Origin of the sequence: Streptomyces sp. NPDC102279 (assembly GCF_044766365.1) — a bacterium.
Taxonomy (GTDB): domain Bacteria; phylum Actinomycetota; class Actinomycetes; order Streptomycetales; family Streptomycetaceae; genus Streptomyces.
In genome coordinates this window covers 56,295-112,175 of record NZ_JBIWLU010000019.1, presented here as the reverse complement: position 1 = coordinate 112,175, position 55,881 = coordinate 56,295, and the positions used below count along the sequence as shown (strand labels likewise).

Below are 55,881 nucleotides of genomic sequence, written 5' to 3'. Positions count from 1 at the left end.
CGGGGTCCGCGTCCGGCCCGTGCGCTGACGGGCCCGCCGGGTCAACGTCTGCGAGCGGGCGCAACGGGCGGGGCGCAGTAGGCGGGCCGTCAGTGCGACGAATGGACCGCGGAGCGCGTCTGCACAATTCCTTCGACGCCGTGCAAGAACGTCTCGACAATCAGCTCGGGGTCGAAGAGGCAGCCGGCCGCCATGGCTCCGTCTCTCAGCATGGCGAAGTGCCGGCCCGCCGCCTCGGCGGGCGTGTCACCGACCTGCGCCAGCAAGTCTGTGACGGTGTCGAGGAACCATTGCCGGTGCGCGAGGACGGCCTGGTGGATCGGGTGCGCGGGGTCGGGATACTCGGCCACCGCGTTGAGGAAGGCGCAGCCGCGGAAGCCCGTCGACTGAATGCCTTCGGCGATGGAGCGGCCGACGGCGCGCACCTTGTCGTCCGCGGACGGGCTGCTTTCCGCGGCAGCCGAAATCTGGGCCCTGATGCCTTGGTCGGCCTGGTCGAGGTAGGCGAGGACGAGGTCTTCCTTGCCCGCGAAGTGCCGGTACAGCGTGGCCCGGGTGACCTGAGCTTCCTCGATGATGCGGTCGATGCCGACGGAGTGGATCCCCTCCGAGTAGAAGATCTTGATCGCCGTCCCGAGCAGCCTCGACCGGGCCTCGGACGGGCCTCCACCTTTTGTGCTCCGACTCATGCCGCCCACCCTATCAATCGCGAGGGAGAACGTTCGGTCTTGACAAGGGCGGCGTTTCTCACAACCATGGAAAGAGACCGAACGTTCTCCCTCGATGAGGTGCGCGGGCGCCGTCACGCCCCCAAGTCCAACTGGTCCGCGCCCCGTCCGAGGACCAGTACTCACAGAAGCCGGATCCGTCATGGACACGCTTGTCGTCAACGCTCCCACCAGCGTCACCGCAGCCCTGCGCAGGCTGTACCTCCTGCGCTTCGCGTTCGCCGCCGTCTGGGCCGGCCTGCTCTTCACAACGGCCGACACCCTGGGCCCGATCAGCGTCACGCTCCTGGTGCTCTATCCCCTGTTCGACGCGGCCTGCGCAGTCGTCGACCTACGCTCCGCCCGGGCCGACGGCGGCCCGGTAAGGGGGTTGTACGTGAACCTTGCGCTCAGCGCGCTGACCGGCGTCGCCCTTGCCGTCGCCGCTGCATCCGGTATCCAGGCCGTCCTGCAGGTCTGGGGTATCTGGGCCATCACCGCAGGCATCACCCAGGTCGCCGTGGGCGTGGTCCGGCGTCGACTGGGCGGGCAAGGGGCGATGATCGCGAGCGGCAGCATCTCCACCCTCGCCGGTGCGTCCTTCGTCGCCCAGGCGAGCAAGGACGGCGCCACACTCACCAATATCGCGGGCTACGCCCTCCTCGGCGGCATCTTCTTCCTCGTCTCCGCCCTTCGCCTCAAGCCTGCTGGCGAACAGGCCTGAGCCAGGCGGACAGACCTGCCGAACTCCGAGCGGTCGCCGGCGCGTCTGCGGCGAGGCGTGAAATTCTGGCCCTACCTGGCCCTGCCTGACCTTTGCGGGTGGGGCCAACAGCCTTTCTGCGTAGCGCACTTCAGGTTCTGGAAACCCGTCAGGCGCCTTGCCTGTGAGCCGGCACGGCCGCTGCGGACGGGCGGCTCGTGGATACGGCACCGTCCGGGTCGACAGTGAACCACCTGCCATCGAGTCCGGCAGCGACGGCAGGTCCGCCGCTCATTGCGCCTCGCGGTTCTGCGTAGCGCGGAGGGTGCGGCTGCGGCCTCTGAACTCGGCGATGACTTCATCGCCGCGGCGGATGGTCACGTCGTAGATGCCGCTGCGGCCGAACCGGGTGCGTTCCGCCGCGGTGGCCACCAGGACATCGCCCTCATACGCGGGGGCGATGAAGTCGATGTCGGCCGCCGCGGCGACCGTCACGGGTCCGTGCGTGTTGCAGGCGCAGGCGAAGGCCGTATCGGCGAAGAGGAACAGGTAGCCGCCGTGGGCGATCTTGTGCCCGTTGACCATGGCCGGGGTCACGGCCATCCGGACCGCGGCCGTCCCCTCGCCGTACTGCATCAGCTCGATGCCGAGCCGTCGTGATGCCTCGTCCGCGGCGAACATGGCCTCGACCGGACTCGGTGCCGAGCCTGGCACTTGGGTCGTCATCTCCACCACCTTGCGTACCGACCGAACATTCGGTTTCCATGGGACATGGTCAACCTAGGCTCGCCAGGCCACTGCCTGTCAAGGGGTGGATCGCGTGCCGACGAACCCTGACGGCCCCGAGCTTCACGGCACCCGTCTCAGCGTGTGGCCGCGCTACCCGTCCCCCGACGGGGTAGCGGCGGGGCGGTGGAGTCGGCGCCTGCCGCCTGCGAGCCGTGGTCGACTTCGGAGTCCGGGGGAGAGGGGCGCATACGCAGTGCCGTGGGCCTCGTAGTACGAGATGGCGTCGACGGTCGCCCTGGCCATGCTGCCCTCGGCCAAGGCCGCCGGCTGTCCGCTATCAGGGCGAACTTCACGTGGAGTGTCCTGGGCGGACAGGTGAGACCGCGCTACCCGCTCCTACCGTCCTGCTATGAGCGATGTTTCGCAGTTTCAGGTGACCGAGGTGTCGGCCTCCTACTGGCAGGTGACGTTCGCCAATGGGGACCTCAATCTCTACGACGCCGACAGTGTCGAGCAGCTTGCCGATCTGGTGACCCGAATCGAGCAGGCCCCCGAACTCACGGTCGTGGTGTTCCGGAGTGCCAACCCCGACTTCTTCATGGCCCACTGGGACATGCTGTCCGACCAGGCCCGAGTTGCGGGCATGCAACCCGGCCCCACCGGACTGCACCCCTACGCGGACGACTTGGTCCGCCTCAGCCGAGTGCCCGTGGTGACCGTCACCGCGATCAACGGGCGGGCCCGGGGGGCGGGTAGTGAGTTCGTGCTGGCCACCGATATCCGCTTCGCTGGTCCGAACGCCGTCCTGGGCCAGTTCGAGGTGGGGACGGGATCGGTACCCGGCGGCAACCCGATGGGCCGGCTGGCCCGCCTGGTGGGCCGCGGCCGCGCCATGGAGATCCTGCTGGGCGGCGACGACTTCCCGGCCGACCTGGCAGCGGCGTACGGCTACGTCAACCGGGTCCTGCCCGCCGGCGAACTGGAAGACTTCGTCGACACCTTCGCCCGCCGTATCGCCGGCTTCGACAAGGTGGCGGTGGCGGGGATCAAGGAGCTCATCGACGCCAGCGTGCCGATCCCTGACGAGGAGTCCGCCGCCAGCCTCGCGACCTTCTTCCGCACCTCGGGCCGACCGGAGAACACCCACCGGGTGCGCCGGTTGTTCGATCTCGGGCTTCAGCGTCCGGACGGCGTCGAACTCGACCTGGGTCGACAGGTCGCCGAGTCGACCTGAGGGTTTCGGAGGAGGGATGAGTGTCACGGCCGTGTGGCCACCGTCAGTTGATGACGTCAAGCACCGCGGGCCCTGCCGGGAGTTCGGCGGGGCCCGCGGTGCAGAGAGCTGCGGAGGGCAGGGACGACCTGTCCGCGATGCGCGGTAGGCCGGTCTACGTCAGCTGCCGGCGATCCGACGGCCTGGCCTCACCTCAGGTGCCGGGTGAAGAACTGAGCCGCCGCGTCCCCCGCGGACTGGGGGACACCGGTGTGCCCGCCGAGATGGGCGTGCAGGGACTTCTCCTTGGAACCGAAGGCGTCGAACAGGTCCAGGGCCGCCTGCCGGTCGTTCCCCTCGTCGTCCCACTGCAGCAGGACATGCAGAGGAACGGTTACCTGCTGGGCCTCCTCGAACAACGCCCGGGGCACGAAGCTCCCGGCGAACAGAACCGCGGCCGAGATGCGAGGCTCGACCACGGCCAGCCGGATGCCGATGGAGATCACTCCGCCCGAGTACCCGACCGGGCCGCCGATCTCGGGCAGCGAAAGGAGGGCGTCCAGGGCGGCCTGCCATTCGGGGACCGCCTTGTCGACCAGGGGGAGGACGAGAGCGTCCACGATCCCGTCGCTCACCGGCTCGCCGGCCTCCATGGCTCGGCGCAGGTCGGTGCGGGCCTGGTCGATGGCGGGCCAGCGGGGCCTGTCGCCGCTTCCCGGGAGTTCGATGGTTGCCGTGGCGAAGCCGTCCGCCGCGGAGTGCCGGGCCCGGGCCACCAGTCGGGGGTACATCCTGCGCAGCCCGAGGGGAGGGTGGCCGAGCAGAATCAGTGGGGCCGGTTCGGAAGCTGACGCCGATGCGGGCGTCCACAGGATGCCGGGGATCTCGTCGAGGGTGAATTCGCGTTCGAGGACGCCGTCGAGGCGCTGCTCGGAAGTGAAATGCATGGTCATGCCTTTCGGGAGTGCACGTCGGCGCTCCCGGGCGACCTGTCTATCGCCCGACCGTGACCCCGGAGGGGAGCACCCATGTCGATACTGCGTTCACGGGTACCACCTCCTCGATCTGTCGCACGGCCTCCGGGAACGTAGCAGCCGGCGTTGTCGTCGGCCAAGTGAGATTTGCGGAGTCTCCATGGAGGGACCCCACGGAGGCTCATCGCAGGACTACTTGGGGTTCCGGTCGCCGCGCGGGCTGGGCGCGGGCTGGGCGCCGACCCCGGGCTGACCCCGCTCGGGCTGGAGAGTCCCGCCCTCCGGCCTTCTTGCTGTCTCCACCCTTGCCGGTACAAGCCGGACCGGTCGAGTACCAAGTCGGAGGACGGGGAAGGAGGGCGACGTCATAGGGGCGACGAAGACCGTCCCGGTGGTGGCGGCATCTCCGGTACGCCGCATAATCAGGGCTCGGCTGCTCGTGCCATCCGTCGACTGGCGCGGGTGGTGCACTGAGGGCCGAACGGAAAGGCTGATGGGGGACATGAAGGTCGCGAACGAACCGGTCATACCGGCAGAGATGGAAAGTCCCGCTCTGCGGGCCCAGCCGACCGGAAGTCTCGCGCGGTGGCTGCTGCGCCACCGGGTGCAGCCGGCCGGCCCGGCCGCAGGTGAGGGCCACACAGAGCAGCACGCCTGGTGGAAGGTCATGTGCCTGACCGGCGTGGACTACTTCTCCAGCCTGGCCTACGTCCCGGCGATCGCCGCACTCGCAGCCGGAGCGGTGTCGCCCCTCGCGACCATGGTGATCGTGGCACTGACCCTGGTGGGCATGCTGCCGATGTACCGGCGGGTCACACGCGAGAGCCCCAACGGAGCCGGATCAGTGGCCATGTTGGAGGACTTGCTGCCGTTCTGGTGGGGCAAGCTGTTCGTCCTGGTCCTGCTCGGCTTCGTCGCGACCTCCTGGATCATCACGATCACCCTGTCCACGGCGGACGCGTCCGTGCACGTGGTGGAGAACCCCTACTTCCCGCATGCGCTGCACGGCCACGAGGTCGCCCTCACCGTGGCATTGCTCGTCGTGCTCGGAGGGGTGTTCCTGCTCGGGTTCAGCGAGGCCGTAAAGGTGGCCATCCCTCTGGTCGTCGCGTTCCTCGCGCTCAACGCGGCAGTCATCGCCATCGGTCTCGTCGACGTCTTCACCACGTCCGGTGCGCTCTCGGCCTGGACGGACGCTCTTGGTGACGGCGGAGGGGGTTTCGGCAGTCTGGCAGAGCCCGCACTGCTGGCATTTCCCTTGCTGGTGCTGGGCCTTTCCGGTTTCGAGACCGGCGTGAGCATGATGCCTCTCATCGCCGCCAAGGGCAGCGACCCCGAGGAGCAGAAGCAGTCACGGATCCGGAACACCCGACGGCTCCTCACCACCGCCGCGCTCGTCATGAGCGTCTACCTGCTCGCCGCGAGTTTTGTGACGACCGTGCTCATCCCGCACAAGGAGTTCGAGCCCGGAGGCCAGGCGAACGGCCGGGCACTGGCATGGCTGGCGCATGAGAAGGTCGGCGAAGTCTTCGGCACCGCCTACGACATCAGCACCATCCTGATCCTCTGGTTCGCGGGCGCTTCCGCGATGGCCGGGCTGATCAACATCGTGCCCCGATACCTGCCCGACTACGGCATGGCCCCGGAATGGGGACGCGCGGTACGCCCCGTCGTCATCGTGTACACAGGGCTCTGCATCATCATCACGATCGCGTTCGGCGCCGACGTCAACGCCCAGGCCGGCGCCTACGCCACCGGCATCCTGGCCATGATGGTCTCCGGCGCGTTCGCCGTCACGGTATCCGTCGTCCGTAACCACCGCCGCTTGGCCGGAGCAGGATTCGCTCTGCTCACCGCCGTACTCCTCTACGCGCTGGTCGCCAACATCGTCGACAAGCCCGACGGCATCGCCATCTCCGGCATGTTCATCGCGGGCATCATCGCCGTGTCGCTGATCTCACGGGTCTCACGCACCACCGAACTGCGCGCCGACCGGATCGTGTTCGACGCCGCGGCACGTCAGTTCATCACCGACACCCTCGCCCACGACAACGCCATCAACATCATCGCCAACCGACGCGAGGCCGGTGACAGCGCCGAATACGCACACAAGGAGCGCGAACAGCGCGGCAACAACCCCGTGCCCGGACCCGCCGACGTGCTCTTCCTGGAGATCGACGTCGTCGACCCCTCCGACTTCAGCGAAACCCTCTCGGTGCACGGCGCCGAGGTCGACGGCTACCGCATCCTGCGGGCCGAGGCCCCGGCAGCTCCGAACGCCATCGCCGCGATCCTGCTCGCCCTGCGCAACGCCACCGGCGTCCAGCCGCACTGCTACTTCGCGTGGGCGGAAGGAAGCCCCCTGCGGCACATGTTCCGCTACTTCCTCCTGGGCCGGGGCGACACCGCTCCTGTCACCCGCGAGATCATTCGCAGCAATGAACCCGATCCCGAGCGCCGCCCTGGCATCCACGTCGGCGGCTGACCCCGGACCCCAAGGCCCAGGGCCGGAGGGAGGCGTTCGTCGGGAGCGGTCGACGGAGGCCAACGGCCGAGGGAACCTGACGTGGCGCGGTACCCGATCTCGTTCGATGACGGCGCGATGACCTTCCCCGAGGAGGAGTTGCCCGAGGCGGACGAGTCGGCCCACGCGGTGGTGCGGGAGTCTCAGGAGGCCAGTGTGCGGGTCTTCGGGGGCGGACTGGAAAGGCAGCGGGCGAGCGTCGTGGCCATCGACGGGACCGTCACCGACGGCCCTTACCCGGAGACCAAGGCGGTCCTCGGCGGGTTCTCGGTCATCGATGTGGCCTCATGTGAGGGCGCGCTGCGGTGGGCGGCCGAACTCGCCGCCGCGTGCCGCTGCGCGCAAGAGGTCCGGGAGGTCCTGCCCGACCCGACGCCCTGATCGAAGACGGTCTGCCGAGGCCTGGTCCGCACGGCATGCGTCCTGCCGGTTCGGTGTGCTGCGTGCTTCGGGGCGACGGAGTCGGGCGGCATGATCCGACGGGTGAGGCGTCGGCGGTGCCGAGGGTCGAGCCCGACCTCACGCCAGGGAAGCAAGGGCGACTCACTGCCACTCCCGCACGACGGGCCTGTCGGCGGGCGCGGGCAGGCATCCTCCGACCAACTGACCAACCGCGCCCTGACCCCGAACGACAGACTCCATCCACGCAGGTCACCCGTTCTCCTGCGGAGGGCCTGGGCCGGAAGCGGCCCGGGAGGCGGCCGGGCGAGTGAACGGGCGGGCGAACCGAGGGTGGCGCGGAAAGCCGGCGCGGTATATGTGCGCCCGTGCTCCTCAAACAGCAGCAGAATCAGCAGGCCCGCTCGGTCCGGCCGGGCCGCAGCTTTCGGCGCGGGTGGTTCGGCGCCGTCTCGACCGTGGTCGTCGGCGCCCTGACCATGGGCGTCGCGGGACCGATCGGCCCGCACGGCGCCGAACTCAGCCCCGACATCACCGCCATCATGAACAAGCCGGCCTACAAGCACGCCCAATGGGGGCTGCTGGAGGTGGACAACACAACCGGCCGCGTCATCCACTCGCAGTACCCGGACCAGTTCTTCATCCCCGGATCGACGGCCAAACTGGTCAGCGTCTCCGGTGCCTGGGACGCCCTGGGGGGCGACCACCGGTTCACCACCCCCCTGCAGGCGACCGGCCATCGCGACGGCTCCGTGCAGAACGGCAATCTCGTACTGGTCGGGAAGGGCGACCTGACCATGGGTGGCCGGACCGCGCCCGACGGTTCGGTGTCGTACACCACGATCGACCACACCTACGCCAACGACGTTCCCGGCGCGACCCTCACCCCGGAGAACCCGCTCGCCGGGCTCAATCAGATCGCCCGTCAGGTGCGCCGCTCCGGCATCACCGAAGTGCGTGGCGACCTGGCCGTCGACACTCGGCTTTTCACCTCCTACGCCGCACTCGATCCGACGCCGACCCCGTTGATCATCAACGACAACGTGATCGACCTGCTGACCACCCCGACGGCTCCGGGCCGGCCCGCACAGCTCAGCTGGCGTCCCCAGGTCGCGCCCTACCAGGTGACCTCCACCGTCCGGACCGTCCCTCCAGGCGGGACCACGGACATCCAGGTGACCGCGTCACCGGACGGCACCCGGATCAAACTGTCGGGCACGATCGCCGCGGACGCGCAGCCGACGCTGCGCATCTCGAACGTCCAGGACCCGGCTGCCTTCGGACGTACCGCACTGATCGAGGCGCTCGCCCGGGCAGGCGTCACGGTGACCGCTCGACCGACCGGTCCCAACCCGGCCGGCCTCGTACCGGGGTCCTACGCGGGAACGCAGCGCGTCGCCGCGTACGTCTCGCCGGTCTACGCCGAGTACGCGAAGCTCATCTTCAAGGTCAGCCACAACCTCGGCGCGAACCTCGCGATCTGCCTGATGGCCGTCACAGCGGGCAGCCACCAGTGCATCGACGGGTTCCCCGTCCTGAACCACTTCCTGCGCAAGGCGGGGGTCGACCCGACACAGGTGCAGCTCCTCGACGGGCGCGGCGGCAATCCTGTCGACCGGGTGACCCCGCGGTCGGAGAACGAGCTGCTTCACTACTGGCAGGGAACCCCGGACGCGGACCGCTTCCGTGAGGCCCAGCCGATCCTCGGTGTCGACGGCCTGCTCGCCTTCGTCTGCGACGGCCGCCCCACCTGTCCCGGCAAGGGCAAGGTGTGGGCGAAGACCGGCACGGTCACCGACCTCGACGCACTCAACGAGCGGCTGGCCGTCGGCGCGGAAAGCATCGGCGGATACCTCGACGCCGGCCACGGACGCCTGCACACCTTCTACCTCGCGGTGAACGGGGCATCCACCCCTGACATCCAGGGCGTCATCAACATCGGCGACGACCTGGCCCGCATCGCGGGCCTGCTGCAGGAGCAGGCCGCCGGCCACTCTCGCTGATCCCTGCGGATCCCCAGGGCCCCGACCGCACCCGCGGCCGGGGCTCTCGTGTGACCGACCCACTCTTCTCAGACCCACTCTTCTCCCGACGTGGCCGGGCTGTGTCGGCATCGCGTAGCCCTCGGGGCAAAAGAAAGGGGGCCAGGTGTTTTCGTTTTGCCGAGATCGGGAACTCAGCCCGCAAGCCGGTCAGGTGGCCTTCACCTTCAGGGGACTGGTCGGCTGTAGGTTCCCCCGGTTCGGCCACGTGTGCTGGGGGAGCCGCCCCCGCTTGCCGACCGAGGTCGCTTCGCCGGTGACCGACTGTGCGGGAGCGCTCAATAGATCTCTGCCATCTCGTGTCGCCCTTCGAGCACCCCTCTGGACACCGCGACACCCTGGCCCGTGGTCGACACCTGTGAAGTAGGCCATCCGGACGCATCCCCCGTAGGATTGTCGACCTTGAAAGGCCTTCAGCCCGAAGGCCTTGGCCTGGAATGACGAGGTTGAAGGGCACGTGACAGACATTCACCACCCAGTCGGACAGCCCGCCCGCTTGTCGATCACCCAGACCACCACCGGCGGCATCCGCGTCCTCGCCCTGGCCGGCGAACTCGACGCCGACAACGCCGGCGCCCTGCGCCAGGCCCTGCGCATAGAGGAGGAGAGCGCCCGGCTGACAGTCCTTGACCTTGGCGGGATCACCTTCATGGACTCGAGCGCCATCAGCGTCCTGGCCGCCGCCCGCCGCGACGCCGACGCCGCCGGCGGTTGGTTGCGGATGGCGGCTCTGACCGCGCCGGTTGAGCGAGTGGTCGAACTGGTCGGCCTCGACACGATCATCGCCTGCTATGCCACTCTCGCCGAAGCCCTCAAGCCCTGACCTGGACGGGCATCTCGCGGGGGAGGGTTTCAGCGCGCGAACGGGCCGCCCGGTCGGGCGTACGACAGCTTCAGAGATGTCACGGAGTACGACTTCGAGCCTGTCGTCGTGATGCCCGAGCCGGAGCCCCTCAGCAGGTGGACGAGGCCCCAGCGATCCTCGTAGCCGATCTGTTCGGCGGTGCCGATCATGAGGTCGCCGCGGTCGCCGCGGGCGTAGTCGGTGAGCTTGAGGTCGGCGCCGAACTGATCCTGGATCCCGGGCGTGCCGGTGATATCGGAGGTGTCCTGGGTGCAGGACTTGGCGCCGCTGCCGGATCGGGCAATCTGCAGGTCAGGTGCTGTACTCCGGCGCCGCAGCACCGCGTGTTGCACGAATAAGAGAGATTGCCGGTTATTGCGCGGAATGTCGGGTTACTCGGTTCGTGAAGCCGCACGCGACCCCACCCAGGAGCAGGAGGGTAACGATGATCACCCGAGAGCGGACATTCGCGGGGCTGGACCACCCCGTCTGCGACGTGGACTGCAGCAAAGTCGGCGACGCCTCGCGAGCGAGTCGACTTGGGAACCGGGGTTGAACCGGTCGAGCGCGTGCGACTGGAGACCGGCGAGGTCACCGAGGAGGCAGCCGTCACCGGCACGGTGCGCAAGGGGTCGGTGCCCTGGTCGGTGTCCTCGCGGCGGCCGGCGCACCGGAGCGGATTGCCCGGCTGGTGATGGTGGCGCCTTCACCCCGCCGCATCGGCCGGAGCTCGGTGAGGAGCTGGCTATGTCGTTCTGCGCGACCGACCCGGCGATGGCCCGGGTCTCTGCCCGCACGACGTCCGACAGCGGCGACGATCTGCAGAAGGTCGCCGTACCGACGCTGGTGCTGGAGCGCAGGCTGGACGTGATCGCCCCTCGCGAGGTCGGCACATGCGTTCACCAGGCGGTTCCCGGAAGCCTGCTGAGCACGTCGGAGGCGACGGGACACTGCCCGCAGCTGAGCGCCCCGCAGACCACCGCCGTGGCGATCACCGAGTTCATCGGTGCCGGCCGATGGACGTGCCGGCCCGACCAGGACCCGGATACGGGGCATCAGGCGGGCGTCACGGACGCGGCGTTCATCTCGTTGCTGGAGGACAGCGTCGAGGAGCTGTACGAGCAGGCGCCGTGTGGTTACGTGTCGACGCTGATGGACGGCACCGTCGCGAAGATCAACACCACCTTGCTGGACTGGCTGGGCCTGTCCCGGCCTCAGGTCGTGGGCCGGATGCGGTTCGCCGACTTCCTCACGGTGGGCGGCAGGCTCTACCACGAGACCCACTTCGCGCCGACGCTGCACATGAAGGGTGAGGTCAGCGGCATCGCCCTGGACATCAAGGCCGCCGCACATCAGCGGATGCCGGTCCTTGTCACGTCCAAGGTCAAGACCAGCGACGACGGCGAGCCGCTACTGATCCGCACCACCGTCTTCGACGCCCGCGAACGCCGCGCCTACGAGACGGAGCTGCTGCGAGGGCGCCGGGCGGCGGAAGAAGCGCACCGTCAGGCGGAGGCCGACCGCAGACGCCTCCAAGAAGCCCTCGCCGTGCTCCAGCAGAGCCTGCTGCCCGCCGCGCTGCCCGAGGTTCCCGGCCTGGAGGCAGCCTCGCACTACCACACCGCCTCCCCGGACCTGCTGGGCGGCGACTTCTACGATCTCTTCGCCCTGGGCGATGGCCGGTGGGCCTTCTTCCTCGGTGACGTGTGCGGCAAAGGCCCCCAGGCGGCAGCCATCACCTCACTCGCCCGCTACACACTGCGGGCCGCGGCCCTTCACGACCCCGACCCTGTCGCCGTGCTCAGCACCCTGAACACCGTCCTGCACGAGCGATACGCCAGCGGCGAGCCCCGCTACTGCACCGCCATATTCGGCGTCCTCCACCCCGCCGACGAGACGACCGACGCTCACTGGGCATCAGGAGGCCATCCCTCCGCACTGATCCAGCACGCGGACGGTACGGCCGACTATCTGCCGACCCCCGGCGGCATGCTCATCGGCGTCCTGCCCCAGGCGCCGTTCGTCACCGCGAGCGCCCAGCTCCTCCCCGGCGACACCCTGCTGCTCTACACCGACGGCCTGATCGAAGCCCGTACAGGACCCCGGCGCGAGGTGTACGGCGAGGACGCTCTGCGCGACTTCATGACCGGCCGGCCGGCAACGGGCCCCCGCGCCCTCATCAGGGCCCTGACCGGACTCCTCACCGACTTCGGCGAAGGACTCGACGACGACACCGCACTGCTCGCCCTCGGCGTACCCGCCCCGCAGCCGCCCTCAGGCGAAACCTGACATGAGCCGGTGGTGATCCAGCCTCGGACGCCGCCTGCTCCATGCGAGCTCTGACGCGGGCGTTGCCGACTCGTGAACCTCGGGTCCCGTGCCCCGGGGTCCTCGGTTCTGACGTTGCGGTCCTACCGGTCGAGGAGAGCGCTGACTGTCTTGCCGCATGCCAGACGTAGATGCGTCACCGAGCGCCCGTGCCGACGGTGACCGCACGCTCCACGGCGGATGAACACCTCATGCGCTGGTGGTCAGCGGGAGATCAGCCAGCGCCAGCGTCGCTGCTCCGCCACGACGCTGGCGGCAGCCAGCACGGTTACGACGCTCGCAGCCCATGCGGGCCAGGCCAGCCATGAAAAGGCAACGGCGGCCGAGAGCTGGAGAAGGACCAGAAGGATCGTGATCCAGCCAGGCACGGCGACGATCACACTCGCCTTGTCGCCCGGAGTGGAGAAGCACGTGGGAAGGCCGATCAACAGCACCACGGACAGGGCAGCGAGCAACCATGAATGGCTCACCAGCACCCATGGGGTCACCACCCAGGCGATGAGCTCCACCGCAAAGCGCAGAACCGACGCCGTACGGTCATCGGGTCGCGCCGAAATCGATCCGCCAGCAGCTTCGGCCATCTGCGGACGATCTCACGGTCCGCCGTCAACAGCCAAGGGCAGCAGGCACAGCTGTCCCTCTGCGCGATCGTTCCGGAAGTCCGCGCAGCGAGCGCCGGGTGGCCTCCTCCGGCAACTGGCGGCGCACCGTCCTGTCGTCCTCTACAGGTCGAGAAGCGGGCCCGTGTTGGTGTCGCCTCTGATCACTCGTGACTCCTTGCGACAGCACTGTCCTGCGCGATCCGGCCGGTCGCCTGCCGTGTCAGTCGGCGATCCGCCTCGTCATCGCCTACTCCTGGCCCTCGTTCAGACGGCGCAGGTCGTCCTCGTCCCACTTACGGGTGTCGCGGGGCTGCGTGTACGGCTCGGCGTCAGGACGCATTCCGCCGGCGACCGCCCGCTGGCGTACTGCCTCCGCGTCGAACTCCAGACCCAGCAGGATCGCCAAGTTGCTGATCCACAGCCACACGAGGAAGACGACGACGCCGGCCATCGTGCCGTAGGTCTTGTTGTACGAGGCGAAGTTGGCCACGTAGAACGCGAAGCCGGCTGAGGCGATCATCCAGATCACCAGCGCCAGGAAGCTGCCCGGAGTGATCCACCTGAAGCCTTTCACCTTCGCGTTCGGGCAAGCCCAGTACAAAATCGCGATCATGGCTGTGACCAGGACGACCAGGACGGGCCACTTGACGATCGACCAGACGGTCAGCGCGGAATTCCCGATCCCCAGCGCCTCGCCGGCCTGGCGAGCGATGCCACCGGTGAAGACGACGATGAGCGCGCTGACGACTGCCAGCACCATGAGGACGACCGTCACAGCGATCCGTACGGGCAGGATCTTCCAGACCGGCCGCCCTTCGGGCATGTCGTAGATGGCGTTCGCGGCACGGATGAAGGCCGCGACGTAGCCCGAGGCCGACCACACGGCCACCACCAGGCCGACGATGGCGACGACGGACCCGATACCCGCGTTGCCCTGCAACTGCTCCACAGCCCGGGTGAGGATGTCCCGCGTCGAGCCGGGAGTGAGCTGCTTGAGGTTGTCCAGCACCGTGTCGGTGGTCGACTTCCCGGTGATGCCCAGCAAGGAGACCAGGACGAGCAAGGCCGGGAACAGCGCCAGCACACCGCAGTAGGTCAGCGCTGCCGCCCGATCGGTCAGTTCGTCCTTCTGGAACTCCCGCACGCTCCCGGAGAGGACCTTGCCCCACGCTCGCCTGGGCAGCTCCGTCGGTGCGTCCGGCGCCCTCTCTTCCACCTCAGGCCCGGGCCCGGCCTCGTCCGGTGCCGGCACAGGGTCTGCGGCATTCACGTCTTTTCGCCCAGAAGGCCAGAATTTTGCCATGCCGGCCGAGTACCCAAGCTGATGGTGTTGAGCGGTGATCGGAGAAACGGCGTCCTGAACGCACCTCCGTCCCACCTGGTCAGAGGCCCGGCGCGACGGGGCTGCCGCTTCGTGCCGCTCGTCGCGGCGTCCGCCCTCACTTCTCGTCCACCCGCCGCCTCATTCAGCCTGCGCCACGGCCGGGCAACGGCACAGGGGAGCCGCCTTCGCCCCCAGAGACGACTCCTATGATCCAGGGGTGAAACCAGAACCCCGGACCGGCCGCCCCAGGGGCTACCCGGCGAAACCGAAGATCCAGCGCCGCCTCAGGCCGGCGACGGCGGCATTCTCGGTCATCACGGCGGTGCTGTACGCAGCTGCGGTCGTGTGGCCCCTGGTGATCGGCGCGCGGACGTGGATGTGGGTGGACGTGATCGTCTTCCCGTTCATCGCACTGATCGCGTACGCAGTGATCCTGGGGGACCGCACGAACGACGGCTCACTCCCCAACAGCCCGTTCGGCTGAGGCGCTTCAGTTCGATGAGCAGGATGCCGGGGAGCGGGGCACGTCGAGGCCACATTTCGTGGCCTACGTTTTCAGCCGAACCTGGGGAGCGCGGGCGTGGCACTCGTGCGATCAGTCTTCAAAGTAGGCCTTGGCGACTGCGTAGGTGTCCTCGTAGAGGTGGTAGCGGCTGATTCGCCCGTCCCGGACGGTGGTGTGCAGGGCGAACGCGGTGTCGATGACCCGGCCCGTCTCCTTGACCTCGGAGACCATGCGTCCGAAGAGCACCACGTCGTCGCCTTCGGCGATGACCTGGCGGAGGTCGAACTCCTTGGCCTGCACATGGGTCTGCAGCAGGTCGAAGAACGTCCGCATGCCCTCCGCGGAGTCGACCGCCGGTACCCAAGGAATGCCCGGCGGGTGCGGGATGGAGAACGACACGGAGTCGGCGAAGAGCGCCGCGGCCTCCGCGTTCTTCCCCTCGGCGAGCAGCGGGAACAGGCGTTGGACGGTCCGTGCCGGTGATTCTGCTGTCATGCGAATCGACGTTACCGGTCGTACCTGCACGAGGCGGCTCAGACATTGGAGGCGCCTACAGCCGGAGGTGGAGGAACAAGCCGGGTACCAGGTCGGGATGCGAAGAGGGAAAGTCCCGTTGTGCAGCCGCGAAAACGGTAGCGCGGCACCCGCTCGCTGCTCAGCGCGAGGCCGGTGCGGCATGCGGTGTGCGGCTCGGGTCGGTTGCGGCGAACCGTGGATGCGGTGAGGTGTTCGGGCCGCCAGGTAGCCACCGAGGCGGCAGCCAGGAGGAGTTCGGCAGCGGCGGGGGATTCCGTCCTCGTGCGGGGTACACGGCGACCATGAACGCTGAGACCCTCGCCGTGCCGGCCGCTTCCTACGGCGGCGCGCTGTGGCTGATGGTGGCGGGCATCGCCGTCGTCATCACCCTGGTCGTCGCATTCTTCATCGGCACCCGACACTCTGCCCGGCGAGACGTGTCGACGAATCCGCCGCAGGCCGCACAAGCGCGCCGTGACCTGACGAACCCAGCACGTCGCGGTGACGGATGGAGCACACCCGACGACGACCCCGAACAAGGGCACCCACACCGCTGACGGCACATCGTCCACGTCATGCTGAGCCGTCCGGTGGGTTCGGTTCCCATCGCGCTCCCGCTCGGTTCGTGTTGTTTCGTCGCGGACCGATTCGTCGTGGGATGCAGGAGCGCCGTCCCCGCCTGAGAGTCCCGAGAGATTCTCACGACCCAGGGATAGCGCGGGCAACTTGGGAACTCTGAACGCTGTGGCCACACCACCATCGACCAGCTGGGGCCACCGTCCGCCGAAGTAAGGAGCCGCATCATGCGCGCACTGTCCCTTGTCTGCTCCCTCAACGCCTCACCCGCGTCCTCCAGCAGCCACCTCCTCGCCGAGCAGGTGATGGCGAAGTTCCGGGATCTCGGAGTAGAAGGTGAGCTGGTGCGGGTGGCGGACTTCGATGTCCGGCCCGGTGTGGAACAGGACATGGGCGACGGCGATCAGTGGCCCCAACTGCGCGAGAAGGTGATGCAGGCGGACATCCTCCTGATCGCTACGCCGATCTGGCTGGGCCACGCGTCCAGCATCTGCCAGCGTGTTCTGGAGCGTCTGGACGCGGAACTCTCCGAGACGGACGACGAGGGCAGGCTGCTCACCTACAACAAGGTCGCCGCCGCTGCGGTCGTCGGCAACGAGGACGGCGCCCACAAGGTGAGTGCCGACCTCTTCCAAGGCCTCAACGACCTGGGATTCTCGCTGGCGCCGGGGGCCGTGACCTACTGGGTCGGCGAAGCCCAGCAGGGGACCGACTACCAGGACCTGAAGGAGACACCCCACGCCGTGACGTCGACGACCCACACGCTCGCGGTCAACACGGTGCACCTGGCACGGCAGCTCGCCGAAAGCCCGTACCCGCCCAGCTGAAACCGGCACCCGGTCGATCGAGGTAGTTCGCGCCTCCCTCGTCATCGATCTCGAAGGCGCACTCACGGATGATGCAGAACTCGTCGCCCTGGGAAACGCCCTGGATCACCGTGTGAACGGCAATGTGCCGGCACCCTGGGGCGATGTGCTGGATTCAACCAGGACCCGTGCCAGGTCGATGCATGCCGGAAGGCTGTCGAGCGCGAGGGGCTGGGTGGCGACAGCACCCTCGTGCAGTACGAGGAGCTGGGTGGAGAGGGTGGCCGGGTCCGAGCAGCCCGCTGTGGCTGCGAGTTCCTTGAACAGGTTCAGCAGCCAGAGCTTCTGGTTCGCGGCGATACGGTGTGCGGGATGCGAGGGGTCCGGGAGTTCGGCGAGCGCGTTGATGAAGGCGCACCCACGGGTGTTCGTTTCACTCCAGGTCCGCAGCGCCTCGAAGGGGGCGGTGACGGCCTCGGCAGGAGTCGCGCCGACGTCGACGGCGGCAAGGACGAGTGATCGCCAGCGCTGGTCGCGGCCCGTCAGATAGGCCGCCACGAGGTGGTCTTTCGAGCCGAACTGGTTGTACAGGGTCCGTTTGGTCACGCCTGAGTGCTCGGCGATCAGATCCACACCGACCGCTGTGATTCCGCGGCTGTAGAACAGCTCCTCGGCGGCCGCCACGATGCGCCGCCCGGCCGGCGTCTTAGGCCGCGCTTCCTGCACGACGGGCCCCTTCACTGATCGGTGTACGGTGGGAGAAGTTCACAGATCAGTATACCCGCGAGGAGGTTCAAGCGATGGGTGTGTCCGGCTTCATGCGCGCGGTGCGGATCACGGAGCACGGAGGACCGGAGGTTCTTGAGCTGACGGAGGTCGCCGTCCCTGTTCCGCAGGCAGGGGAGGTGCTGGTCCAGGTCGGCGCAGTGGCCCTGAACAACACGGACCTGTGGACTCGCGAGGGCGCCTACGGCCGTCCAGGAGACCCGCGGGCGAAGTCGGGCTGGCGCGGCCCCATCGACTTTCCGCGCATCCAGGGCGCCGACGTGGCCGGCCGCGTCGCGGCCGTCGGCGCCGGAGTGGAGGGGAGCCTCATCGGGCGCCGAGTGGTCGTCGACCCCGCCATCTACGACAGCGAAGGGCCGGACGCCAACCCCGTGGGGCTCATGGGAAGCGAACGGGACGGGGGATACGCCGAGTACCTGGCAGCGCCGGTAGAGCGTGTACATGACGTGACGGAATCCCCGCTCACGGACGATCAGCTGGCGGCGTTGCCGACCGCCTACGGCACGGCGCTGGGCATGATCGAGCGAGGTGGGCTGCGGGAGGGAGAAACCGCCCTGGTCTCGGGAGCCTCCGGCGGCGTCGGCCTCGCGCTGGTGCAGATCGCCCGTGCGCGCGGCGCGAGGGTGATCGCCATCAGTAGCGGGCTCAAGGTCGATGCCGTACGCGAAGCGGGCGCGCACGAAGTCATCGACCGTGAAGGAGACGTCGCCGAGCAGATCCGCGCCGCTGCCCCGGAGGGCATCGACGTCGCACTCGACGTCGTGGCCGGTGAGCTGGTGAGTGACGGGCTCCCGCTGTTGCGCGAAGGGGGTCGGTGGGTCATCGCCGGCGCACTCGGCGGCTACGACGTGACGTTTGACGTGCGCCGCCTCTACCTGCACAACGCCCAGGTCGTCGGGTCCTCGATGCACACGCCCGCACACTTCGACCTCCTCATGGACATGGCTCGTCGGGCGGAGGTCCAGCCCGTCATCGCCGCGACCTACCCCCTGGACGAGGCCGCTCGGGCCCAGGAGGAACTCTCCCGTAGAGGGCACGTGGGAAAGATCGTCATGCGCCCCTGCGTTCCATCCGGCGGCATGCAGGACAGCGCGTGGGTGGTTGCCGGCCTCAGGCGCCTCGAACCGGCTGCCCTCGCCTTCACGGTCGACCGACATGTGGGCGTATTGTCCCAATATGAGGAGCGGACGTGACACGCAGCGGGTGATTCCCCTTCCGCACTGCCCGCCCGTCTGGATGGGGACGTGTGGTGTCTAGCCGCGGTCAGAAACCCGGCTTCGGGATCCTGGATGAAGCCCTGGCGGACACGGTGCGCCGCACCGGCGCCTCCGCGGGTGGGATCTACCTGCTCGACGAGGCCGCAGAGGTGCTGGGCCTTGTCGTGATCTGCGGCATCCCCGCGGACATGGTTCGGCCATGGCGGCGAGTTGCCCTGGGCGCGTCGGTGCCGGTCAGCGATGCAGTCAGCGAGGGTCGGCTGGTGTGGGTGGGATCCCAGGACCACATGGCCCGCGCCTATCCCCGCGCCGCCGCGAGCCTGCCCTACCGGTTCGCGCTCGCCGCGACCCCACTTCAGGGCAGAACCCGGTGCTGGGGCGCATTGATGCTGTTGTGGCCCGCCAGCCACCCTGCCGGCGCCACCGCACGCGAACGGGGCACCATCGCCGCAGCGGGCCGGCGCATCGCTCGCCTCCTTGACCAGGTCCCCGTGCCGTCCACCGCGCCGGAGCACCCCAGAATCGTTCCGGTCGGGGCGGTTGCCCGCCCGCCCGGAGTCCAGTCTCCGCAAGCCGCCGTGGACTACATCGAGCGCCTGCCGGAAAGAGCGCTGGGTCTGGACCTCCAGGGCCGCATCACTTTCCTGGCCGCCGCCACGGAATCACTGCTCGGGGTCGACGCCGGGCGGCTGCTGGGGACCCGGCCATGGCAATCCCTGCCCTGGCTGGACAACATCCACATCGAGGACCACTACCGCACCGCCGTCATCAGCCGTGACCCCGTCACCTTCACCGCTCTGCGGCCCCCCGACACCTGGCTGACCTTTCAGCTCTACCCGGACGCCAGCGGCATCAGCGTCCGCATCACGCCCGCCACGGCACCCGAGCACGGCCGCCCCCCGCCCGCCCGGCCGTCACGATCCATCGGTGCCGCCGCGTCGAGTGCTCCGCAGGCCGGGCGTCTGTATCAACTGGTGCACCTGGCGGCCGCGCTGACCGAGACGGTCGCCGTCCGCGACGTCGTCGAGCTCATCGCCGACCAAGTGCTGCCCGCTTTCGGCGCGGACGGCCTGGTGGTCTCCACGAACGACGCAGGCCGCCTGAAGATCACCGGACACCACGGCTACGACCAGCAGACGATCGACGCACTCGACGGCCTGCCACTGGACACCGACCTCACCCCTGCCGGACAGGTACTCGCCGACGGCATGCCCTCCTTCTTCGCGAGCCCCCACGACATGGGCCGCCGCTACCCCGGAGCACCCAGGATCAGCGGCAAACAGGCATGGGCCTTTCTGCCGCTGGTGGTCTCCGGCCAGCCCGTGGGCTGCTGCATCCTCTCTTACGACCGCCCTCACGATTTCGGCGCGGACGAGCGTGCCGTGCTGACTTCGCTGGCCGGAATGATCGCCCAGGCCCTGGACCGCGCCAGGCTCTACGACGCAACCCGCGACCTCGCCGGCAGCCTTCAGCAGGCTCTCCTGCCTCGCAGCCTGCCAGCCCTGCCGGGACTGGAGAGCGCGGCGCGCTACCTGCCCGCCAGCCGCGGCATGGACATCGGGGGAGACTTCTACGACCTCATCCGCATCGACGCCACGACCGCCGCGGCCGTCATCGGCGACGTCCAAGGGCACAATGTTTCGGCCGCCGCCCTCATGGGGCAGGTCCGCACCGCGATCCACGCCGCCGCAGGCGCCCCGCCCGACCAGGTGCTTGCCCGCACCAACCAGGTCCTTGCCGACCTGGAGACCGACCTGCTCGTCTCCTGCCTGTACGTGCATATCGATCTCGCCCGCCAAGTAGCCGTCCTGGCCAGTGCGGGCCATCCACCGCCGCTCCTGCACCATGCCGCCAGGGCGCCCCGCGTCATGGAACTCGACCCGGGCCCCCTGCTCGGCATCGACCCGGGCCTCTCCTATCCCCTCACCTCTCAACCGCTGCCGTCGGGCACCACCCTCGCCCTCTACACCGACGGTCTCGTCGAGGTTCCCGGCATCGATGCCGACGAGACCGCCCACAGCCTCGCCCGCCGCCTTGCCGAACACAACGGGCACAGTCTGGACCGCCTCATCGACGTCCTCCTCCACCACGCCCGGCCCAATGCCCACTACACCGACGACATCGCCATGCTTCTGCTCCGCACCTGCTCACCGCCCATGTGAGCCATCTCCTTCGCCACAGGTCGAAGAGGGCGACCGCTGTGGCTGCCCGCCGGTTCGAGGTGGCTGCAACCTCCCGGGTCCAGGGCAGGGGCCGGACCGGCCTTAGGCGGGGAACATGACCGGCTCCGTCGGTCAGGCGAGCCCGACGTCTGTGGCACGCCGTACGTCCTCATCGCCGAGGACCCGCCATCGCGCCTACAAGACGTGGTGCAGCCAGCGTTGGAGGACCGTGTTGACTGCCGGTGGCAGGGCACTGATCTGGTCGATGGCGGCGCGGTCCTCGGGCAGGGGAGGGATGCCCGCGGCGGTGAGCGCCGCGTGCAGGGCCAGACGCCGCTGGTCCTGTGGGTCGAGGGTGTAGCGCAGACGCTGGGCGGGATTGGGCGGCGGCAGGAAGACATCGGGGTCGTTGCCGGGCTGGACAGGGCTCGGCCAGGAGTCCTCTCGCGGCAGAGCGGTCTCGTGTGCACCGAAGGCGCAGGAACCCAGGGTCTCGTTACTCCAATGAGCCATGTCTGTCTCCTCACTGTGCGTTGCGGACTACCGTTGCAGACCACTCCTGGAGCCGGTTCGGTTGCGGTAGAGGCTGGACATCACACAGGTGGCGTCATCGGCGGCTCATCGCCTTGTGTGACCGTCGTGCCGCAGGCGCCGAAGGGCCCGGGCGCCGGTCAGCGACGGGCGCGAGCGAGCAACGCAGCATGCGGCAAAGACAGCACACCGTTCTCATCGGCGAGTTCCGCGCTGAACACGTCGAAGTGGCGCTTGATCTCGGCGCGGATCCGTGGGGTCTGGCTCGCCACCATCTGCCCGGTGGACGCAACACCACTCGCCGGCCCGCTCCACCACTCATCAGGGCTCGCTCGGTGATCCCAACGCAAGGTCTCGCAAGTCGCCTCGCGTAGTCCCGCCGAACCCATCAGCTCCGTCAGACCGTTCTCGTCGCGGGTGAACTCATCCTCGGGGGCCAGTCCCGCCGGCAGATGGGGCGGACGCACGGCACGCGCGGCCTGGATCGCGCGGCCGATCAAAGCCTGCCCTGGTGCGGGCGGCATGGCCCATACCGTGAACGCGATCCAGCCGTTCGGCTTCACGACGCGACGGAGTTCGGCCAGGGCCACCTTGGGCCGGCCCACGTGGTTCAGTACGAAGTTGGCGACGATGGCGTCGAATTCTTCGTCGGCGAAGGGGAGTTCGGGAAGCGTGGCCACCTGCACGTCAGCCGCAGGTGCGGACCGCGTCGCCAGCTCGACCATCGTCGGTTCCGCGTCTACGGCGCTCACGGTCGCGCCTCGGGCGCACGCGGCGGCGGCCACGGTCCCTGGCCCCGTTCCCACGTCCAGCATCCGCGTGCCAGGTCCGACCTCGGCGGCATCGAGCAGTCGCGGTACCGGGTGGGCGCACAGCCTGGCGAAGCTTCCGGAGTAGGCGACACCCTGGCCCGCCCACTTCAGCCGCTCGCTCTCGTCGAACGTCGTCAACGACATCGAACCCCTTCCGGCTTGAGTGAGATCCATTGTGCCGTGACCCTGTCCGACCGACCGATTCGGGTGCCGACGCACAGGGAGCCGCAGGTCGCGCGGTCCGAGCATGCCCGGTACTGGGTCCCGGGACAATGATCGGCATGACGTCACTCCACTGCAACCCACTCTTCGCCCGTCTTGCCGATGCCGAACGGATCCTCGTCGCGGGTGCGGGCGGCGGCTTCGACATCTACTCCGGCCTGCCGCTGGCGCTTTCTCTACTGCACCAGGGCAAGCAGGTGTACCTCGCCAATCTGTCCTTCAGTGCACTGGAAGGGCTCCCGATCGACGACTGGGTCGCACCCGACGTGGCAGCCGTGAGCCCCACCTCATCGCTGCACCAGACCTACTTCCCGGAGCGGACTCTTGCCCAATGGCTGCACCAGCACGGCTATCCCTCCACTGTTTACGCCTTCCCCCAGACCGGGGTTCGTCCGCTGCGCGCCGCCTATCAAGCACTGATCGAACTGCACCGAGTCGATGCCGTCGTACTGGTGGACGGCGGCACGGACATACTGATGCGGGGTGACGAAGCCGGGCTCGGCACTCCGGAGGAGGACCTGGCCAGCGTGGCGGCGCTGGCCGCCCTGGACGACATGGCCACCCGTCTCGTCGTGTCAGTCGGGTTCGGTGTCGACGCGTACCACGGCGTCAACCACACGCAGGTGTTGGAGAACATCGCCGCGCTGGAACGTGACGGCGCGTACCTCGGTGCGTTCTCGATACCCCGTGCCACTCGCGAGGGCGCTCTCTACCTCGACGCGGTGACACACGCTCAGCAGCACACCCCGGAACACCCCAGCATCGTCAACGGATCCATCGCGGCAGCCGTGCGCGGCTCCTTCGGTGACGTCCGGTTCACTGATCGCACCCGGGGCAGCGAGTTGTTCGTGAACCCGCTGATGTCCCTGTACTTCGCCTTCGACCTCCCGGGCCTGGCGGCCCGCTGCCTCTACCTGGACCGGATCGAGGAAACCCACCTCATGCGCCAAGTCCACTCGCGCATCGCCGAGTTCCGCGAAACGCTGGTGACTCGCCCGCCTCGCGCCTTCCCTCACTAGAGTCTTCAACTCCGCCACAGGTGAGGGTCGTTGTGTCTGGGTGCGGCAGCGAGAGGCGGGTGAGCCGGTGACCGGAGCCGACCGCCCGCGGCGGCGCAGGCGGGGCCGCCGGCGTCGCGCGTCGGACCGTCGGCAGCGGGTGTTGGCGTACGGCAGAGAGACCTACGCCCGCTTGAACCCGTGGCTCCGCTCCACCTTCGCCACGTGCAGGGTGTAGTTCTGGTACCACTCGGCTCGTCCACGTTTTTGCGCCGCGCGGTGCTCGGCGTCGGACCGCCATTCCGTGAGGGCATCGGCGTCGCGGAAGTACCCGACAGTGATGCCCAGCCCGCCCGGAGTCTGCGCGTGGTCCATCCCCAGGTACCCGGGGACGTTCTTCACCAGCTCTTCCATGCGGGCGTTGGTCTCGCTGTAACCGCTCTGGTCCTGGGTTCGCACCGCGGTGAAGACAGCTACGTAGTAGGGGGGTTCATAGGCCTCGACCGGCGTGACAGGCGCTTCCGATTGATCGCTCATGACGCCACCGTAGGACGGGACGCGTGGATCGATCCAGTGTCTTTCCCGAACGGGATGCATAAGGGATCACGCTCTTTGCCGAAGGCAGCCGAGCGCCCCCACAACGCGCTGAAACGGCCAGGAACGCAGCCGCCCATCGGCCGGGTTCGGGCCAGGTCGCCACAAGGGCTTGCCGATCTGGAACCGAACATGATGGACGTGTCGGGACCGAGGGTGCTGGTGCTGCTCGGGGAGCAGCCGACGGGTCGCTCTTGAGGTGGGTTGTGCACCGGGAGGACGAGCCGGTTGCCGTCGGGCGGTGTGAGTTCGAGCGGCGGCACATGTCGGGTCGGTGGCGCCGGCTCGGCCAGATGGGTCAGTGCCCTGGGGATGTTCTGGGGACGCAGGTGGACGTCGTAGTTGTAGGCCGGCCCCATTGCTCCCCCCTGCCGGGCCGGACCGCACCATCTCATGACCCGCCCAGGGGGGAGCCCGCGAGTTTCCGCGTCCATTCGGCGGCACCGCCGCCCCCTCCGGACGCTGCCTCCGACTTTCCGTTGCCGACCGGCCCAGTCCCCGGCGCCTCTGTGCGGTGGCCTCCGACCAGACCCGACAGCTAATTTACGAAGATGGCCACCAGCAGAGGTGCAGAACCGATCCAGGTGTCGACCCTCAACGGCGTCGGCGCCACGCTCATGAAGTGCCTGGCCGCGCTGATACTCCTCTGCGGACCGGTTGTCCTGGCCATCGCTGCCTCGTCTCTCGGGCACCCCTGGGTCGCTCTGCTCGTCGGTGCCGTCGCCACGGCTGTGGGCATCCCGGCCGGCGTCGCGGTGTGGCGTCTGGCCGGTCGCAACCGCGCGGCGACCCGGCGCCTTGAGACGGTCGGTATCAGGGCGACGGCGGAGATCATCGCCCTCACCCTCGTCTCATCGGACGAAGGGCACGTCTACGAAGTCGTCATGCGGGTCAGCGGTACCGGCCTTGCCCCTTTCGAAGTGACCCAGAGCCGTGCCGGTGGCACCGACCTGCACGTAGGCGCTCACCTGCGAGCGCTGGTGGACCCTTCCGACCGTTCCTACGCGATCCTCAACTGAACGTCGGCACCATGCCGTGCGCCTGCCCGGCTTCCTTGAGTACGCACGGCCCCTTGCACTCGCGGAGCAGCGGCTCACGGCTGCCGATGCCGACATGCCCGGCGCGCCGCACGCGGGCACCTGGCGCCGCTGGATGCCGCCGACCCTTCGAGCAGATATCAGGGAGACCGCGGGGGCCTGTCAACCGTCCTCGTCACGTCTGGCGGGCCTTCACACGGTGCGCTGCATGCACACCAGTTGATCCCGCCCGTCCCATGATTCGGTGACGGCGAAACCGAGCCGCTCGTACAGGGTGATGGCCCCGGTCCGCCAGTTCCACACCGACAACCGCACGGTGCTCACGCCGCTCTCCGCGGCATGCTCAAGCGCGGCACCGAGGAGGGTGGAGGCGATGCCCTGACCTCGGGCGGCCGGGGCCGTCCAGAGTCGCTTGACCTCCGACCGCCCGTCAGCGGGGGCGGTCATGACCAGGCAGCCCACGCCGGTGCCGCCCCTGTGGGCCAGCAGCACTACGTCGCCGGCGAAGGCGCTCCGCGGGTCCGAGACCTCCGTCCGGTAGCGGTCCGGCAACTCGTCCACGTCGGCGACGGCGTTGCCCTTCTCGGCCTCCGTCTGCAGGTGGTACGCGGCCAACAGCCCGGTCAGCTCGCTCTCCGCGGAGGGGAAACTGCCCGGCCGGCGGACGACAGCAACCTCGCCTTGGTCAGTCATGACGCCAGCATCACACGACACGAGCGAGGCTCCACATCAGCCCCCTGAGGAGAGAAGCGAACCGTAGATCGACCGGTTGGGCCGGCTGCAATTCGAACGCTGTGCCGACAGAGCGCGTTGACCGTGGGTACGCCGGCTGGTCGTGCCTTCCGGGATCGGCGAGCGGCTTCCACCGGCCTGACCTGCCTCCCGGAGTGGTGTGTGCGCACGGCAGCCTCGGCCGCGGCGGCCTGACCCGAGGGGGATCCGTGACCGGTCACCGAGTCGTCGCACTCGTGGCGACTCTGATCCTGCTGAGCGCAGCCTGTACGCACGGTGACCCACAGAGCTCCAAGGCATCCCAGCGTGCTGCTCGACCTGCCTCTACCTGGCGCTACGACTATGTGGGATCGAGCAGGAACGCCGCCCTGGTCGACATTGCCGCCGCCAGTGCGGACGATGCCTGGGCGGTCGGCCGTACTCCGGTGACCGGGAACGTCACGGGACAGGGCGTGTTCCTGCTGCACCGCGATCGCACCCGCTGGCGCCGCTACCAACTCCCGCACACGCTCGTCCGTTTGGAAGGCATTTCCTCCGCCCGGCTGGACGCGCCCTCCTCCGGTGGCGATGTCTGGCTGTTCGGGGGAAGCCCCGACGCCGGCGATCGCGCGTTGGTCGCACGCTGGGACGGAGCACGATGGCGAGCGGTGCCCGTGCCGGCACGGTTTCCCCGGGTCGTGCTCGGGGTGTCGATGTTCGGCGCCGACGACGGCTGGGTGGTCGACGGGACGCGCACGGGCTGGAAGTGGGAAGGCAGCAGTTGGAGTCCCGTCCGGCTGCCGGCCAACGCGTCGGACGTGGCGGGCGTCTCGGGGAGCGACGTATGGGCGGTCGGTACGGCGCTGCCGCCCAAGGATGTGTTGGCCGACCCCGGGCCGGCGGCCATGCACTGGAACGGCCGGGCCTGGCACCCCGCGTCGATACCGGATGTTCTGGCCCAGGAGCCCACGCCGGATCCTGACGAACTACAGGGCGAGGACGAGCTTTCCTACGAGGCATCACTGAACATGCTGGTGGTGCGGTCGGCCGACGACGTACAGGCTGTCGGGTCGGTGACCGGCGAAGGTGGCCAAGACGTCCACGACAACCAATTGCTGCTTCGCTGGGACGGATCACAGTGGACCAAAGAGGCTGCCGTCACCAGTCGTTGCTGCGTCACGGGGCAGGCCGACGGTGTCGCACTCCTGGGTTCGACCTACTACCTCGGCGCCTCCGGGGCGGCAGTGCGGATCGGAGAGCCGCCGTACGTCGCGGACCGGTCCGGCAGGATCACGGACGTGGACAGGAAGCAGAAGGCTCCATCTGAACGATCAGACGCTGATCCCCGGCACCCACGAGATCTGGGCCGTAGGCGCGGCGGGTCTGGAGGCTCATGGCGCCGCCGACTTCCAGCGCCCGGTCGTCAGCCGTCGCTCACTGCCGCACCGACCCTGATGGTACGGCGAGGTTCAACCTGGCCTGTGTCGTCGCGGGGCACGCGGTGGCTGTCGGCCTCTCAGCGGCGACCGGGCGGAGCGTGGGCCGGGGCGGGGCCGTAAGGTCCTGGTGCGTGGAGTTCATACAGAGGCACGGCGGGCTGTTTGCGCGAGCCGGAGACGGGCTCTCCCGTGCCCAGACGGCAGTGTTCCAGGATCTTACCGGACAGGTCGCGAGGGGTGAGTACGAGGACGCGGAGGTCCGCGCGCAGGCTTTCGCCGACCGGCCGCGGCGGCCCTGGGACCGGAGCTCGAGCCACCTGCCGGTGTGGCTGGCGAGGACGATCGCCGTCACGGCTGCCGTACTGCACGGCCGCAGGGGTCACGTACTGGCCGAACTCGACGCGCTGACTACGGAGTTGCGGGAGACGAGCGGCGGAGATCGGACCGTTCTGCTCGTGCTGCGGATCAATCGGGCGGTCGTCCTCCTTGGCGAAGAGCAGTACGGGAAGGCGGAGGCCGAGGCGTCGGACGTCCTGGGTGAGGTGACCCGACTGGCCCATCTCGCGCAGGTGGCAGACCTTGAACTGTCCGCGCTGGCCTGCCTGGCGGAGGCGCTGTGCGGGCAGAACCGGTTCGAGGAGGCGGAGGCCGTGGCGCGCGGCAATCTGCCCCGCGCGGCGGGGAACAGAGCCGCCTCCTTCCGGTACCTCCTTGTGTGCAGCCTCAACGGGCAGAGCCGCTACGAGGAGGCACTCGCCGAGGCCGTCCAGCCCACGCCACCTGTCTCCCGAGCCGGGAGCGGGCAGCCCGCCATGGCGGCCGCTGCCGCTCTGCACGCTCTGGACCGCCGCGATGACGCCGAGGTGACCGCTCGTCAGGCACTGTCCGCATGCGAGGAGTTCCTTCATCCCGACCATCCACGCATCCGCGAGGCGCGGGACCTGCTGACCCGGATCACGGCGGGGGAGCCCCCGCGCGATGCCCCGGACACGGAACCCAGGTCCTAGCGGCAACGGCCCGCGCACGATGACCGCTCAAGCCCGGGAGCGACCGTGTGCAACAGCCGCCCCACAGGGGGCTGTCGCACACGGCCTCGTGGCTCCGCTCCTACTCGGCCATCTCGTACGCCCCGGACAGCGCCTCGACGTGCTGCCAGACCTGCGCCGAGCGTGCTTCGTCAACGACGGGACGTCGGATGGCCCCAAGTGCCCAGGCCTGCTGCTGTTCCGTGGCCGAGTCCTTGCCGTGCAGTTCGACGCAGTGGCCGGAGAAGTCCCGGACGAGGACGGAGAACAGCTCGTCGAGGACGGACCCGTCCAGGTCCGTCAGACGCGCCTGCTCCAGGATCAGCTGGCCGTGCACCACCAGCGCGAACAACTGCCCCACGGAAAGAAGGAAGTCGAGGTCGCGGCTCTGCTTCTCGTCGGGGGCGACGGAGGTGACGAACTCGCAGAGGGCGTCGGCCTGTTCCCGGAAACGGGCGACGTTCGGAACCTCGGCGAACGCGTCGTAGGCGGGGCGCCAGTCGTGGAACCGGACGGAACCCAGGCCGCGAGCCGGCCCCTGGCGGAAGAGGAAGTCGTCGTCGGCCGCGTCCCGGCGGGTCGGCACGGCCGGGTGACTGACCGGGTCCAGCAGGTGGTTGTGCATGAACTTGAGGATCAGCGCGAGGTTGACGTGGACGGTGCCCTCGAGCTTGGGCAGGCCGCGGATCTCGACGGCGGCCTGGGAGAAGTAGTTGTCCTTCTCGAAGCCCTTCGCCGCGATGACGTCCCACATCAGGTCGATGACCTTCTCTCCCTCCGTGGTCACCTTCATCTTGGTCATCGGGTTGAAGAGCAGATAGCGGCGGTCCTCGGGACCGGCCGAACGGAAGTAGTCCACGGCGCGGTCGCTGAACAGCTTCATGCCGACGAGGCGGACGTAGGCGTCGGTCAGTTCCCGGCGTACATGCGGGAACGCGGTGACGGGGCGACCGTAGAGGATGCGGTTCTGTGCGTGGGTGACGGCCTCGTACATCGCGTGCTCGCAGATGCCGATCGAGGCGGTGCAGAGGTTGAACTTGCCGACGTTGACCGTGTTGAGGGCCGCGTCGAAGGCGGCGCGGCCGGTGTGCAGGACGTCCTCGGGGGCGACCGGGTAGTCCTCCAGGCGGAACTCGCTGACGTACTTGGAGGAGTCCACCACGTTCTTCACCAGGTGGTACGCCGAGTGGCGGCTGTCGGCCGCGAAGAAGACGTACCCGTCCGGGCCCTCGACGTCGGTGCGGCGGCCGAACACGGAGACGAGGCCGGCGGCGTTGCCGTTGCCGATGTAGTACTTGGAGCCGCGGGCCCGGAAGCCGCCGTTGCCGTCGGGCTCCAACAGCATGTCGGTGGAGTAGATGTCGGCGCCGTGGCTCTTCTCGGACAGGCCGAAGGCGAAGACCTCACCCTGCGACAGAAGGTCCGCGGCACGGCTGCGGGCGGCGGCGTTCTCGCTCTGCCAGACCGGACCGAGACCGAGGATGGTCACCTGCCAGGCGTACCAGTAGTCGAGGCCGTAGAACCCGAGTATCTCGTTCAGGGCGGCGATCCGGGCGGTGTCCCAGCGCTGGTCCTCACCCTCGCCGGCTGAGGCCGGGGTGAGGAACGTGGCGAACAGGCGCTCCTTGGCGGCGAAGGCGAGGAAGTCACCGAGCCAGGCCCGCGTGCGGTAGTCCTCGATCAGACGGCGCTTGCCACGGTCCTCGAACCAGTCGACGGTGGCGCGCAGCAGCCTGCGGGTCTCGGCGTCGAAATGCGCGGGGTCGTAGGTGTGCGGATTGAACAGCAACGGAGTGGCCATCGAGGTTCGCCTTCCAAGGAATGGGGGGTCGAAGATGAGTACAGGGGCAAGCGAAGCGGGTGCGGCTCAGGCGGACGGCTTCGAGACGCTGTGCCGGGGGCCGGCCGTGACGCCGGGGGCAGGGCTGAGGGTGCGGAGGGTGGCGAGGACGTCGTCGAGCCAGGCGATCGTCATCCGCTCGTACGCGATGCCTCCGCGCAGCACGACGTGCTGGAGTTCCTGACCGGCGTCGAGCGGTGCGGGGGCCTCGGGCCCGGTGAAGTCGCGTGACTCGCCCGCGAGGTAGCGCGCGAGCCGGTCGTTGTGGACCTGGTGGTGCCGCTCGACCTCGTCGATGAGCGCTGCCGGGTCGTCGAAGGCGGCGCCACGGATCTTCACCGCGAGGTCGTGACGAAGGCTCTCCGGTTCGATCGGCTCGTGCAGCCAGCCGGAGAGGGCGGTGCGTCCGGAGTCGGTGACGGAGTATTCGTTCTTGTCCGGCCGTCCCTGCTGCGGCACCTCGCGGACGGCGAGAAGGTCCTCGTGCTCCATGCGCTTGAGGACGCGGTAGATCTGCTGGTGCGTGGCGGTCCAGAAGTAGCCGATGGAGCGCTCGAACCGCCGGGCCAGCTCATAGCCGGAACCGGGCTTTTCCAGCAGAGAGACGAGGATCGCGTGTTCGAGCGCCATGACGGACAGCCTTCTATGCAACTTATTGCATAGGCAAGGGCCGTCGCCCCGGTGAGACACGGCTCACCCTTGCCGTGGCGGAGGCGCGGAGCGGTTCCGGGCCGGCGGTGCCGGGGAGCGGCAGGCGGTGGCGGATCGTGTCCGCGACCGCCTGCCGCCCGCCATGACCACCGTCTTCCGATCGAGCGTTGCAGTTGTCGCCGTTCAAGCGGCGACGGATCAGCGCAACCCGGCGAAGAGGTCGTCCTCGGGCAGGGCCGCGCCGGTGGTGTCCTGGACGCGTACGAAGGTCTCGACGCCCATCAACTCCGTGAACCTCTTCTGGCCCATCTTGAGGAAGAAGATGTTCTCACCCTGGCTGGCGTGCGCGGCCAGCGCGTCGAACTTCTGAGCGCCGAACGCGGTGGTGTCCACCCAGGTGGTGATCTCCTCCTCGGGGAGCCCGATCTGCGCCATCGCGGCGGCCTCCTCGGGACTCGGCTCCTGCCAGTCCGCGTCGAACTCGCGCATGACCTCACCGAAACGCTGCATCATCGAGCGGGGCGCCGTCGTCCAGTACACCTTCGGCGTCGGCGACGTCATCGCCAGCGCCGCCATCGTGATGCGGTGGGCCTGGATGTGGTCGGGGTGGCCGTAGAAACCGTTCTCGTCGTAGGTCACGACCACGTCCGGCTGGTAGCGGCGGAAGAGCTCCGCGAGCCGGGCAGCGCCCTCTTCCACGGGGGTCTTCCAGAAGGAATTGGGGGCGTCATTGGTCGGCCAGCCCATCATCCCGGAGTCGGCGTAGTCGAGCATCTCCAGGTGGCTGATCTTCAGGACCTCGCAGCTGGCCTCGAGTTCCTCACGCCGCATCGAGGCGACGGCCGCCGGATCGTGCCCGGGATCGCCCGGCTTCACGCCCCCGGGTCCGTCACCGCAACCGCCGTCGGTACACGTCACGAGGACCGTGCGCATGCCCTCCGCCGCGTACCGGGCGAGGACACCGCCCGTTCCCGTCGCCTCGTCGTCGGGGTGGGCGTGCACCGCCATAAGCGTCAAGGGCGCGTCGTTCATAAGTGGTCCTCCTGTGTGAAATGGGCTGTGGCCCGCGTCCGTGGCAGGCGTGTGACGATCGTCCCCGAGATCGGAGACCGGACGTACCGCGGACACGGGGTACGGGGATCGCGTCGTGGCAGACGACGTTTTCGGTCTCACCGTTCCTCGCCGCACCCGCGCACCACCGATCCCTCAGCGCTGCAAACCCGCTGACCGGACCGACTGTTCCCGCTGGACACGCGAACCGACGAACTGCTTCCACCTTTTCCGCAGTAGGTCGAGAACGGTGGGACGCCGGCGAGGTCGCCTCGCCGACGCGGGATCTTCGCCGACGCGGCGCCTGCGGAGGAAACACGCAGAGGGCGGGAAGCGCTCCTCGCGCTTCCCGCCCTTGGCTCGCACGGGGACGTCCCACCCGGTGTCACGGCTCAGCAGACCGGACTCGATGAGAGCACGGTGCGGACTGCCGGGGGTCCCGAACGGCGTCAGTGCGTGGGTGCCGCCTCCGTCGAGGCCGTCGCGCTCGGCGCTGCCGACTCCGTGGGTGACGGCGTTGTGCTCGGGCAGGTCGGGTCGGGTTCCGGGTCCGTCGAGGGATCAGGGCTCGGGCTCGTCGTCTCCGTCGGGCACTCCGACGGTGGTGTCGTTTCCCCGGGGTCGGTGGGTGTGCCGGTGTCCGTCGGGCCGGGCGTGGGGGAGGGGGAATCGGTGGGCGGCGTCGGTGTCGTCGACGGGTCGGGCGTCTCGCTCCCCGAAGGCGAAGGCGACGGCGTGTGTGACGGTTCGGGCGTGGCCGTCGGGCTTCCGGACTCCGACGGATCGGGACCGACGACGATGCCGCCCCCGTCGGAATCGTCGTCGCCGACGGGTTCGGTCGCGGGGGTCCTGCCGCCCGCACCCGGGCTGTGGGGCACGACACCCTTGCCGTCGGGCACCGTGTGTGTGCCCGTCCGGTAGAAGGCGAACCACTGCCGCACGGTCCGCAGATACGCGTCGGAGTAGTTGTAGCTGAGGACGGCGGCATCGAGGTCGCCGGGGTGTGAGAGGTCGCGGCTTCCGGCACAAAGGTAGTGGCCGGAGGCCAGTGCCGCGTCGAACACGTTGTTCGGGTCGCTGACACCGTCGCTGTTGCCGTCGGCACCCCAGTGCCGCCAGGTCGAGGGAAGGAACTGCATCGGACCCACCGCCCGGTCGAAGACCGCGTCCCCGTCCAGTGACCCGCCGTCGCTGTCACGGATCAGCGCGAACCCGACGCCGTTCAGGGCCGGGCCGGCGATCCGCCCGCGGGTGGTCCCATCGGCTGTGACGGCACCGCCCCCGGCGTGTCCTGACTCCACCTTGCCGATCGCGGCGAGCAGTTGCCAGGGCAGACGGCAGCCGGCGTCCGTCCGGGACACCGACGTCTCGGCCGCCCGGTAGGCACGCAGGACCGTCGCGGGGATACCCGACTGGGCGCGGAACACGGTGGGGAGCGGAGCGGAGGCGGGCAGGTCCGGGCTGACCAGCGGCGGGAGTTCCGTGTGGTACGAGTCGTCGCCCGAGCCACCGGCCGCGGGCGCCGCGGGATTCGTCCAGGTGGGGCCGCCCTGATCGGCGGCGGGTGTGGTGCGGTGCTTCGTGCCCCCGCTCACCACCTCGGGAGCGCGGGAAGCGGTGAGGACCGCCAGTGCCGCGACGGCGATCGCGGTCGTCCGCAGGCCCTGGCGGGTCCGGGCGGACGGACGTCGGAGACGCGGTGCGGACATAGCAAGCTCCTGTCGATGGGGGGGGAGGCCGTCGGTCGGGCGGTGTCAGCGGCCGAAGGTGTCGATGCCGGAGACCAGCCACCGTCCGTCCCGGCGCACCACGTCCACGGCGAACATGGCACCCGCGTAGGTGCCCTGGTCGTCGGCCTTGTCCTTCTTGGCCGCGGTGCTGACGCTGCTCTGGTCGGCGTAGACGAGGACCCGGGCCCGGTCGCCGTCGATCCGCTCCACACCGCTGTCGGTGACCGTCGTCGTGATCACGGCCTTCTGCTGGTCCGCACGATCGCGCACCGCGGCGAAGAGATCGCGGTGCTGCGCGACGGCCTTTCCGGTGAGCAGCTTGCGGGCGGCCTCGTCGAAAGCCGCCGGGTGGGCGTGGTCGTACGAGAAGAGCGCGGCCACCGCCCGCGAGGTCTGGCCTTTGATCTCGCTCGTGGCGGAGACGTCCGTGAGCGCCGTGTTCTGCCGCGTGGGCTGATCCCGCAACGTGTCGGCCCGGGCGTGCGCCCACCCCGCGAAGCCGCCGAGCAGCAGCGTCAGTACGCACGACGCGCCGACGACATAGGACGTGCGACGCGGACGGTGAAAAGCCTTCGGGGGTTCGTCGGCGGCGTCGTCCGCATCCCGCACGCCGTGCTCGCCGCGGACGGTGTGTGCCGGGGCGGGGGAGCGGAGCGGGACCCGGACGAGTCGGCGTACCCCCTCGCTCGTCGGGCTCGGCACCGCCCTTGTGACGGTGCGCGCCGTGACGGTGGCCAGGGGTCCGTCGTCCACGACAGGGTCCGGCCTGTCGGCGCGGGCCTGGCGGCGGCGCTGGTGGTTGATGTGGTGCCGGGTGCTCGACATGGTGCGTGGGTCCTCTCGGTGCGGCCGGGTGACAGGGCGGACGGGACTCAGTCGCTCAGCGCCGAGCCCACGGGTGCCTGGCCGAGGTCGCTGAGCTTCCACCGGCCGCCCGTGCGGGTGAGTTCACCGAGCATGCGGCTGTCCTTGTCGCTGCTGCCCTTGGCGGCCCGGACGGTGATGCGCAGCGCCACCAGTACGCGGGCCCGGCCCGCCCGTTCGTCGAGTTCCGTGACAGCGCCGGACAGCACGCGGGCCGTGGTGACCGTCCCGGCGGCCTTCACCTGCTTGCTGAACGCGGTGCGGCCGTCGACGAGTTGTCTGTGCAGATCCCCCGTGGTCGAGGACTCCCACAGGTCCAAGCCGCTGTCCACTTCGGTGTGGTCGAGGGTGTTGAGATTCTGTACGGCCTGTTCGCCCGCCGTCAGTGCCTGGTCGCGCTGGACCGCGTAGGCGGCCGAGTTGTCGTGCGCGGCCCGGTACCAGTCGGTGCCGGCCCACGCGGCCATTCCCGCGGCCGCCAGAGCGAGGGCGAGGGCCGCGGCCGATATGGACCGCAGTCCTGTCAGGGCCCGTGCCGGGTTCTTCATCAGGTGCTCCCGTCTCGCGCTGATGGTCAGCGGGTCTGGATGTCGGCGATGAGCCAGCGGTCGCTCTCGAACCGGGCTGTGACGGACAGTTGGGCGGCCGCGTAGCTCTCCTTCGCGTCACCGCGTCGTGAGGTCTGGTCGAGGAAGACGAGCAGCTTCGCCGTTCCGCCGTGCAGTTCGACCACGCCGGTGCGCACGGCGACGGTGGTCAGGCTGACCTTCTGCCCGGCCAGATCCGACCGGACCCGGTCGAACAGCTCGCCGTACTGCCGGGCGGCGCGTCCCGTGAGCACCGAACGGGCCGACTTTTCCGTCGCGTCCGTGCCCTTCGGGGTGTAGGAGAAGACCCGCGCCAAGGCGTTGTCGACGTCGCCGGCGACGCGGTTGGTCGCCTCGGTGTCGGTCAGGGCGTGGTTCCCGGCGGACGGTGTGGACCGGGCCTGGTGCGCCTCGTAGAAGAATCCGGCGCCTGCGATCAGCAGAACGACAGCCGACGCGACGACGGCGAAACGGCGCCGGGCGGACGCGAAGCTCGCCTGCCCGGGAGCGCGGGCTCCCTCGGGCGCGTCGTCTTCGTGGTCGCCGACCTCGCGTTCGGCGGTGTCGGACGCGGGCTGCTCGGCGTCCGCTTCGGACGCGGACTCCGGCCGAGTCTCAGGGTGAAGTTCAGCTTCAGACTTGCCCTCGATCCGCCCCTCGCGGCGCGAGGCCTCCGCCTCGTGCTCCGTCGCGGTCGAGGGCTCGTCAGCGAGGATGTCTGCCGAGTCCTCGGTGTGCTCGCGCGAGGAGGTCCGCGTCCCGCCCCACAGCCGGTTCACGAGGTGGCCCCCTTGCTCGGCGAAGGCGAAGGCGAAGGCGAAGGCGACGTGCTCGTGCCGCCGTCCGCCTGCGGGACCGCGCTGAGGGCCCGCACGCGCCACTGCCCGTCGCCGTCACGTGCCAGGACGGCCTCCAGCCGCTTGCGCTCCGGAGTGGCTGTCTTCGACCCGACGGGCGTGACGTCGACCCGTACCGTCGCGATCAGCTTCGCCGTGCCCGCCCGGGTGTCGAGCGCCGTGACGGCGGCCTCCGTGACGGCGCCGCGCGCCGACGGCCCCGTCCGCGGCCGGGTGCTGCCCAACTCGTCGCGCAAGGGCCCCGTGGCGACGGTCCGCCACGCCCGTACGCCGACCTCGGCACGCTTCTGCGTCGACGCGTCGAGCGTGTTGAGGACGGCCAGCGCATGCCGCCCGTCGTCGAGCGCCGCGTCCCGAGCCTGTCCGTAGGCGAGCTGGTCATCGCTCCGGGCCTGCGCGTACGTCCACGCTCCCGTGGCGCAGAAGCCGAGCGCCAGGGCCAGCCCCATGCCGGTCAGCACGTTCGCCCGCCTCATCGGTCGCTCCCCGCGTCGAGACCCAGCAGCCCGGCCATACCGGTCGGTGAGGTGCCACCCGCGTCGGGCAGGGCCAGAGCGCCCGGCAGTGCGGCGGAGGTCTTCCGCGAGGTGCCCTGAGCCGCTCCCGAGGCCGACGAGGACCCCGAAGGCAGCGAACCGGGACGGGCCGGTGTCGGTACGCCGCCCCCGCTCGGAGCGTTCGCCGAGCCACGGACGTTCATGCCGCTCGACGGGGACGCGGTACAGGAGGCACCGGTGTTCAGCGCTGGTGCCGTCCCCAGATCGAGCCCGTTGCGGTAGCGGGTGGCGCCGTAGCCCTCGGTGCAGGGCAGCGGCTCGAAGAAGGTCAGCGCCAGACCGAGGTTGACCTTTCCCCCGTCGACGGCCGTCGCGCCGGCCGAGACGGCTGCCGGGTACTTCACCAGGAGTTCCTCGACACCGCGCTGCCGTGTGACGGCGACCTCCGAGGTGGTCAGGAGGTTCGCCAGGACCACGCCGAGGCTCGGATCGACGTCCCGCAGCAGTCCGCTGACCTGGGCCGTGGCGTCCGGAGCGGTCGCCAGCAGCCGACGCAGGTCGCTGTCCGAACCCTGCAGGGCGCGGGCCAGTTCGACCGCCCCCGACCCGAAGTCCCGGATCGCGTCGCCCTCTTCGGCCTGGGTCCGCAGGACCGTCTCCGAATCCGTGATCAGCCGCGTCGTGGCGGGCAGCGCGTCGTCGGCGGCGTCGACGAACGACGAACTGCTGTCCAGCAGCACCTGCAGATCGTCGCCCCGCCCCTCGAACGCCTTGCCGAACTCGTCCACCACCGTCCTCAGATCGTCCAGCGGCACCGACGTGACGAGGCCGTCGACGCTGGTGAGGACGTCCGTGACCGGGGCCGGAACCTGGGTGTCCGCGCGGTCCACGTGGGAGCCGTCCACGAGGTAGGGGCCGTCGTCGGCGGCCGGCCGCAGATCGATGTACTGCTCGCCGACCGCCGACAGGCTTGCCACGACGGCCTTGGTGTCGGAGGGGATCCGGGGCGCGGACTTCTTGATGTGCAGCTGGGCCACCACTCCGTCATCGGTCAGCTTCAACGGCCCGACCCTGCCCACCGACACACCCCGGTAGGTGACGTCGGAGTGCGTGAACAGGCCGCCCGTCGCCGGGAGCTCGACGTCCACCGTGTAGTAGTCGGCGGCCCCGACGTACCGGCCGAGATCGGCGTACCGGATGCCCAGGAACCCCAGCACGGTGACCGACAGCGCGAGAAAGGCGACGTTCTTGAGCCAGACGGCCCGGGTGATCACCGGTCCTCACCTCCGGTGGTCGCCGCGGGCCCGGCGGCGCCCGGCTTCACGGTGGTGACCGACGGCAGCGGCAACGACGACGCCTTGCGCGCCGAACGCTCGGACGACGCGTCGGGCGGGTCGGCCGTGGGGGACGGGGTGGGCGAGGGCGACGACTGCGCCGGGATCAGCGGAGGGGTGATCACCGTGCCCTGGGGTGCGGCCATCGTCAGGTAGACGTTCAGGTAGTCGCCCTTCACCCCGCTGATCACCTCGTCGGTGAACGGGTACGTCAGCAGGACCTGGAGTGAGTCGGGCAGATCGGTCCCCGCGTCGGCCAGTGCCTTGAGGCTGGGGGCGATGGCCTTGAGATCGGCGATCATGTCGTCCTTGCTCGCGTTGACGGTGGAGACGGCGGTGCCGGACAGCGTGTCGAGCGAGCGCAGCATGGTCAGCAGGGAGCCGCGCTGGTCCTCCAGCGTCTTGAGGCCCGGGGAGAGGTCGCTCAGTACGGTGCTGACGTCCTCCTTGCGCGCGGCCAGAGTGGACGCCAGCCGGTTGACCCCGTCGAGTGCGCCGGTGATGTCGCCGCGGTGCTTGTCCAGATCGGTGACGAGCGTGTCGACCCGCTTCAACGTCGACCGGATCTGGGGTTCACGACCCCCGAGGGCGGAGTTCAGCTCGGTCGTGATGGTCTTCAGCTGGTTGATGCCACCGCCGTTGAGCAGCAGGGACAGAGCCCCGAACACCTCCTCGACCTCGGTGTTGCGGTTGGTCCGGGAGACGGGGATGACACTGCCGTCGGCGAGCCGCCCCGCACCGCTGGACGTCGACGGCGCCACGAGCTGGATGTACTTCTCGCCGAGCAGACTGGACTGCTCCAGCCGGGCACCGGCGGTCGCCGGCAGGCGCACCGACCCGTTGATCTCCAGGGTGACGCGCGCCGACCAGTTCGCGTTCAGCTGGATGCGGGTGACACGCCCTACGGCGACGTCGTCGACCTTCACCGCGGCCTGCGGCACCAGGCTCAGCACGTCGTCCAGGTTCGCGGTGACGCGGTACGGGTGCGGGCCCAGGTCGGCGCCGCCGGGCAGCGGCACGTCCTCGATACCGTCGAAGCCGGGCAGCACCACCACCGCGGCCCCCACCGTCAGGACGAGGCCGATGCCGACGGCGATGAGGCCACGCACGCTGGAACCGATGGCCACACCGGTGCTGGTCGCGCCGCGGCTGACTTCCGCCGAACCCTCCCGCTCTTTTCTGCGCATCATCAGCCGGCTCCCCCCGCCGAGGTCGATGCCGCGCCGTCACCGGCGACCGGCAGCGGCAGGACGCTGATCTCGTTGAGGTCGGCGCGCCCGTTGAGCCGGCGCGTGTCCGGGTCGTAGGCGCCCACCACGTTGTCCGCGGCGAGCGGCGCGACGTCCAGGGCCTCGGCCAGGGACGCCCGTTGCCTGACGAGCGTCTGAGTGATCGGCACGAGCTTGTCCACGTTCTTCTTCAGCTCGCCCCGGTTGTCCTCGATGAAGGTCTTGACCTGGCTGAGCGCGATGCCGAGTTCCTTCAGCGCGCCGGACAGGTCGTCCTTGTTGTCGGCGAAGAAGCCGACGATCTCGTCCAGACGTTCCTGGGCGGTGCGGACGCCGGTGTCCTTCTTCTTGAGTATGGACGTGAAGGACTGGAGCTGGCTGAGCGTGGTGAACAGGTCGTCGCTGCTGCCGTCCAGGGTCTTGGCCGCCTTGCCGAACTGCTCGACGGTGTCGCCGATCGCCGCGCCGTTGCCGTTCAGATTGGCGGCGCCGGTGGCCAGCAGTCTGTTCAGGGCCCCGTCCGAGTTCACACCGTCCGGCCCGAGTGTCTTGCTCAGCTCGGTGATCTGGTCATAGAGCTGGTCGATCTCCATCGGGGTGCGGTTGCGTGCCGCGCTGAGCACGGCGCCGTCACCGAGGCGGGGCCCGGAGCTGTAGGCCGGGGCCAGTTGGATGTACCGGTCGGCGACGACACTGGGCGCGACGACGACGGCCCGCGCATCCACGGGCAGATGGATGCCCTCGTCGAGCACGAGCCGCACCCGGACCGTGGTGCCCTGCGGATGCACGGACTCCACCTCGCCCACGCGGACCCCCAGAATGCGCAGGTCCGAACCGGCGTACACACCGACGGCCCGGTCGAAGTAGGCGGTCAGCCGGATGCCGTCCGAGTCGTCGGCCAGCGCGGTGGCCGTGATGCCGCCGGCCAGCACCACCAGAGCTGCCCCCGCCGCGATGAGTGTTCTGCGCCTGCTCATCACCGACCGCCTTCCGCGGACGCGGCCGACTGCCCGGCGCCCGTCATCCGGGGCGGCACGCAGCCCGACTTCGGCCGGGACGCCTCCGGGAGGTATTCCGGCGGGACGACCCCGCACAGGTAGCTGTCGAACCAGTGCCCGCTGCCCAGCGTGTTCCCGACCAGCCGGTAGTAGGGGCCGACAAGAGCCAGGGTCTTGTCGAGCTGGTCGTTGTTGGCCTCCAGCACTCCGGTCACCCGGCTCAGCGCCTTGAGCGTGGGGCCGAGCTGCTTGTCGTTGTCCTCGACGAGACCGCTCAGCTCCTCGCCGAGCTTGCGGCTGCCGGTCAACAGCGCCTTGATGGCGTCGCGCCGGTCGGTCAGTTCGCCCAGCAGCGGGCCGCCGTCGTCGATGAGTGTCTCGAAGCTCGACCTCTGGTCCTTGAGCGTCTTCGTGAACTTGTTGCTCCCCTTGAGCAGCTCCGCCAGCTTCTGGTCCCGCTTGGACACCGTCTTCGACAGCGCCGACAGGCCGGTCGCGGCGCTGCGGACGTGCGCGGGCGAGTCGGCGAACGTCTGCGAGATCGTCTCGAAACTCGCTGCGAGCTGCTTCGTGTCGATGTCGTCGATGGTTCCGCCGAGATCCTGGAACGCCTCGGTGACGTCGTACGGGGAGGTGGTGCGGGACAGTGGGATCCGCACGCCGGGGCTCTGGCGCGCCCCGCCGAGCGGGTCGAGGGCCACGTACTTGTCGCCCAGCAGCGTCTTGATCGCGATGGCGGCGGTCGTGCGGTCCCCGATCCACGCGTCCTTCACCGCGAAGGTCACCTTCACCTTCGCGCCGTCGAGCGAGACGCCGGAGACCTCGCCGACCTTCACACCGGCGATCCGCACCTCGTCACCGTCCTTGAGCCCGGCCGCCTCGCTGAAGTCGGCGCTGTACGTGGTGCCGGAACCGATGAACGGCAGTGCCTGCACGTTGTAGGCGAGGAGACCGACGACGGCCAGCGCCGACAGGCCGACGAGGGCCACGGCCACCGGGTTGCGTTCCTTCACGGGCTTGATCCTCGGCGCGCGTCGCGCGGGCCGACGGCCTTGCACGGGTGCTGTCATGCGCCGCACCTCGATTCCGTGACGGAGATCCCGGTGGGCGGCTTCGAGCCGTCGGAGGTCCGCACGCCGGTCACCTTCGCCTCGCACAGATAGAGGTTGAACCAGGACCCGTACGACGCCAGGCGGGACAGCGTGGTCAGCTTCGCCGGGGTCCGGTCGAGGAAGTCCTCGATCTGCGGGGTGCCGTCGGCGAGGTTGTCCGAGAGCCGGCCCAGTTGCCTGATGTCCTGCTTGAGGGGCGCGCGGCCGTCCTGCAGCAGATCGGCGGTGACGGTGGTCAGTGATCCCACGGCGGTGACGGCCCGGCCCAGCGGCTTGCGGTCGTCGTTGAAGCCGGAGACGAGTTCCTTGAGGGTGACGACGAGGTCGTCGAAGGAGTCCTCACGGTCGTTGAGGGTCTTCAGGACGGTGTTCAGGTTGGTGACGACCGCGCCGATCACCTTGTCCTTGGCGGCGACGGTGCTGCTGAGGGACCCGACGTGCCGCATGAGGCTGTCGACGGTGCCGCCCTCGCCCTGGAGCACCTGGACGATGGATCCGGCCAGCTCGTTGACGTCCTTCGGGGACAGCCCCTCGAACAGCGGCTTGAACCCGTTGAAGAGCAGGGTCAGGTCGAGCGCGGGCGTGGTGCGGTCCAGCGGGATCGTCGAGTTCGCCGCGAGTGTCCCGGACAGGCCGCCCGTGCCGCGGTCGAGGGACAGGTAGCGCTGGCCGACCATGTTGAGGTACTTCACCGCCGCGGTCGTCGAGCGGGGCAGCGTCCGCTCCTCGCTCACCGTGAACGTGACCTGCGCGGTGCGGCGGTCGACGACGTGGACGCCGGTGACCTCGCCCACCTTGACGCCGGCGATGCGGACGCTGTCGCCGTCGACGAGTCCGGTGACGTCGCTGAACAGCGCCCGGTACGTACGGCCCGAGGCGCCGACGCCGGTACCGGCGACGCTGTACCCGAGGATCGTGGTGGCCAGCGCGGTGACCACGATGAAGATCAGCGACTTCAGCAGCGGCCCGGTCAGGGGGCGGCGTCGGATGTGCGCGTCGGAGGAGGGGGTCACTTCAACGTCACATCCGTCCCGCGCAGCGCAGGGCCGACCAGCAGGCTGCTCCAGTCGGGCAGGTCGTCGGCCCGCTTCCCGGCGGCCGGCGCGATCAACTCGTTCACCAGCGCGTTCTCCTGCGGGGAGTTGGCCGGGCCGAGATCCTGCTCGACGTCTGCGGACACGGTGGCGGCGGGGCGGGCACCCGTGCCCAGATACGGCACCGGGTAGCACTTCGGACCGCCGCCGGAGTTGTACACCGGCGTGTCGTGGCCCGCCGTGTACGCGCCGCGGCTCGTCTCGCCGGTCACGTCCACGTGGAGTCCCGGACGGTCGGTGCCCTTGCCGAGTGCCTTGTCCATCTCGGGCACGAACTCGGCGAGCGTGCGCAGTGTGCAGGGGAACTCCGAGGAGTACTCGGCCAGCAGCCGCAGTGTGGGCCGTGACGTCGCGGAGAGCCGGATGATGTTGTCCTTGTTCTGCCGCAGGAAGCTCGTCACGTCCTCGGCGGTGCGTGTCGTCGCGCCGAAGGTCCGCGACAGGTCGCCCTCCTTCTCGGCGAGCGTTCCGGTGGTGGTGGTGAAGTCGGTGAGCGCCGTGAGGATGTCGGGCGCCGCGTCGGCGTACACGTGGCTCACTTTCACGAGTTCCTTGAGATCCCTGTTGAGGGCGGGAAGTTGGGGATTGAAGCGGGCCAGGTGCCGGTCGAGCTTGCTGAGCGTGGCGCCGAGCTTCTCGCCGCGTCCCTCCAGGGCCTGGGAGACGGCCGACAGGGTCTGCGACAGCTCGGCCGGCCGTACAGCGGTGAGCATCGGCAGGACGTCGTCGAGCACCTGCTGGAGCTCGACGGCGCTGGCCGAGTGGTCTTGGCGGATGACGGCGCCCTTGGCCAGCGCCGTCGGGGACGGTGCGGCCGGGGGTACGAGGGCGACGTAGCGTTCGCCGAACAGGGTGGTCGGCAGCATCTGCGCGCGCACGTCGGAGGGGATGTCGTGCAGGACGCCCGGGCGCAGGGCGATGCTGAGCCGGGCGCCGTTCCCGGCGGAGCTGATACCGCGGACCTCGCCCACGACCACGCCGCGCAGTTTCACCTCGGCGCCCCGGTGCATCTCGTTGCCGACGCTGCCGGTCTCCACCGTGATCGGGTCGGAGTCCACGAACTTCTTGTCGTAGACGGCGATCGTGCCGTAGATCAGCAGGGCGGTCACCAGCGGGAAGGCCAGACCGGCCGAACGCCGCAGCGCGGTGGGCGAGGTTCCTCGGCGCCGCTTGGGCGGCTGCGGGGTCCGGCGTCGCTCCTCGGGGAGCAGAACCGCGCTCATCTCAGCCCGCCACCTTCACGGTCGTGGTGGCGCCCCACAGGGCCAGCGACAGGAAGAAGTCGGTCACGCTGATCAGCACGATGGCGTGGCGCACCGACCGTCCGACGGCGACGCCGACTCCTGCGGGTCCGCCTGCGGCCCGGTAGCCGTAGTAGCAGTGGGCGAGGATCACCATCACGCTGAACAGCAGCACCTTCAGGACCGACAGCAGGACGTCCGTGGGGGAGAGGAATAGGTTGAAGTAGTGGTCGTACGTGCCCCGGGACTGTCCGTTGAAGAGCACGGTGACGTACCGGGAGGCCAGGTAGGAGGTGAGCAGCCCGACGGCGTACAGCGGGATGATGGCGATCACGCCGGCGATGACACGGGTGCTGACCAGGTAGGGCTTGGAGCGGATGCCCATGCCCTCCAGTGCGTCGACCTCTTCGTTGATGCGCATAGCGCCGAGCTGGGCCGTGAAGCCCGCGCCGACCGTGGCGGACAGGGCCAGTCCCGCCACCAGGGGCGCGATCTCACGGGTGTTGAAGTACGCGGAGACGAACCCGGTGAACGCCGCGGTGCCGATCTGGTCCAGGGCGGCGTAGCCCTGGAGGCCGACGACGGTGCCGGTGAACGCGGTCATCGCGACCATCACGCCGACGGTGCCGCCGATGACACCGAGTCCGCCGGAGCCGAAGGCCACCTCGGCGAGCAGCCGGAGCACTTCCTTGAGGTACCGGCGCAGGGTGCGCGGGATCCACAGCAAGGTCTTGGCGTAGAAGACGAGTTGGTCGCCGGAGCGGTCGAGCCAGACGAGCGGGGAGGTCACGGGCGCTCAGCCTCCCTTCGGGGGGACGATCTGCAGATACAGGCCCGTCAGCACCATGTTCACGAAGAAGAGGAGCATGAAGGTGATGACCACCGACTGGTTCACGGCGTCGCCGACGCCCTTCGGGCCGCCGCGCGGGTTCAGGCCCCGCTGGGCGGCGACGATCCCGGCGATGAATCCGAAGATGAGGGCCTTGAGTTCGCTGATGTACAGGTCGGGCAGCTGGGCCAGCGCGGAGAAGCTGGAGAGGTAGGCGCCGGGTGTGCCGTCCTGCAGGACGATGTTGAAGAAGTAGCCGCCGAGTGTGCCGACCACCGAGACCAGCCCGTTGAGCAGTACGGCCACTCCCATCGTGGCGAGCACGCGGGGGACGACCAGCCGCTGGACGGGCGAGACGCCCATCACTTCCATCGCGTCGAGCTCCTCGCGGATCTTGCGCGAGCCGAGGTCGGCGCAGATCGCGGAGCCGCCCGCGCCGGCGATGAGCAGGGCGACGATCAGCGGACTGGCCTGCTGGACGACGGCCAGCACGCTGGCGCCGCCGGTGAAGGACTGGGCGCCGAGCTGCTCGGTCAGCGAGCCGACCTGGAGGGCGATCACGGCGCCGAACGGGATGGCGACCAGTGCGGAGGGGAGGATGGTGACGCTCGCGACGAACCAGAACTGCTCGACGAACTCCCGGAACTGGAACGGGCGTCGGAACGCGGCCCGGCACACTTCGGCGGCCAGCGCGAACATCAGTCCGGTCTGGCGCAGTGCAGCGTTCACGCGCCGCTCCCCGAGACGGGGATCGGCACGGTGGGAGCGTGGGGGCCGCTCGTCGCGTAGGTGCGCTCGATGGCGGCCCGGGCGGCCGGCGGCAGCCGGTCCAGCATGCCCAGCACCCGCTCGCGCCGCCGGGCGACGGCTCGTCGCTGGGGGAGACCGGGGGAGGGCTCCAACTGGGGCACGATCTCCCGGGGTTGCTCGGGGTGGCGGGGCGCGGCGGCCTCGGCGGCGAGGGTTGCGGCGTCCTTCTCCTCGGACATGCCGATCGGGCCCTCGCGGCGCCCGCGCAGGAACTGAGCCACCACGGGCTCCTCGCTGGTCAGCAGCACCTCGCGGGGGCCGAACGTGACCAGCTCGCGCCGGAAGAGCATGCCCATGTTGTCGGGCACGGTCGCGGCGATGTCGAGGTTGTGGGTGACGATCAGCATCGTCGCGTCGATCTGCGCGTTCAGGTCGATGAGCAGCTGCGACAGATACGCGGTGCGGACGGGGTCCAGGCCGGAGTCCGGCTCGTCGCACAGGATGATCTGCGGGTCGAGCACCAGCGCACGGGCGAGCCCCGCCCGCTTGCGCATGCCCCCGCTGATCTCGCCGGGCAACTTGCCCTCGGCGCCCAGCAGGCCGACCACCTCGATCCGCTCCATGACGATGCGGCGGATCTCCGACTCCTTCTTGCGCGTGTGTTCGCGCAGCGGAAAAGCAATGTTGTCGAACAACGACATGGAGCCGAACAGAGCGCCGTCCTGGAACATGAGCCCGAACATTTTCCGGGTCTCGTAAATCTCGTGTTCCCGACTGTTCGCCATGTCCACTCCGTCGATGAGGACGCGTCCCCTATCGGGTTTGAGCAGCCCTATGAGCGACTTCAGGAAAACAGTCTTTCCGGTGCCGGACGGACCGAGCATGACACTTACTTCTCCGGCCGGCAAAGTCAGTGTCACGTCCTGCCAGATGTTCTGCCGGCCGAATGACTTGGTCAGTCCCTCGACCACGACTTCGATGCCCATTTCACCTCCAGCAGGCGCGGGTTGCGTGTGCACCGTGTGGCGCACGCTAGGTGGTTCTGTCGTTCGTTGACAATGGGTAGGGAACCCGCTCTCCGGGGTGCTCCCGGACTTTGTCACCGCGAAGACAAAAACCGGATCGGATCTTGTCTCCGTGGAGATAGCAGGGCCTCGTACCTCCGGGGGGTCGGCTGTACGAGGCCCTGCTGACGGGGGATCCGGCCTCGAAGGAGGGTGAGGCTGAAACCGCCCGTCGTGAGTCCGGCCGGCAGGGGCGCCGACCTGGACCGCAGCTGCGCACCGGAACATTACGGCTCAGTAACCTGGCCGGGCAATACCAGTTGCCGAGTTTTTCGAACGACAGGCTTCGGCCAAACCTGTTGTGTGCGTCAGGAGACAAAAGCGGTTCGCCACTTTATCAATCGGTGCGCAAGCCGGAGGTTCGGGCGTACCCGGACCGGCGTGCGAAAGGTGTACTGCGAGGTCGCCCGGCCAGCCATGGGGATGCTGCGCGGATTTGGCATCGGATGACTAACGCCGACACTGGACCGCTCACCTGGGAAACAGTCCAGGAAAGAGCCGAAAGAATCATGGTCTGCGCCATTGTTCAGCCATGTTTCCCGCAAGTAACGTCGGAGCGCGGTCGAGGAATCCAGAGCCGCGGGAGCCAGAAGCCCGTAAATTATTGGCGGGCGATGTGCACCCTCTGCCGGTCAATCCACAAGGAGCGTCCGAGAGTTATGAAGAAGTCCCTCAAGAGAACCGCAGTCATCGCGGGTGCGGCTGCTGCTGCCTTCGGCCTGGCCATCGGTCCGTCGTCGGCCGTGCCGTCCACCGTCTGGACCGTCAACCCGACGCCGTCCAGCTTCACGGCCACCAACAGCGGCAACATCGTGCTGACGGCCAACATCCCGATGACGTGTACGACGTCCTCCGCCTCCGGCACGATGGCGAGCGCCACCGGCAACCCCGCGACGGTCGCCAGCATCTCCGCCATCAACTTCGGCACCAGCGCCGCGCCCTGCACCAGCGTCCTCGGCAACGTGACGACCGTGGCCACCACCCCGTGGACCGTCGTCGCCCAGGACTACACCGCCGCGACCGGCGTGACCAAGGGCTACATCGGCAACGTGAACGCGACCATCACCGTCGGCGCCTGCGTGTTCAAGGTCGTCGGCAAGGCGACCGCCACCTACACCAACTCGACCGGCATCCTCGCGGTCAACAGTGTCTCCGGTGAGCTGACGGTCACCACGGCGACCGGCTGCGGCACGGTCGTCACCACCTCGACCAAGCCCACCTTCAAGGGCAACTACGCCGTGAAGGTCAAGAACACGACCACCATCCCGACCATCAAGGGTTCCAACCCGTAGGTCGTCCCGTGCTCGGATGCGCCCGGCCGGACCACCGGTCGGGCGCATCCGGGTCGTCAGCGCGCCCGAGTCCGTACCACCGCACACCCCTGATCCGAACGAGCGGAGCCGCAAAGATGAGACTGCACCTGACGGTGGGGGCCACCCGGCAGAGCACCCGTGGCCGCAACGCCACGATCGCCGCGTTCGTCGTCCTCGCCGCCATGGTGCCCGCCGGAGCCGTCGTCGCCGCCGACCAGACGGTCGACGCCTCGCTGCCCTACTCCTGCACCCTGCCGTCCGGAGCGGTGGGCGCGACCGTGCGCGTCTCCGCGTCGCTGCCCGACCGGGTCGAGGTGGGACAGGCCATCCAGGCGGCCGACGTGGAGACCTCCGTCGAACTGTCCGAGGAAGCGGTGCACAAACTCACCGCGAAGGAGTCGACCACCGTCACGGCCGGCACCCGGCTCGCGGTGGACGTGGCGCAGGGCGATTCCACCGCACAAGCCCTCTGGCGCGGCTCCGCGAACCCCCAACCGGTCCCGGCGACCGGGCCGCTGACGCTGAAGACCACGGGGGCCGTCCCCACCGTCACCGGTCAGGACGGCGGCGACCTGACCTTCACCGCCGGGGCTCTCGGCGTGGACCTGGCGCTGACCGCGGCGACGCCCGACACCGACCCGCAGTCAACGACCCTGGAGTGCACGCCCGCCAAGGACGCCACCGCTCTGCTGGCCACCGTCACGGTCGGCACCGGCACGGGCGCACCGGACGGCTCACCGACCGCCTCGCCCTCCGCCTCCCCGTCCGGCACACCGGGCGAGGAGGACGAGACGACTTCTGGCAGCCAGGACAAGCGTGCCCCGAAGGTCGCGGGCCGTCCGTCCGTTCAGGCCGACGCCCGTCCGGCGGCGCCACCGTGCAAGTACGATGCCGGCTACCCGATCGGTCCGATGTCCCTGAACAGTTATGTCGCCGGGTACGCCAACGTGCGCAAGCAGAACGCCGCGGCGCTCATCCCGCCGTTCTGCACCCTGCTCGAACAGGGAGCGCCCGAGTTCGAGCCGTACCCGGACTGGAGTGGCGGCGTCATCCGCCAGCACTCCACCGGCGACCTGTACAACAACGGCCGCAAGGAGAGCACGCCGTTCACGGCGACCTTGCTGACCTTCCGCTTCATGCCCGCCAAGGCGACGATGGTGCTGGAGCAGGCCGGCCCCCTGACGGCCGACTCGCTCGGCGCCACCGACTTCGTATTCACCAGCACCGACACCTACATCCGGGTGCCGCTCGTCCTGCGGGTGACCAAACTGGAGGTCGACGGAACACCGCTGAACGTCGGCCCCACGTGCCGCACCAGCGGCCCGCTGAAGTCGCCCGAGCCCGACAGCGCCAAGTTCCCCGGAGACCACCTCGTCCTGCACGGCCGGGGAGAGCAGGTCTCCGGAGAGCCGGCGACCGGCTACCAGCTGCTCTCCGGCGGACCGCTGACCGGGGAGGTCACCATCCCCGCCTTCCACGGCTGCGACAACGCGGGCGAGAACCTGGACCGCCTGTTCACCGCCGCCGTATCCGGATCCGGCAACTACATCAAGCAGATGCAGGGCCAGACCTGCTACGCCGCCGCCGAGGTGCCCAACCCCGACGAATGCACCGAGGACCGCCAGCCCCTCAAGGTCCCCGTACCCGAACGCTGAAACGCACCCGAACCGTTCGACAGCGCCCGCACCTCCCCTTCCGTCACGAAAGGCACCTCATGACCCGCCTGCGCTTTTCGGCCAGATCCGCCACCGTCGCCACCGCGCTGACCACCGCCGTCGGCGCCTTCGCCTCGATCGGCACGGCCACCGCGGCCACCGCTCAGCTGAACGGCGAATGGGCCCCGTTCACCAGGTGTCCCGTCGACGCCCCCGCCATGGTCGCCGCAGACGGCCTGGAGCGGACCCCGCAGTGCGTGGCGTCATCCTCCGCCAGCGGCTCGATCAAGCTGGGCAACACCACGGTGACCACGGGCCGCACCGACCTCCAGATAGGTGTCATCCAGAACTCCGACGGCAGCAGCACCGTGGTGGCACCGTCCGGCGGCGCCCTCATCGCCGACTCCGCCACCGTGCCGGGCGGCCTGATCGGCCTGATGTGCCCGAGCAACGTGCCCGCGATCACCGCGATCTGCAACCAGATCACCAACGTGAGCCTCAACAAGATCACGGCAACCGTGGAATCCGTCGGTGCGCCTTCGACCTTCGACCAGAGCGCCGGCGCCCTGACCGACCTGCCCATCGTCTCGATCCCCGTCCGCATCCACCTGGAGAACCCCTTCCTCGGCAGCAAGTGCTACATCGGTACGTCGTCCAAGCCGGTCGTGCTCCGCCCGAGCAACGTCAACTACCCCGACTTCGGGCTCACCTTCTTCGACGGGGCCGGCAACCTGAACGACGAGGGCGCGATGAGCCGCGTCAACCTCGCGGGCGCCACACAGAAGGACAGCACCTTCGCCGTTCCGGGCGCCAGCGGCTGCGGACTCGGCCTGCTCGGTCTGATCGACGCCGCGGTGAACCTGAAGACGGGCCTGCCCTCGGCCGCGGGCAAGAACAGCCTGACACTCAACAGCGCATCCACGTCCCTGGCCGGTCTCGGCGCCCCGGGAACCGTCGCACCGGACGCGGGCAAGGAGCTCGCGAAGAACTGGCACAGCGCCGTCAAGTAATGGCCGCGAGGCGACTGTTCTCAGCCACCCCAACAACACACAGTCGCCTCGGCAGACCAATCTGTGCCCAAAGTGTGTACGCACTGAGGAAGTTGAATTACTTTCAGCTGCCAAGGACGTCATGCGCCCGTCGTCCGCGCCCGGACACCGAAAGCCCTTTCGGGGCCTCGGTGTCCGTGCCGGCGAGCTCCCCTGGGCACAAGAAGAGCGAGGGACCCCGGATGCCTTCACCCGCGCGTACACCGGAAGTCGGTGAGCCGCTCGATCCCCTGCCCATCGGGTTCGCCGCCTTGATGCGACCGGAGTTACCCAGTCTCGTCAAGGAGATCCGGGCCGAGGTCACCCGTGCCTATCCCGTATACGGCCGCCTCCTCGACGGACCGGACGCGGACACCATCCGGCAGGGCGTCGAACAGGCCATCACCGCCTTCGTCGACCGGGTCGCCGAACCCGACAAACCTTCCACGCTCCGTGACACACTGCTGCGCAGGTTCGGCCGCGTGGAGGCGTACGAAGGGCGCGACCTGGAGTCCCTCCAGGGGGCCTACCGGCTGGGAGCCCGCATCGCCCTGCGGCGCGCGCAGTCGGTGGGCCGCCAGTACAGCCTCTCGCCCACCCTCATCCTCGCGTTCGCCGACGCCCTCTTCGCCTACGTGGAGGAGCTGGCCGCGGTGTCCCGCGAGGGCTACAGCGAGGTTCAGGCCCGCGGCACCTCCGAAGTGGGCATGTTGCGAAAGCAGTTGCTGCATCTGATTCTTGGCGCGCCCCCACTGCCTCAGCCCACGGTCACGGACCTGTGCGAGGCCGCCGCGTGGCCCCTGCCGGCCGAGTGCACCCTGATCGCGCTCCGCTCGGCGGCGCCCGACAGCATCGAAGGCGACCTCGCCGACGACGTACTCACCGAAATCGACGCTCCGCACCCCCACCTCCTGGTCCCGGGGCCGCTGACCCCAGAACGCCAGACCATGCTGGGCCGGGCACTCGACGGCACCCGCGCCGTCATCGGTCTGACGCTGCCGACTGCGCAGGCGGCCGACTCCCTGCGCTGGTCCCGGCGAGTCCTCCAGCTCATCGACGACGGCATCGTCCCCGACGCCCCCCTCGTCCGCTGCGAGGACCACCTCACCACCCTCTGGCTGCTGTCGGACCCGCCACTGGTTCGCCAGGTCGCCGCCCGCGAACTGGCCCCCCTGGCAGGCCTGCCCGCCAGCCGACGCGAACGACTGGTGGAGACGCTCCGGGTCCACATCTCGACCCGCGCCCCGGCCGAACAGGTCGGCGACATGCTCGGGGTCCACGCCCAGACGGTCCGCTACCGCCTGCGCGGCCTCGACGCCCGCCTCGGCGACCGCCTGACCGACCCGGACCACCGCTTCGCGCTCGAAGCAGCCCTGCGCTCGCTGCATCTGCAGGACGACAGGGATACGGGGGCGTGACAGCACGCGCGTCGGGGTGAGGGCGTGACGACCGATGGGCCACTGCCGGCTACCCCCTTACCGGGCACACCGCTGATGGCACGCGTCACGCACCCGGCACGCGGGCGACGCCGACGTAGAACCCACTCAGTTCTGCTTCCGGGGGAGGGGTTCCCTTGAACCAGTGGGTGGCCGTCACGATTCCCGGTTCCACCAGTTCCAGACCGTCGAAGAAGGGCTCGACCTCGGCTCGTGTCCGCATGCGCAAGGAGATCTCTCCCTTGCGGTACGTCGACGTCACCGACTGCACCAGGTGTGGATGCTCGTCGGTGGTGCCGTGGGAGAACATGAAGTAGCTGCCGGAAGGCAGAGCGTCGATGAGGGTCCGGGTGAGGCGGTAGGGCTCCTCCTCGTCGGTGATGAAGTGCATCAGGGCGTTCATCGACAGCGCCACGGGCCGGCTGAAGTCCAGGAACGTCCGAGCGTGGTCGAGGATGGCGCCGGGGCGGCGCACGTCGGCCTCGATGTAGTCGGTGGCTCCCTCGGGGCTGCTGATGAGCAGGGCCTCCGCGTGCCGGAGCACGATGGGATCGTTGTCGACGTACGCGATCCGGGCGGTCGGCACGACGTCCTGAACGATCTGGTGCAGATTCGGTGCGGTGGGGATTCCCGTTCCGATGTCCAGGTACTGGTCGATGCCCTGTCCGGCCAGCCAGGCAGCCGCGCGGTGCATGAACGCCCGGTTGCGCAGGGCGTTGAGACGCGACTCCGGCGGCAGCTTCTCGGCGACCTCCTGGTCGACGGGGTAGTTGTCCTTGCCCCCGAGCAACCAGTCGTAGACGCGTGCCGGATGTGGCCTGCTCGTGTCGACGCGACTTCCGGAGGGCTGTGCCGTCATGCGGGACTCCAGCGTGGCTAGACCGCTGGCCGGCCCCCGCGGGTACGCACATGCGGGGGAGGCCGAAAGGACCTTGCGAGTATGTCACCGGGCGCAGGCCGTAGGGGAGTTGGCGACTGCGGTCCGAGGCTCGTTCGCTGTGCACGCCGCGCTGATCCGGCCAGGAACGACAGATAGGGCCAAGCCCGCGCCGGGCGGGGCGGCCCCGGTCATCGGCGGGGTACGGGCCAGGTCCTGAGATGCCTACGGGCGGCTCCGCTGTTGCCGAGCTGGTAGACGGCTACGGCGGCCGGGTGGACGTCGAAGGCGTCGAACGGCTCAACCTCGATGCTGCTGAGGTCGTCGAGCGCGGCGAAGCCGACGGTGACGTGCGCCGACCTGCCCGGCCCGATCTGAGCGGGAACGTATCCCTCGACCCAGTCGCGGGTGCTCCGGCTGATGTCTTCGCCGGGGACGGGTGCTGCTGTGCCACGACCCCGATCATCGCCCGACAGGGCGGCCGGATGGTCCGCCGCCGCGCTCGGAAGGTCTCCGCCGAAGGCCGACTCGCGGTCGCGGCCGGCACGCTCATCGAGCCGGGCAGGACTGGAGCCAGACCTCTGGCCGATGGGGCGCGTCGCTCCCGCGGTTGGCTGGCGACTCCTGCTCCTCAGGGAACGACCGACCTGGCACAAGAACCTCGATCGATCACTTGCCCCCGAGCCCGGTGCCGCGAACCCGCCCCAAGGGAAAGCGCGTTCACCTCGTACACCTCCAACTCGCCGACGAAATCATCTGCTTGAGACGACTACGAACCTCATTCCGAAACCATCACTTGGACGCAGAGGCAGCCGCCTTTGTCAGGCGGACGACGACCGCTCGGTGTCTCCCCGAGCGGTCGTCGTCCGGACACGGACAGTCCGGTGACGGGCCGGACACGCCGCTTGATCTTTCGGTCGAGTGACGCCGGATCAGAGGCCGGGGTCCGGAGCCGAGCACCGCTCGGCGGATGGCTTCACGGCGGAGCCACGGCGACCGAAGGCAGCCCCAGCCGCTACTTCTTGGCGGAGCCCTTCTCACCGATGTGGAAGATCTTGTGGCTGCTGCGGGACATGTCGACGACCAGCTTGGTCGTGGTGGACCCGCCCCAGGTGAGGGTGATCACGGCCTCCGTGTAGTCGGCGGTGCCGTTGTCGGTGACCTTCCAGGCGAGCGGCACGTTCTGTGCTCGCAGGACGCCGTTGGCGTGGTTCTTCTCCTCCCAGGCGTCCAGTTCCTTCTGGAAGGCGGCGCTGAGGTAGTGGCCCTTCAGAGCTTCCCCGAGGTCGCCGCTGTCCTCGTCGGTCACCGCGTCGATGTAGGCGCCGTAGAAGTCGGCGATGCGGGTGATGTTGTCCGACGGCTTGCCGCTGACGCTGCGCGCGGTCCCGGCGGAGGCCTGGACGGTGGCGCCGAGGCCGAGGGCGACGGCGAGGACGCCGGCCGTGAGCGCGGTGCGCGACTTGCTGTTCATTTCTGCTCCCTGTTCCGAATGATCGATTGATCGGGCTGTGCTGTCGTTGCCGATTCCGGGCCGCCGCCCGACCGGTGCTGTGGAGGCCGCCTGGTCCCGTCGTTCACGATGGGCCGTGCGTGTTCCGGCTGTGCGCCGATGTCCGGCTCGTGTCGGCGACTGCGAGGAGCGGGCCGGCTCGGATGCGCTTGGGCATGGGTGTCCCCCGTGTATGGGTGCGGCGAATGTGTGGGGCGTCGCCCGGTGCCGGTCGGTGGTCCGGCCTGGTCGGGGCGACACCAGAAGCATCGGTCGTCCCTGGAGTCCAGGGCAACGGCTGCCGCGTCTTTGGCTGTTGTGGAACCATCCCAGGCCATCTGACGTGCAGGTATACGAGCGCCTGGGATACCGGATCGCGGGCGGACGACGGGGGAACGGTGTCGATTCAGGCCGATGTCGAGGAATTCGCGGCGCTGCTGTGCCGACTGAAGGACCGTACGGACCGGAGTTATGCCTCCCTGGCCCGCCGTCTCGGCATGAACACCTCTACGCTGCACAGATATTGCGCGGGCGAGGTGGTGCCGCAGGACTTCGCCCCTGTGGAACGGCTCGCGGCCTTCTGCGGTGCGACAGCGGAGGAGCGGCTCGAGTTGCACCGGCTGTGGCTGTCCGCGGCGGCGGCTCGGCAGCGTGTGCCTACGACTGCTTCGGCCGAAGCGACGGCCTCGTCACCGTCACCGGCACCGTCACCGGCACCGGCACGGGCACCGGCACCGGACCCGGACCCGGACCCGGACCCGGACCCGGACGAGACGCTCGTCGAGAAGTGCTCCAGCCCGCAGCAGCTCGGCGACGAGCCCGACCCGGACGAGCCTGCCGCCGTACCTGCTCCGCGCTTTCGGGGCCGCTATCGACGGGCCCTGGCGTCGAGCGCCGTTGCCTGTGCGTCGCTCGCCACTTTGGGGATCACCTTCGCGGTGTCGCAGGGGAGTTCATCCGAGACGGACGCCTCCCCCTCCGCGGCTCCGCGGACGACCTCCCACAGCGCACCGGACCGCTCGCCGAAGCCGTCGCCCACCTCCGAGCCGTCTGGCCTCCGCCAGCAACCCACTCCGTCCGCAGCCGACGATCCCGCGTCGGCCGACGACCCAGCCTCGGCCGTGAAACCGACTCCCCGTCCGCCACTCACGTGGAGCGCCGACTCCCAGGTCTGGGACATGGGCTGCAGCCACGACTACGTCATCACGAAGTCGCCCGCACAGGTGCCTCCACCGCCGGCACAGCAGGACGCCGGAGTGTGGGCGGCGACGCAGGGCGCGGTGCACGGGCGACAGACGATGGTGCAGATCTCGCTGCAAGGACGTTCGTCCACGGCCGTGGTGCTCAAAGCGCTGCGCGTCCGCGTCGTCAGCCGCGGCACCCCGGCCGCGGGGAGTGCGTACGCGATGGACCAGGGCTGCGGCAGCGAACTCACGTCACGCCGCTTCACGGTGAACCTCGATGTCGACCGCCCGATCGCTCACCTGGGGAACGGCGCCGACAGCAAATACGCCGAGCCGGCCGTCCACTTCCCGTTCCGTGTCTCTGCCGAGGACCCCGAGGTGCTCCTGGTGGACGCGACGACACAGACGTACGACGCCCGGTGGTACCTCGAACTCGACTGGTCCTCGCAGGGCCGTAATGGCACGATCCGCATCGACGACCATGGCAGCCCGTTCCGCACCACAGGGATCAAGGGAATGCCCCGCTACTGGTACGGCACGAACGAAGCAGGCAGCCGTGTCTGGGTCCCGTACGAAGGCTGAGCGTGAGGTACGGCGATCCCGTCGTGGTGGGGTTCAGCGAGCATCCGGAGTCGTGGAGTCGGCCGAGCCCGGCCAGACTCGGCCGTGCGCCTGCGCGCTGCGGAGGACGTGACGTGGCAGCTGCCGCACCGTCCCGGACACGACCGACCAAGGCCGCCACCGCACGACCCGCGGTTCACACGGTGGCCGCGCGCCGAAGTCCCGTCCGGAGCACAACACGGCCCGGGCGCCATGGGGTGCGGCACAAGGAACATGGAAGGG

General features: G+C 69.3%; 53 protein-coding genes. 22 read left to right on the top strand and 31 right to left on the bottom strand.

The window, feature by feature from the left end; translation table 11 throughout:
- Nucleotides 1–89: 89 nt before the first annotated feature.
- Complete coding sequence (locus tag ACIRQH_RS37550; RefSeq protein WP_404229657.1) at nt 90–689, bottom strand: TetR/AcrR family transcriptional regulator; 600 nt, start codon at nt 687–689, stop codon at nt 90–92.
- A gap of 181 nt (nt 690–870) precedes the next feature.
- Between ACIRQH_RS37550 and ACIRQH_RS37545 the strand changes: the two genes are divergently transcribed.
- Nucleotides 871–1,431 (top strand): hypothetical protein, encoded by a 561-nt coding sequence (locus ACIRQH_RS37545; RefSeq protein ID WP_404229654.1) that lies wholly within the window; start codon nt 871–873, stop codon nt 1,429–1,431.
- A gap of 270 nt (nt 1,432–1,701) precedes the next feature.
- Here ACIRQH_RS37545 and paaI read toward each other — a convergent pair whose 3' ends face one another.
- Complete coding sequence (gene paaI / locus ACIRQH_RS37540) at nt 1,702–2,136, bottom strand: hydroxyphenylacetyl-CoA thioesterase PaaI (protein WP_404229651.1); 435 nt, start codon at nt 2,134–2,136, stop codon at nt 1,702–1,704.
- A 412-nt stretch (nt 2,137–2,548) separates the two neighbouring features.
- Here paaI and ACIRQH_RS37535 point away from each other — a divergent pair, with 412 nt between their 5' ends.
- A complete protein-coding gene (locus tag ACIRQH_RS37535; RefSeq protein WP_388935058.1) occupies nt 2,549–3,373 on the top strand; it encodes an enoyl-CoA hydratase/isomerase family protein in 825 nt (274 codons plus the stop codon).
- Between the two features lie 188 nt (nt 3,374–3,561).
- On the opposite strand, the gene ACIRQH_RS37530 is transcribed toward ACIRQH_RS37535, so the two are convergent.
- Nucleotides 3,562–4,299, bottom strand: coding sequence for a dienelactone hydrolase family protein (locus tag ACIRQH_RS37530; protein ID WP_404229648.1), 738 nt, complete (start codon nt 4,297–4,299; stop codon nt 3,562–3,564).
- 565 nt (nt 4,300–4,864) lie between these two features.
- Between ACIRQH_RS37530 and ACIRQH_RS37525 the strand changes: the two genes are divergently transcribed.
- The 4 genes from ACIRQH_RS37525 to ACIRQH_RS37510 all read left to right on the top strand — a co-directional run bounded on the left by ACIRQH_RS37525 (nt 4,865) and on the right by ACIRQH_RS37510 (nt 10,114).
- Entirely contained in the window at nt 4,865–6,811 is a 1,947-nt protein-coding gene (locus ACIRQH_RS37525) for an amino acid transporter (RefSeq protein WP_388880970.1), read from the top strand.
- Nucleotides 6,812–6,892: 81 nt separating this feature from the next.
- Nucleotides 6,893–7,231, top strand: coding sequence for a YciI family protein (locus ACIRQH_RS37520; RefSeq protein WP_404229645.1), 339 nt, complete (start codon nt 6,893–6,895; stop codon nt 7,229–7,231).
- Nucleotides 7,232–7,617: 386 nt separating this feature from the next.
- Complete coding sequence (gene dacB / locus ACIRQH_RS37515) at nt 7,618–9,252, top strand: D-alanyl-D-alanine carboxypeptidase/D-alanyl-D-alanine-endopeptidase (protein WP_404229642.1); 1,635 nt, start codon at nt 7,618–7,620, stop codon at nt 9,250–9,252.
- Between the two features lie 535 nt (nt 9,253–9,787).
- Nucleotides 9,788–10,114 (top strand): STAS domain-containing protein, encoded by a 327-nt coding sequence (locus ACIRQH_RS37510; RefSeq protein WP_388880976.1) that lies wholly within the window; start codon nt 9,788–9,790, stop codon nt 10,112–10,114.
- Nucleotides 10,115–10,143: 29 nt separating this feature from the next.
- Here the strand turns inward: ACIRQH_RS37510 and ACIRQH_RS37505 are convergent, their stop codons facing one another.
- Nucleotides 10,144–10,488: a hypothetical protein gene (locus tag ACIRQH_RS37505; RefSeq protein WP_404229638.1), complete on the bottom strand. Its 345-nt coding sequence runs from the start codon at nt 10,486–10,488 to the stop codon at nt 10,144–10,146.
- 216 nt (nt 10,489–10,704) lie between these two features.
- Here ACIRQH_RS37505 and ACIRQH_RS37500 point away from each other — a divergent pair, with 216 nt between their 5' ends.
- Both ACIRQH_RS37500 and ACIRQH_RS37495 read left to right on the top strand, forming a co-directional pair.
- Nucleotides 10,705–10,830, top strand: coding sequence for a hypothetical protein (locus ACIRQH_RS37500; RefSeq protein WP_404229635.1), 126 nt, complete (start codon nt 10,705–10,707; stop codon nt 10,828–10,830).
- A gap of 52 nt (nt 10,831–10,882) precedes the next feature.
- Complete coding sequence (locus ACIRQH_RS37495; RefSeq protein ID WP_404229632.1) at nt 10,883–12,424, top strand: SpoIIE family protein phosphatase; 1,542 nt, start codon at nt 10,883–10,885, stop codon at nt 12,422–12,424.
- Between the two features lie 242 nt (nt 12,425–12,666).
- Here ACIRQH_RS37495 and ACIRQH_RS37490 read toward each other — a convergent pair whose 3' ends face one another.
- Complete coding sequence (locus ACIRQH_RS37490) at nt 12,667–13,044, bottom strand: hypothetical protein (RefSeq protein WP_404229629.1); 378 nt, start codon at nt 13,042–13,044, stop codon at nt 12,667–12,669.
- 268 nt (nt 13,045–13,312) lie between these two features.
- Nucleotides 13,313–14,368 carry a YihY/virulence factor BrkB family protein gene (locus ACIRQH_RS37485; RefSeq protein ID WP_404229626.1) on the bottom strand — a complete coding sequence of 352 codons (1,056 nt, stop codon included), beginning with the start codon at nt 14,366–14,368 and terminating at the stop codon, nt 13,313–13,315.
- Nucleotides 14,369–14,606: 238 nt separating this feature from the next.
- On the opposite strand from ACIRQH_RS37485, the gene ACIRQH_RS37480 reads away from it, so the two are divergent.
- Nucleotides 14,607–14,873 (top strand): hypothetical protein, encoded by a 267-nt coding sequence (locus ACIRQH_RS37480; RefSeq protein WP_404229624.1) that lies wholly within the window; start codon nt 14,607–14,609, stop codon nt 14,871–14,873.
- A gap of 111 nt (nt 14,874–14,984) precedes the next feature.
- On the opposite strand, the gene ACIRQH_RS37475 is transcribed toward ACIRQH_RS37480, so the two are convergent.
- Nucleotides 14,985–15,389 (bottom strand): nuclear transport factor 2 family protein, encoded by a 405-nt coding sequence (locus ACIRQH_RS37475; protein ID WP_358817674.1) that lies wholly within the window; start codon nt 15,387–15,389, stop codon nt 14,985–14,987.
- A 323-nt stretch (nt 15,390–15,712) separates the two neighbouring features.
- On the opposite strand from ACIRQH_RS37475, the gene ACIRQH_RS37470 reads away from it, so the two are divergent.
- Both ACIRQH_RS37470 and ACIRQH_RS37465 read left to right on the top strand, forming a co-directional pair.
- Nucleotides 15,713–15,967, top strand: a complete 255-nt coding sequence (locus ACIRQH_RS37470) for a DUF6479 family protein (protein ID WP_404229621.1) — start codon at nt 15,713–15,715, stop codon at nt 15,965–15,967.
- A 246-nt stretch (nt 15,968–16,213) separates the two neighbouring features.
- Nucleotides 16,214–16,813, top strand: coding sequence for a flavodoxin family protein (locus ACIRQH_RS37465; protein ID WP_388880996.1), 600 nt, complete (start codon nt 16,214–16,216; stop codon nt 16,811–16,813).
- 105 nt (nt 16,814–16,918) lie between these two features.
- Here the strand turns inward: ACIRQH_RS37465 and ACIRQH_RS37460 are convergent, their stop codons facing one another.
- A complete protein-coding gene (locus tag ACIRQH_RS37460; RefSeq protein WP_404229618.1) occupies nt 16,919–17,518 on the bottom strand; it encodes a TetR/AcrR family transcriptional regulator in 600 nt (199 codons plus the stop codon).
- A gap of 74 nt (nt 17,519–17,592) precedes the next feature.
- On the opposite strand from ACIRQH_RS37460, the gene ACIRQH_RS37455 reads away from it, so the two are divergent.
- Nucleotides 17,593–18,771 carry a zinc-binding dehydrogenase gene (locus ACIRQH_RS37455; protein ID WP_404229615.1) on the top strand — a complete coding sequence of 393 codons (1,179 nt, stop codon included), beginning with the start codon at nt 17,593–17,595 and terminating at the stop codon, nt 18,769–18,771.
- 53 nt (nt 18,772–18,824) lie between these two features.
- Nucleotides 18,825–20,957 (top strand): SpoIIE family protein phosphatase, encoded by a 2,133-nt coding sequence (locus ACIRQH_RS37450; protein ID WP_388881005.1) that lies wholly within the window; start codon nt 18,825–18,827, stop codon nt 20,955–20,957.
- A 195-nt stretch (nt 20,958–21,152) separates the two neighbouring features.
- Here the strand turns inward: ACIRQH_RS37450 and ACIRQH_RS37445 are convergent, their stop codons facing one another.
- Nucleotides 21,153–21,470: a hypothetical protein gene (locus ACIRQH_RS37445; protein ID WP_388881008.1), complete on the bottom strand. Its 318-nt coding sequence runs from the start codon at nt 21,468–21,470 to the stop codon at nt 21,153–21,155.
- A gap of 158 nt (nt 21,471–21,628) precedes the next feature.
- Nucleotides 21,629–22,438, bottom strand: a complete 810-nt coding sequence (locus tag ACIRQH_RS37440) for a class I SAM-dependent methyltransferase (RefSeq protein WP_404229725.1) — start codon at nt 22,436–22,438, stop codon at nt 21,629–21,631.
- Between the two features lie 143 nt (nt 22,439–22,581).
- Between ACIRQH_RS37440 and ACIRQH_RS37435 the strand changes: the two genes are divergently transcribed.
- Nucleotides 22,582–23,541: a DUF1152 domain-containing protein gene (locus ACIRQH_RS37435; protein WP_404229611.1), complete on the top strand. Its 960-nt coding sequence runs from the start codon at nt 22,582–22,584 to the stop codon at nt 23,539–23,541.
- 162 nt (nt 23,542–23,703) lie between these two features.
- Here ACIRQH_RS37435 and ACIRQH_RS37430 read toward each other — a convergent pair whose 3' ends face one another.
- The gene (locus ACIRQH_RS37430) at nt 23,704–24,057 is read right to left on the bottom strand and encodes an antibiotic biosynthesis monooxygenase (protein ID WP_358817681.1); all 354 of its coding nucleotides are present in this window, start codon (nt 24,055–24,057) and stop codon (nt 23,704–23,706) included.
- 608 nt (nt 24,058–24,665) lie between these two features.
- Between ACIRQH_RS37430 and ACIRQH_RS37425 the strand changes: the two genes are divergently transcribed.
- Nucleotides 24,666–25,133, top strand: a complete 468-nt coding sequence (locus ACIRQH_RS37425) for a hypothetical protein (protein WP_358817682.1) — start codon at nt 24,666–24,668, stop codon at nt 25,131–25,133.
- 210 nt (nt 25,134–25,343) lie between these two features.
- Here ACIRQH_RS37425 and ACIRQH_RS37420 read toward each other — a convergent pair whose 3' ends face one another.
- Nucleotides 25,344–25,844, bottom strand: coding sequence for a GNAT family N-acetyltransferase (locus ACIRQH_RS37420; protein WP_388935049.1), 501 nt, complete (start codon nt 25,842–25,844; stop codon nt 25,344–25,346).
- 275 nt (nt 25,845–26,119) lie between these two features.
- Between ACIRQH_RS37420 and ACIRQH_RS37415 the strand changes: the two genes are divergently transcribed.
- Both ACIRQH_RS37415 and ACIRQH_RS37410 read left to right on the top strand, forming a co-directional pair.
- Nucleotides 26,120–27,421, top strand: coding sequence for a hypothetical protein (locus ACIRQH_RS37415; protein ID WP_404229608.1), 1,302 nt, complete (start codon nt 26,120–26,122; stop codon nt 27,419–27,421).
- Between the two features lie 83 nt (nt 27,422–27,504).
- On the top strand, nt 27,505–28,308 hold the full coding sequence (locus ACIRQH_RS37410) for a hypothetical protein (RefSeq protein ID WP_404229605.1): 804 nt from the start codon (nt 27,505–27,507) through the stop codon (nt 28,306–28,308).
- Between the two features lie 100 nt (nt 28,309–28,408).
- On the opposite strand, the gene ACIRQH_RS37405 is transcribed toward ACIRQH_RS37410, so the two are convergent.
- The 17 genes from ACIRQH_RS37405 to ACIRQH_RS37325 all read right to left on the bottom strand — a co-directional run bounded on the left by ACIRQH_RS37405 (nt 28,409) and on the right by ACIRQH_RS37325 (nt 45,975).
- On the bottom strand, nt 28,409–30,127 hold the full coding sequence (locus ACIRQH_RS37405; RefSeq protein WP_404229602.1) for an acyl-CoA dehydrogenase family protein: 1,719 nt from the start codon (nt 30,125–30,127) through the stop codon (nt 28,409–28,411).
- 66 nt (nt 30,128–30,193) lie between these two features.
- Entirely contained in the window at nt 30,194–30,796 is a 603-nt protein-coding gene (locus ACIRQH_RS37400; RefSeq protein WP_404229598.1) for a PadR family transcriptional regulator, read from the bottom strand.
- Between the two features lie 219 nt (nt 30,797–31,015).
- Nucleotides 31,016–31,849, bottom strand: coding sequence for a PIG-L family deacetylase (locus tag ACIRQH_RS37395; protein WP_358817688.1), 834 nt, complete (start codon nt 31,847–31,849; stop codon nt 31,016–31,018).
- 467 nt (nt 31,850–32,316) lie between these two features.
- On the bottom strand, nt 32,317–33,576 hold the full coding sequence (locus ACIRQH_RS37390; RefSeq protein WP_404229596.1) for a hypothetical protein: 1,260 nt from the start codon (nt 33,574–33,576) through the stop codon (nt 32,317–32,319).
- Nucleotides 33,577–33,621: 45 nt separating this feature from the next.
- The gene (locus ACIRQH_RS37385) at nt 33,622–34,422 is read right to left on the bottom strand and encodes a hypothetical protein (protein WP_404229593.1); all 801 of its coding nucleotides are present in this window, start codon (nt 34,420–34,422) and stop codon (nt 33,622–33,624) included.
- Nucleotides 34,423–34,469: 47 nt separating this feature from the next.
- Nucleotides 34,470–35,009, bottom strand: coding sequence for a hypothetical protein (locus ACIRQH_RS37380; protein ID WP_404229590.1), 540 nt, complete (start codon nt 35,007–35,009; stop codon nt 34,470–34,472).
- A gap of 26 nt (nt 35,010–35,035) precedes the next feature.
- Nucleotides 35,036–35,698: a hypothetical protein gene (locus tag ACIRQH_RS37375; protein ID WP_404229722.1), complete on the bottom strand. Its 663-nt coding sequence runs from the start codon at nt 35,696–35,698 to the stop codon at nt 35,036–35,038.
- Nucleotides 35,699–35,823: 125 nt separating this feature from the next.
- Entirely contained in the window at nt 35,824–36,381 is a 558-nt protein-coding gene (locus ACIRQH_RS37370) for a hypothetical protein (protein WP_358817693.1), read from the bottom strand.
- Complete coding sequence (locus ACIRQH_RS37365) at nt 36,378–37,676, bottom strand: MlaD family protein (protein ID WP_358817694.1); 1,299 nt, start codon at nt 37,674–37,676, stop codon at nt 36,378–36,380. Before ACIRQH_RS37365 ends, ACIRQH_RS37370 begins: the two co-directional genes overlap by 4 nt.
- Nucleotides 37,673–38,923, bottom strand: coding sequence for an MCE family protein (locus ACIRQH_RS37360; RefSeq protein ID WP_404229719.1), 1,251 nt, complete (start codon nt 38,921–38,923; stop codon nt 37,673–37,675). The genes ACIRQH_RS37365 and ACIRQH_RS37360 overlap by 4 nt, the downstream gene beginning before the upstream one ends.
- A 2-nt stretch (nt 38,924–38,925) precedes the next feature.
- Nucleotides 38,926–39,942: an MCE family protein gene (locus tag ACIRQH_RS37355; protein WP_404229587.1), complete on the bottom strand. Its 1,017-nt coding sequence runs from the start codon at nt 39,940–39,942 to the stop codon at nt 38,926–38,928.
- Nucleotides 39,942–41,033: an MCE family protein gene (locus ACIRQH_RS37350; protein ID WP_404229584.1), complete on the bottom strand. Its 1,092-nt coding sequence runs from the start codon at nt 41,031–41,033 to the stop codon at nt 39,942–39,944. The genes ACIRQH_RS37355 and ACIRQH_RS37350 overlap by 1 nt, the downstream gene beginning before the upstream one ends.
- On the bottom strand, nt 41,030–42,088 hold the full coding sequence (locus ACIRQH_RS37345) for an MCE family protein (RefSeq protein ID WP_404229581.1): 1,059 nt from the start codon (nt 42,086–42,088) through the stop codon (nt 41,030–41,032). The genes ACIRQH_RS37350 and ACIRQH_RS37345 overlap by 4 nt, the downstream gene beginning before the upstream one ends.
- Nucleotides 42,085–43,293, bottom strand: a complete 1,209-nt coding sequence (locus tag ACIRQH_RS37340; RefSeq protein WP_404229716.1) for an MCE family protein — start codon at nt 43,291–43,293, stop codon at nt 42,085–42,087. The genes ACIRQH_RS37345 and ACIRQH_RS37340 overlap by 4 nt, the downstream gene beginning before the upstream one ends.
- 100 nt (nt 43,294–43,393) lie before the next feature.
- On the bottom strand, nt 43,394–44,200 hold the full coding sequence (locus tag ACIRQH_RS37335) for an ABC transporter permease (protein ID WP_358817698.1): 807 nt from the start codon (nt 44,198–44,200) through the stop codon (nt 43,394–43,396).
- A 6-nt stretch (nt 44,201–44,206) separates the two neighbouring features.
- Complete coding sequence (locus ACIRQH_RS37330) at nt 44,207–44,938, bottom strand: ABC transporter permease (RefSeq protein ID WP_081224556.1); 732 nt, start codon at nt 44,936–44,938, stop codon at nt 44,207–44,209.
- A gap of 26 nt (nt 44,939–44,964) precedes the next feature.
- A complete protein-coding gene (locus ACIRQH_RS37325) occupies nt 44,965–45,975 on the bottom strand; it encodes an ABC transporter ATP-binding protein (protein WP_404229578.1) in 1,011 nt (336 codons plus the stop codon).
- 737 nt (nt 45,976–46,712) lie between these two features.
- On the opposite strand from ACIRQH_RS37325, the gene ACIRQH_RS37320 reads away from it, so the two are divergent.
- The 4 genes from ACIRQH_RS37320 (at nt 46,713) to ACIRQH_RS37305 (ending at nt 51,467) form a co-directional block, all read left to right on the top strand.
- Nucleotides 46,713–47,345: a hypothetical protein gene (locus ACIRQH_RS37320; protein WP_358817700.1), complete on the top strand. Its 633-nt coding sequence runs from the start codon at nt 46,713–46,715 to the stop codon at nt 47,343–47,345.
- A 116-nt stretch (nt 47,346–47,461) separates the two neighbouring features.
- Nucleotides 47,462–49,021, top strand: a complete 1,560-nt coding sequence (locus tag ACIRQH_RS37315; RefSeq protein ID WP_404229574.1) for a DUF6801 domain-containing protein — start codon at nt 47,462–47,464, stop codon at nt 49,019–49,021.
- A gap of 59 nt (nt 49,022–49,080) precedes the next feature.
- Nucleotides 49,081–50,031: a hypothetical protein gene (locus tag ACIRQH_RS37310; RefSeq protein WP_404229572.1), complete on the top strand. Its 951-nt coding sequence runs from the start codon at nt 49,081–49,083 to the stop codon at nt 50,029–50,031.
- A gap of 221 nt (nt 50,032–50,252) precedes the next feature.
- On the top strand, nt 50,253–51,467 hold the full coding sequence (locus ACIRQH_RS37305; protein WP_388878638.1) for a helix-turn-helix domain-containing protein: 1,215 nt from the start codon (nt 50,253–50,255) through the stop codon (nt 51,465–51,467).
- A gap of 85 nt (nt 51,468–51,552) precedes the next feature.
- Here the strand turns inward: ACIRQH_RS37305 and ACIRQH_RS37300 are convergent, their stop codons facing one another.
- Nucleotides 51,553–52,344: an SAM-dependent methyltransferase gene (locus ACIRQH_RS37300; protein WP_404229570.1), complete on the bottom strand. Its 792-nt coding sequence runs from the start codon at nt 52,342–52,344 to the stop codon at nt 51,553–51,555.
- Nucleotides 52,345–53,377: 1,033 nt separating this feature from the next.
- Nucleotides 53,378–53,836: a hypothetical protein gene (locus ACIRQH_RS37295; RefSeq protein ID WP_404229568.1), complete on the bottom strand. Its 459-nt coding sequence runs from the start codon at nt 53,834–53,836 to the stop codon at nt 53,378–53,380.
- A gap of 416 nt (nt 53,837–54,252) precedes the next feature.
- Here ACIRQH_RS37295 and ACIRQH_RS37290 point away from each other — a divergent pair, with 416 nt between their 5' ends.
- A complete protein-coding gene (locus ACIRQH_RS37290) occupies nt 54,253–55,620 on the top strand; it encodes a helix-turn-helix domain-containing protein (RefSeq protein WP_404229565.1) in 1,368 nt (455 codons plus the stop codon).
- Nucleotides 55,621–55,881 lie beyond the last annotated feature (261 nt).

What these genes read in the sequence shown, in the direction of transcription:
- ACIRQH_RS37395 (WP_358817688.1), bottom strand. Translation starts at nt 31,849, where the DNA reads ATGAACGACGCGCCCTTGACGCTTATGGCGGTGCACGCCCACCCCGAC.
- ACIRQH_RS37390 (WP_404229596.1), bottom strand. Translation starts at nt 33,576, where the DNA reads ATGTCCGCACCGCGTCTCCGACGTCCGTCCGCCCGGACCCGCCAGGGC.
- ACIRQH_RS37420 (WP_388935049.1), bottom strand. Translation starts at nt 25,844, where the DNA reads ATGACTGACCAAGGCGAGGTTGCTGTCGTCCGCCGGCCGGGCAGTTTC.
- ACIRQH_RS37490 (WP_404229629.1), bottom strand. Translation starts at nt 13,044, where the DNA reads ATGGCCGAAGCTGCTGGCGGATCGATTTCGGCGCGACCCGATGACCGT.
- ACIRQH_RS37425 (WP_358817682.1), top strand. Translation starts at nt 24,666, where the DNA reads ATGGCCACCAGCAGAGGTGCAGAACCGATCCAGGTGTCGACCCTCAAC.
- ACIRQH_RS37445 (WP_388881008.1), bottom strand. Translation starts at nt 21,470, where the DNA reads ATGGCTCATTGGAGTAACGAGACCCTGGGTTCCTGCGCCTTCGGTGCA.
- ACIRQH_RS37470 (WP_404229621.1), top strand. Translation starts at nt 15,713, where the DNA reads ATGAACGCTGAGACCCTCGCCGTGCCGGCCGCTTCCTACGGCGGCGCG.
- ACIRQH_RS37435 (WP_404229611.1), top strand. Translation starts at nt 22,582, where the DNA reads ATGACGTCACTCCACTGCAACCCACTCTTCGCCCGTCTTGCCGATGCC.
- ACIRQH_RS37300 (WP_404229570.1), bottom strand. Translation starts at nt 52,344, where the DNA reads ATGACGGCACAGCCCTCCGGAAGTCGCGTCGACACGAGCAGGCCACAT.
- ACIRQH_RS37535 (WP_388935058.1), top strand. Translation starts at nt 2,549, where the DNA reads ATGAGCGATGTTTCGCAGTTTCAGGTGACCGAGGTGTCGGCCTCCTAC.
- ACIRQH_RS37525 (WP_388880970.1), top strand. Translation starts at nt 4,865, where the DNA reads ATGGAAAGTCCCGCTCTGCGGGCCCAGCCGACCGGAAGTCTCGCGCGG.
- ACIRQH_RS37355 (WP_404229587.1), bottom strand. Translation starts at nt 39,942, where the DNA reads ATGAGCAGGCGCAGAACACTCATCGCGGCGGGGGCAGCTCTGGTGGTG.
- ACIRQH_RS37325 (WP_404229578.1), bottom strand. Translation starts at nt 45,975, where the DNA reads ATGGGCATCGAAGTCGTGGTCGAGGGACTGACCAAGTCATTCGGCCGG.
- ACIRQH_RS37455 (WP_404229615.1), top strand. Translation starts at nt 17,593, where the DNA reads ATGGGTGTGTCCGGCTTCATGCGCGCGGTGCGGATCACGGAGCACGGA.
- ACIRQH_RS37320 (WP_358817700.1), top strand. Translation starts at nt 46,713, where the DNA reads ATGAAGAAGTCCCTCAAGAGAACCGCAGTCATCGCGGGTGCGGCTGCT.
- ACIRQH_RS37305 (WP_388878638.1), top strand. Translation starts at nt 50,253, where the DNA reads ATGCCTTCACCCGCGCGTACACCGGAAGTCGGTGAGCCGCTCGATCCC.
- ACIRQH_RS37430 (WP_358817681.1), bottom strand. Translation starts at nt 24,057, where the DNA reads ATGAGCGATCAATCGGAAGCGCCTGTCACGCCGGTCGAGGCCTATGAA.
- ACIRQH_RS37310 (WP_404229572.1), top strand. Translation starts at nt 49,081, where the DNA reads ATGACCCGCCTGCGCTTTTCGGCCAGATCCGCCACCGTCGCCACCGCG.
- ACIRQH_RS37465 (WP_388880996.1), top strand. Translation starts at nt 16,214, where the DNA reads ATGCGCGCACTGTCCCTTGTCTGCTCCCTCAACGCCTCACCCGCGTCC.
- paaI (WP_404229651.1), bottom strand. Translation starts at nt 2,136, where the DNA reads ATGACGACCCAAGTGCCAGGCTCGGCACCGAGTCCGGTCGAGGCCATG.
- ACIRQH_RS37475 (WP_358817674.1), bottom strand. Translation starts at nt 15,389, where the DNA reads ATGACAGCAGAATCACCGGCACGGACCGTCCAACGCCTGTTCCCGCTG.
- ACIRQH_RS37485 (WP_404229626.1), bottom strand. Translation starts at nt 14,368, where the DNA reads ATGGCAAAATTCTGGCCTTCTGGGCGAAAAGACGTGAATGCCGCAGAC.
- ACIRQH_RS37405 (WP_404229602.1), bottom strand. Translation starts at nt 30,127, where the DNA reads ATGGCCACTCCGTTGCTGTTCAATCCGCACACCTACGACCCCGCGCAT.
- ACIRQH_RS37350 (WP_404229584.1), bottom strand. Translation starts at nt 41,033, where the DNA reads ATGACAGCACCCGTGCAAGGCCGTCGGCCCGCGCGACGCGCGCCGAGG.
- ACIRQH_RS37330 (WP_081224556.1), bottom strand. Translation starts at nt 44,938, where the DNA reads ATGTTCGCGCTGGCCGCCGAAGTGTGCCGGGCCGCGTTCCGACGCCCG.
- ACIRQH_RS37400 (WP_404229598.1), bottom strand. Translation starts at nt 30,796, where the DNA reads ATGGCGCTCGAACACGCGATCCTCGTCTCTCTGCTGGAAAAGCCCGGT.
- ACIRQH_RS37380 (WP_404229590.1), bottom strand. Translation starts at nt 35,009, where the DNA reads ATGAAGAACCCGGCACGGGCCCTGACAGGACTGCGGTCCATATCGGCC.
- ACIRQH_RS37495 (WP_404229632.1), top strand. Translation starts at nt 10,883, where the DNA reads ATGTCGTTCTGCGCGACCGACCCGGCGATGGCCCGGGTCTCTGCCCGC.
- ACIRQH_RS37360 (WP_404229719.1), bottom strand. Translation starts at nt 38,923, where the DNA reads ATGCGCAGAAAAGAGCGGGAGGGTTCGGCGGAAGTCAGCCGCGGCGCG.
- ACIRQH_RS37545 (WP_404229654.1), top strand. Translation starts at nt 871, where the DNA reads ATGGACACGCTTGTCGTCAACGCTCCCACCAGCGTCACCGCAGCCCTG.
- ACIRQH_RS37315 (WP_404229574.1), top strand. Translation starts at nt 47,462, where the DNA reads ATGAGACTGCACCTGACGGTGGGGGCCACCCGGCAGAGCACCCGTGGC.
- ACIRQH_RS37370 (WP_358817693.1), bottom strand. Translation starts at nt 36,381, where the DNA reads ATGAGGCGGGCGAACGTGCTGACCGGCATGGGGCTGGCCCTGGCGCTC.
- ACIRQH_RS37295 (WP_404229568.1), bottom strand. Translation starts at nt 53,836, where the DNA reads ATGAACAGCAAGTCGCGCACCGCGCTCACGGCCGGCGTCCTCGCCGTC.
- ACIRQH_RS37550 (WP_404229657.1), bottom strand. Translation starts at nt 689, where the DNA reads ATGAGTCGGAGCACAAAAGGTGGAGGCCCGTCCGAGGCCCGGTCGAGG.
- ACIRQH_RS37530 (WP_404229648.1), bottom strand. Translation starts at nt 4,299, where the DNA reads ATGCATTTCACTTCCGAGCAGCGCCTCGACGGCGTCCTCGAACGCGAA.
- ACIRQH_RS37385 (WP_404229593.1), bottom strand. Translation starts at nt 34,422, where the DNA reads ATGTCGAGCACCCGGCACCACATCAACCACCAGCGCCGCCGCCAGGCC.